Source organism: Ureaplasma diversum (assembly GCF_000941095.1).
Taxonomy (GTDB): Bacteria; Bacillota_I; Bacilli_A; order Mycoplasmatales; family Mycoplasmoidaceae; genus Ureaplasma; species Ureaplasma diversum.
On sequence record NZ_CP009770.1, the window covers coordinates 507,593 to 565,263 of the forward strand.

At 27.0% G+C, this 57,671-nt stretch carries 45 protein-coding genes and 1 tRNA gene (2 of these 46 running past the window's edge); 20 read left to right on the forward strand and 26 right to left on the reverse strand.

The features are described from left to right. The 8 genes from JM47_RS02055 to JM47_RS02090 all read right to left on the reverse strand — a co-directional run. Nucleotides 1-3,157: the 5' portion of a DUF4011 domain-containing protein gene (locus JM47_RS02055; protein ID WP_208894772.1), read on the reverse strand. 704 nt of this gene lie to the left of the window's left edge; the window shows 3,157 of its 3,861 coding nt (coding positions 1-3,157); its start codon is at nt 3,155-3,157; its stop codon lies off the left edge, out of view. Nucleotides 3,158-3,165: 8 nt separating this feature from the next. After that, nucleotides 3,166-4,050 carry an Abi family protein gene (locus JM47_RS02060; protein WP_208894773.1) on the reverse strand — a complete coding sequence of 295 codons (885 nt, stop codon included), beginning with the start codon at nt 4,048-4,050 and terminating at the stop codon, nt 3,166-3,168. A 181-nt stretch (nt 4,051-4,231) separates the two neighbouring features. Beyond that, nucleotides 4,232-5,890, reverse strand: coding sequence for an IS1634 family transposase (locus JM47_RS02065; protein ID WP_208894774.1), 1,659 nt, complete (start codon nt 5,888-5,890; stop codon nt 4,232-4,234). Between the two features lie 612 nt (nt 5,891-6,502). Then, entirely contained in the window at nt 6,503-6,934 is a 432-nt protein-coding gene (locus JM47_RS02070) for a hypothetical protein (RefSeq protein WP_208894775.1), read from the reverse strand. After that, entirely contained in the window at nt 6,919-7,362 is a 444-nt protein-coding gene (locus JM47_RS02075; RefSeq protein ID WP_208894776.1) for a Vmc-like lipoprotein signal peptide domain-containing protein, read from the reverse strand. Before JM47_RS02075 ends, JM47_RS02070 begins: the two co-directional genes overlap by 16 nt. 129 nt (nt 7,363-7,491) lie before the next feature. Further along, the gene (locus JM47_RS02080; RefSeq protein WP_208894777.1) at nt 7,492-8,211 is read right to left on the reverse strand and encodes a hypothetical protein; all 720 of its coding nucleotides are present in this window, start codon (nt 8,209-8,211) and stop codon (nt 7,492-7,494) included. A gap of 53 nt (nt 8,212-8,264) precedes the next feature. Next, the gene (locus JM47_RS02085) at nt 8,265-8,975 is read right to left on the reverse strand and encodes a YebC/PmpR family DNA-binding transcriptional regulator (protein WP_208894778.1); all 711 of its coding nucleotides are present in this window, start codon (nt 8,973-8,975) and stop codon (nt 8,265-8,267) included. A 20-nt stretch (nt 8,976-8,995) separates the two neighbouring features. Next, entirely contained in the window at nt 8,996-9,934 is a 939-nt protein-coding gene (locus JM47_RS02090; protein ID WP_208894779.1) for a hypothetical protein, read from the reverse strand. 357 nt (nt 9,935-10,291) lie between these two features. On the opposite strand from JM47_RS02090, the gene JM47_RS02095 reads away from it, so the two are divergent. The 9 genes from JM47_RS02095 to JM47_RS02135 all read left to right on the forward strand — a co-directional run bounded on the left by JM47_RS02095 (nt 10,292) and on the right by JM47_RS02135 (nt 20,140). Next, the gene (locus JM47_RS02095) at nt 10,292-11,032 is read left to right on the forward strand and encodes a DUF5385 family protein (RefSeq protein WP_051749380.1); all 741 of its coding nucleotides are present in this window, start codon (nt 10,292-10,294) and stop codon (nt 11,030-11,032) included. A gap of 56 nt (nt 11,033-11,088) precedes the next feature. After that, a complete protein-coding gene (gene fmt / locus JM47_RS02100) occupies nt 11,089-12,009 on the forward strand; it encodes a methionyl-tRNA formyltransferase (RefSeq protein ID WP_208894780.1) in 921 nt (306 codons plus the stop codon). A 10-nt stretch (nt 12,010-12,019) separates the two neighbouring features. Further along, nucleotides 12,020-12,823 (forward strand): hypothetical protein, encoded by an 804-nt coding sequence (locus JM47_RS02105; RefSeq protein WP_231428073.1) that lies wholly within the window; start codon nt 12,020-12,022, stop codon nt 12,821-12,823. 2 nt (nt 12,824-12,825) lie between these two features. Beyond that, nucleotides 12,826-14,127: a GTPase ObgE gene (gene obgE, locus JM47_RS02110; RefSeq protein ID WP_208894781.1), complete on the forward strand. Its 1,302-nt coding sequence runs from the start codon at nt 12,826-12,828 to the stop codon at nt 14,125-14,127. Nucleotides 14,128-14,130: 3 nt separating this feature from the next. Beyond that, entirely contained in the window at nt 14,131-14,898 is a 768-nt protein-coding gene (nadE, locus tag JM47_RS02115; RefSeq protein WP_208894782.1) for an NAD(+) synthase, read from the forward strand. A gap of 24 nt (nt 14,899-14,922) precedes the next feature. Continuing rightward, nucleotides 14,923-15,444 carry a hypothetical protein gene (locus JM47_RS02120; protein ID WP_244870368.1) on the forward strand — a complete coding sequence of 174 codons (522 nt, stop codon included), beginning with the start codon at nt 14,923-14,925 and terminating at the stop codon, nt 15,442-15,444. After that, nucleotides 15,434-16,444, forward strand: a complete 1,011-nt coding sequence (locus JM47_RS02125; protein ID WP_208894783.1) for a phenylalanine--tRNA ligase subunit alpha — start codon at nt 15,434-15,436, stop codon at nt 16,442-16,444. The genes JM47_RS02120 and JM47_RS02125 overlap by 11 nt, the downstream gene beginning before the upstream one ends. A gap of 16 nt (nt 16,445-16,460) precedes the next feature. Beyond that, nucleotides 16,461-18,794: a phenylalanine--tRNA ligase subunit beta gene (pheT, locus tag JM47_RS02130; protein WP_208894784.1), complete on the forward strand. Its 2,334-nt coding sequence runs from the start codon at nt 16,461-16,463 to the stop codon at nt 18,792-18,794. 170 nt (nt 18,795-18,964) lie between these two features. Continuing rightward, nucleotides 18,965-20,140: a restriction endonuclease subunit S gene (locus tag JM47_RS02135; RefSeq protein WP_208894785.1), complete on the forward strand. Its 1,176-nt coding sequence runs from the start codon at nt 18,965-18,967 to the stop codon at nt 20,138-20,140. 85 nt (nt 20,141-20,225) lie between these two features. Here JM47_RS02135 and JM47_RS02140 read toward each other — a convergent pair whose 3' ends face one another. Further along, nucleotides 20,226-22,355 carry an MIP family Ig-specific serine endopeptidase gene (locus JM47_RS02140; protein WP_208894786.1) on the reverse strand — a complete coding sequence of 710 codons (2,130 nt, stop codon included), beginning with the start codon at nt 22,353-22,355 and terminating at the stop codon, nt 20,226-20,228. Between the two features lie 16 nt (nt 22,356-22,371). Continuing rightward, nucleotides 22,372-24,117: a Vmc-like lipoprotein signal peptide domain-containing protein gene (locus JM47_RS02145; RefSeq protein WP_208894787.1), complete on the reverse strand. Its 1,746-nt coding sequence runs from the start codon at nt 24,115-24,117 to the stop codon at nt 22,372-22,374. A 391-nt stretch (nt 24,118-24,508) separates the two neighbouring features. On the opposite strand from JM47_RS02145, the gene JM47_RS02150 reads away from it, so the two are divergent. Together JM47_RS02150 and JM47_RS02155 are read left to right on the forward strand one after the other, a co-directional pair. After that, entirely contained in the window at nt 24,509-26,335 is a 1,827-nt protein-coding gene (locus tag JM47_RS02150) for an aromatic motif membrane protein (RefSeq protein WP_208894788.1), read from the forward strand. A 2-nt stretch (nt 26,336-26,337) separates the two neighbouring features. Then, a complete protein-coding gene (locus JM47_RS02155) occupies nt 26,338-27,252 on the forward strand; it encodes an aromatic motif membrane protein (protein WP_208894789.1) in 915 nt (304 codons plus the stop codon). 37 nt (nt 27,253-27,289) lie between these two features. On the opposite strand, the gene JM47_RS02160 is transcribed toward JM47_RS02155, so the two are convergent. After that, a complete protein-coding gene (locus JM47_RS02160) occupies nt 27,290-28,852 on the reverse strand; it encodes a hypothetical protein (protein WP_208894790.1) in 1,563 nt (520 codons plus the stop codon). 121 nt (nt 28,853-28,973) lie between these two features. On the opposite strand from JM47_RS02160, the gene ruvA reads away from it, so the two are divergent. Both ruvA and ruvB read left to right on the forward strand, forming a co-directional pair. Further along, nucleotides 28,974-29,555, forward strand: a complete 582-nt coding sequence (gene ruvA / locus JM47_RS02165) for a Holliday junction branch migration protein RuvA (RefSeq protein ID WP_208895282.1) — start codon at nt 28,974-28,976, stop codon at nt 29,553-29,555. 2 nt (nt 29,556-29,557) lie between these two features. Continuing rightward, entirely contained in the window at nt 29,558-30,490 is a 933-nt protein-coding gene (ruvB, locus tag JM47_RS02170; RefSeq protein WP_208894791.1) for a Holliday junction branch migration DNA helicase RuvB, read from the forward strand. On the opposite strand, the gene JM47_RS02175 is transcribed toward ruvB, so the two are convergent. The 5 genes from JM47_RS02175 to JM47_RS02195 form a co-directional block, all read right to left on the reverse strand. Next, nucleotides 30,487-31,560, reverse strand: coding sequence for a Y-family DNA polymerase (locus tag JM47_RS02175; protein WP_208894792.1), 1,074 nt, complete (start codon nt 31,558-31,560; stop codon nt 30,487-30,489). The two genes, ruvB and JM47_RS02175, sit on opposite strands and share 4 nt — an antisense overlap. Further along, entirely contained in the window at nt 31,553-32,293 is a 741-nt protein-coding gene (locus tag JM47_RS02180; RefSeq protein ID WP_208894793.1) for a TlyA family RNA methyltransferase, read from the reverse strand. Before JM47_RS02180 ends, JM47_RS02175 begins: the two co-directional genes overlap by 8 nt. Nucleotides 32,294-32,302: 9 nt before the next feature. After that, entirely contained in the window at nt 32,303-32,677 is a 375-nt protein-coding gene (locus JM47_RS02185) for a hypothetical protein (RefSeq protein WP_038102955.1), read from the reverse strand. Nucleotides 32,678-32,745: 68 nt separating this feature from the next. Beyond that, on the reverse strand, nt 32,746-33,951 hold the full coding sequence (locus JM47_RS02190) for an ABC transporter ATP-binding protein (protein WP_208894794.1): 1,206 nt from the start codon (nt 33,949-33,951) through the stop codon (nt 32,746-32,748). A gap of 431 nt (nt 33,952-34,382) precedes the next feature. Next, on the reverse strand, nt 34,383-35,276 hold the full coding sequence (locus JM47_RS02195; RefSeq protein ID WP_208895283.1) for a restriction endonuclease subunit S: 894 nt from the start codon (nt 35,274-35,276) through the stop codon (nt 34,383-34,385). Nucleotides 35,277-35,557: 281 nt separating this feature from the next. On the opposite strand from JM47_RS02195, the gene JM47_RS02200 reads away from it, so the two are divergent. Beyond that, nucleotides 35,558-36,976 (forward strand): IS3 family transposase, encoded by a 1,419-nt coding sequence (locus JM47_RS02200; protein WP_318023472.1) that lies wholly within the window; start codon nt 35,558-35,560, stop codon nt 36,974-36,976. Nucleotides 36,977-37,363: 387 nt separating this feature from the next. Here the strand turns inward: JM47_RS02200 and JM47_RS02205 are convergent, their stop codons facing one another. From JM47_RS02205 to plsY, 8 genes are all read right to left on the reverse strand, one after another. Next, on the reverse strand, nt 37,364-38,578 hold the full coding sequence (locus tag JM47_RS02205; protein WP_208894795.1) for a lysylphosphatidylglycerol synthase transmembrane domain-containing protein: 1,215 nt from the start codon (nt 38,576-38,578) through the stop codon (nt 37,364-37,366). A gap of 63 nt (nt 38,579-38,641) precedes the next feature. After that, nucleotides 38,642-42,946: a DNA polymerase III subunit alpha gene (gene polC, locus JM47_RS02210; RefSeq protein ID WP_208894796.1), complete on the reverse strand. Its 4,305-nt coding sequence runs from the start codon at nt 42,944-42,946 to the stop codon at nt 38,642-38,644. A 292-nt stretch (nt 42,947-43,238) separates the two neighbouring features. After that, nucleotides 43,239-44,369, reverse strand: coding sequence for a methionine adenosyltransferase (gene metK / locus JM47_RS02215; RefSeq protein WP_208894797.1), 1,131 nt, complete (start codon nt 44,367-44,369; stop codon nt 43,239-43,241). A gap of 17 nt (nt 44,370-44,386) precedes the next feature. Beyond that, on the reverse strand, nt 44,387-45,349 hold the full coding sequence (gene tsaD / locus JM47_RS02220; RefSeq protein WP_208895284.1) for a tRNA (adenosine(37)-N6)-threonylcarbamoyltransferase complex transferase subunit TsaD: 963 nt from the start codon (nt 45,347-45,349) through the stop codon (nt 44,387-44,389). Between the two features lie 2 nt (nt 45,350-45,351). After that, nucleotides 45,352-48,042: an isoleucine--tRNA ligase gene (gene ileS / locus JM47_RS02225; protein WP_208894798.1), complete on the reverse strand. Its 2,691-nt coding sequence runs from the start codon at nt 48,040-48,042 to the stop codon at nt 45,352-45,354. Between the two features lie 93 nt (nt 48,043-48,135). Continuing rightward, entirely contained in the window at nt 48,136-49,740 is a 1,605-nt protein-coding gene (gene cls, locus JM47_RS02230; RefSeq protein ID WP_231428091.1) for a cardiolipin synthase, read from the reverse strand. Between the two features lie 106 nt (nt 49,741-49,846). Next, nucleotides 49,847-49,935: transfer RNA gene (locus JM47_RS02235), tRNA-Ser, on the reverse strand. Between the two features lie 67 nt (nt 49,936-50,002). Next, complete coding sequence (gene plsY / locus JM47_RS02240; protein WP_208894799.1) at nt 50,003-50,788, reverse strand: glycerol-3-phosphate 1-O-acyltransferase PlsY; 786 nt, start codon at nt 50,786-50,788, stop codon at nt 50,003-50,005. Nucleotides 50,789-50,950: 162 nt separating this feature from the next. Here plsY and JM47_RS02245 point away from each other — a divergent pair, with 162 nt between their 5' ends. The 6 genes from JM47_RS02245 to dcm all read left to right on the forward strand — a co-directional run bounded on the left by JM47_RS02245 (nt 50,951) and on the right by dcm (nt 56,099). Continuing rightward, nucleotides 50,951-52,168 carry a DUF1600 domain-containing protein gene (locus JM47_RS02245; RefSeq protein ID WP_208894800.1) on the forward strand — a complete coding sequence of 406 codons (1,218 nt, stop codon included), beginning with the start codon at nt 50,951-50,953 and terminating at the stop codon, nt 52,166-52,168. Continuing rightward, nucleotides 52,168-53,379, forward strand: a complete 1,212-nt coding sequence (locus tag JM47_RS02250) for an acetate/propionate family kinase (protein ID WP_208894801.1) — start codon at nt 52,168-52,170, stop codon at nt 53,377-53,379. The genes JM47_RS02245 and JM47_RS02250 overlap by 1 nt, the downstream gene beginning before the upstream one ends. A gap of 2 nt (nt 53,380-53,381) precedes the next feature. Further along, on the forward strand, nt 53,382-54,299 hold the full coding sequence (locus JM47_RS02255) for a deoxyribonuclease IV (protein WP_208894802.1): 918 nt from the start codon (nt 53,382-53,384) through the stop codon (nt 54,297-54,299). A gap of 58 nt (nt 54,300-54,357) precedes the next feature. Further along, complete coding sequence (upp, locus tag JM47_RS02260; RefSeq protein WP_038103558.1) at nt 54,358-54,981, forward strand: uracil phosphoribosyltransferase; 624 nt, start codon at nt 54,358-54,360, stop codon at nt 54,979-54,981. Nucleotides 54,982-55,141: 160 nt separating this feature from the next. Beyond that, nucleotides 55,142-55,270, forward strand: a complete 129-nt coding sequence (locus JM47_RS04030; RefSeq protein ID WP_222702319.1) for a DNA cytosine methyltransferase — start codon at nt 55,142-55,144, stop codon at nt 55,268-55,270. Next, the gene (dcm, locus tag JM47_RS02265) at nt 55,239-56,099 is read left to right on the forward strand and encodes a DNA (cytosine-5-)-methyltransferase (RefSeq protein WP_222702320.1); all 861 of its coding nucleotides are present in this window, start codon (nt 55,239-55,241) and stop codon (nt 56,097-56,099) included. The genes JM47_RS04030 and dcm overlap by 32 nt, the downstream gene beginning before the upstream one ends. Before the next feature lie 395 nt (nt 56,100-56,494). Here dcm and JM47_RS02270 read toward each other — a convergent pair whose 3' ends face one another. Further along, the gene (locus JM47_RS02270) at nt 56,495-57,295 is read right to left on the reverse strand and encodes a hypothetical protein (protein ID WP_208894803.1); all 801 of its coding nucleotides are present in this window, start codon (nt 57,293-57,295) and stop codon (nt 56,495-56,497) included. Further along, nucleotides 57,279-57,671, reverse strand: the 3' portion of a protein-coding gene (locus tag JM47_RS02275; RefSeq protein ID WP_208894804.1) for an Mbov_0400 family ICE element protein. The gene runs 21 nt beyond the window's last position; only the last 393 of its 414 coding nucleotides appear in the window; its start codon lies off the right edge, out of view — the gene reads right to left on this strand; its stop codon occupies nt 57,279-57,281. The genes JM47_RS02270 and JM47_RS02275 overlap by 17 nt, the downstream gene beginning before the upstream one ends.

Consider the following 57,671-nt stretch of genomic DNA (forward strand, 5'->3'; position numbering starts at 1 on the left):
TAAGGATTAGGGTTTCGATTAGTTCAGATTGTTTATTGTTAAAAGTAACAATGATGATCTTTTTATAATCTTTTTCATATTGATTTAAAGTTTTAATTACTTGTTCAGCTTCTTTGGTGTTTTTTTGTTCTTCAAATTCACCATCTAAAACATCGATCACTTCAATTCCAGCTTCAAAGAATCCGTTTAATGAAGCATATAAAAGTTCGTTATTATAAATATGATGGTTTGAAAAATCGATTAAATCAGCTGTTTTTGATCGGTAGTGGTTTTTTAGTCAATATGATGTTCAAAGCGAAGCTTTAGTACGATCTAATAAGCTTTCAGCTTGATCAATATCATAATCATCATTTTCAGAATCATTAGCACGTGCAGAGAAGAAATTAGTTGGTTTAAGTTGTTTTTCATCCCCGGCTACTATGTTTAAAGCACATCTAAATAAAATTGGATATGATCTTTCTAAAAACATTTGTGAAGCTTCATCAAAGATCCCATAATCAAATAATTTTTGAGCAAGGGGTAACATTTCACTTACATTCTCAGGTTTACTGATTCAAATCGGAAACAATAATTTAAGTTCATCATAAAAATCATAAACAAACTTAGAAACTGCAGGTTTACGAGCTAAGTTAATAACTCGCATCATTTTCTTAATTTTATTCTTTTGTTCTTCATTTAAATTAACTAAAACTTTATATAAATAGTTAATATAAGATTGATAAATGATACTATCAAGTTCATGAACAAAATTATTATTAGCTTTTAGATAACTATTACATAAACTATCAAAGATAGGATTATTTTTAAAATCAAAATCAATTAAAACTTCTCGTTCAAAATCTAAGATTTTACAAATTGTTTCAAACTGGTTAGCACTCATATTAAAGTTACTAAACTGATCAATTAAATTACTGTTTAGTTGATGATCAAATTGATCTTTATATAAATCTAAAAAATAAGGTTTATTAAACAATTCTTCATTAGCTAAATATAAAATCACATCAGATGCTAATAATTTATCATCAATTTCTTGAAGTTTAAAAATAGTAGCAAATCCTAAACTAACTAAACAAGGATTATTAACATAATTGATTAATAAGTTTTTGATTTGTAAAAGTTCTGTAACTGGTTTATTAGTTTTCTTAAAAACAAATAAACCTTTCTTTTCTAAAATAATGTTTTCATAAACATATTTTTCAACTAAAAAAGGGTGAATTGATTCTTTAGTTTTACTAAGTTGTAAAACAAATTGTTTATGGTTTGTTTCATTATTAATTAAGAAGCTTTTAAGATCTTTTTGTTGGTTTATGATTGGTTCATAACTTTTTAGAAAGTTTGTGACTTTAATTTTTGTTTTTAGTAGATATTGATCATCAACAAAAACTTGGTTATTATAATAAAGTCCACTTTCTTTTAAGAATGTTTCTAGAATGGCGGCTTTGCTTGTAAAGTATTCTTTTTGTTTTAGATATTTACTAATTAATAAGTGTTCAGATTGTAATTTATCAATTAATTGTTTTTGCTTAATTAGATTTTGAATCTGATTAAGTTCAATACAAATATCATACTTACTCATAAATTCACGAGTTTGTTTAATACTTGTTATTAGTTCACTAAAACTATATGACATTTGACTCATATTAGTTTTAATACTATTAATTAGATCTTCATTTTTTCATTGTTTTAGTTCATATTCACTAAATTGAGCAAGTCAATTAATATAGTCTTTAAAAGTATAATTACTTGCACTTTTTGATTTATAAAGGGTTTGAATTAAATATTCAAGGTTTAGAATGTTTTGTTTTAGTTTACTAATTTGTTTATTAGTATCTAATGAATTAATAGTACTTGTTACTAAGTTATCAATTTTATCGTTATGAGCTTGATCAAACCAAAAACGATTAAAATTGCTTAATAATTTTTGCATATGCATATAAAATTTTTCTTTATCATCAATATCATAAAGAAATAAACTAAGTTCAGCTATTTTATTTAATCGATCTTTTAAAACATCAAGAGCTGCTTTCTTTTCAGAAACAATTAAGCAATTTTTATGATTAACAATAACATTAGCAATGATGTTTGCAATCACTTGTGATTTACCAGTTCCAGGTGGTCCATAGATTAATGTGTTTTTCACAAGTGAAGAGTGGATTGCATATTTTTGATAGATGTTTAAGGGTCGGTTGATTTGAACTAAATTTAAAAATTCACGTTCAGCTTTAGTATGATAGTTATTAGCTAAGATTGATGGATCATTAATGATTTCATCAAATGGATCAACACCAAGCTCAATGATTTTTTCAACATCAGCTTTAATTGCTCCACCCATTGGTTCATAAATTCCAATGATTGTTGCATCATATAAATAAAGTTGATCATACTCTTGTTTGATTTCAGAACTATTTAAGTTCAAAAACTTTTGGTTATTTGTTATTGAAAGTAGATTTTGTTTATTAGTTATCTTTTTAACTAAATCTAACATTTCAACAAAACCAAAACTAAAATCAACAGGGAGTTTAACAATGTTATCTTTATAATCTTTTTTTAGTAAATGTAATAGTTTTTCATTACCAATCGGAGCATTTTGGCGTCTTCTTATTACTAAACTATTGTTGATTTTTTTAATTTCAACATCAACTAATACCATTGGAGCATTTAAACTAGTTGGTTTTGCTGTATTACCAACTAAGAAGTTTTTAGCTAAATAAAGTGGTCAGATTCCAGTTTCGTTGTAAATTGATCTAGCTACTCTTGCTAAATTTTCAAACTTCTTTGGCTCAGCTTCAAGAGCTTTAATCACATCATTAATCTTTTTAGCTTTTTCTAATTCAAACTCAGCAGCTAAATCATTAATCTTTTTAGTTGATAAATAATTATTGATATTAAGTGAAAAATCATCAAACACAGAACTAAAGTCTTCAAAATCTTCACACTTAATTAATGCTTTTTCAATACTATTAACATCAACCAAGCTTTTGAATTTGATCTCAAAACTTTGGTTATTAAAAAAACTTTCTAACTCTTCTTCGCTTAAAAGAGCTGATAAATCAAAATGATTATTTCCTGTTCTTGTTTTAATACAACTATCTCGTGAATCCGCACCTAATAAATTAGCTAGCTTTTGAACAATGATCTTATCTTGGTTTTGATTCATATACTACACTACTCCAATCCAATTAGGGCTTTAATATGTTTTAGAACATTCTTTTTAAAGTGTTGTTGTTTAATTAACTTATTAATAACTGATCCTAAATTATCAGGAATTAAACCAAACCGATTTAACATCTTAGTATCAAAGAACTGAATGATATCAATAATGCTAACAACATTTTTAGATGGGTTTTTATTAAGAGCAGTTGAGAATGATCTTTTATTATCACTATGTTGGATCACTAATAAGATATCATTATGTGCCATACTATTTCTAAAGTGACGAATCGATTGTAAAATAGTAATAAATTGATTAATGGTTAAGTGTGAAACATTGAAATATTCAAGAACATGCTTTTGCACATTTAAATCACAAATTCTAAAGAAATTAATGGTTGTATTTAATGATCAAGAAACAGCTAGTTGAATCAAAGGAATTGTTTCTGGGTTTAAATTATTGTTAATTGAATTCAACAAATAACACTTCTTAACATATTCATACATACTATAACGCATGTTGTTATAAATATCAATTGTTGGAAAGCTGACAAATGGTGATGTATCAATGTTTAGAATAAAATCCCGGTTTAGTTTATTAAGATGTAAGAAGTAGTGAATTGTCATTGTGTTTAATTGTTGTTCAAACAACATCGTTGCATCTAAGACAATATTAGCAATCTTGCGATCTAAAAGCACAAACTTCATTAGTTGGCGATCATCAAATTTATCGATGTAGCGATTAGTTTCTTTATCTAAGAAAAAACTTAAGTAACCTTCAATAATTCTAACCACCCCATAATCAGCTAAAAAATCAATGAAGCTACGTTTTTTACGAACCTTAAATCCCTTATTCATCAAATCCTTGATAAAAATCTTACTATTTTTACTAATTGCCATTTTGCTCACCTACATTAGTAATATTATAAAACAAAAAATAACTAGTATATACTAGTTGCTCGATTGCAAGATCAACTGCAACATTATTAAAGTAAAATTTAATGATGGCAGTTGATCTTTTTTCTACTAAATTAAAAATAACCTGTGTTTCCCACTTGTAGATTTTAAAAAAATAATGCCGTTAAATCATCCCTTTTTTGGATGCTCAAGCTAACACTTTTTCATAGATAATCCAGCTGGATTTTGTGCCTTTGTTAACAAAATCAATTTCTTGAACAACCATATTATTAACAATCTCTTTAATTGATTTAACATCATTTACGATTTCAACTAATTTTTGTTCTGTAATTTTTTCTAATCCCTGAGCAACTAATTCATCATTCATTCAATGTAGTATAAATCTTAAGAAAACAAGAGACACAAAACATAAACACAAATATCCTAAAATGTGTTCGTATTTAGATAGGTAAATCGGTCTTAATTCAAGTGTACTTTTTAAAGTTCTAAAGTTCGATTCGATTTTTCATTGTTTAGTATAAATTTCCATTATTTCTAGAATTGATAAATCGAATCGGTTTGTTATATAAACGAAAAAACCATCGTATTTTTCATCTTCTAAAATCTTTTCTTGATCAAGAATATAATAAGTCGTTTTGTCTACAGCCTTGTAGTATCTGCACTTCTTAGCTCCCATTAGTTTTTCTTGTGTAACAACACCTTTTTTGTCCATTTTCTTAGTGAAGTTGTTGATTAAAACTTCTCGATCATGTCGGTCTTTTCTAGCTCTTTCTTCGCTATGAACAACCACTAATCTTTTAGTTGATGCAGCATCTTGACTATCACCATTTGCTGGTTTCAAATCAATAATTTTGTATTTTAAATTATCATTCAATTGAGTATAATCGTCAGAATTCGTAATAGCATTTTTGATTTCTTTTTTAGTTGCTTTTAATCGATAAGCAAACACATAATTTCAACCGTTAGATTCTAAGAATCTAATATTTTCAGCATTATTCATACCCTTATCACCAACTATTGTGATGTTTTTAATTTCGTAAATACTAGCTAATTCTTCTAAAAACGGAATGAATGTTTTTTGGTCTGGTGTGTTTCCTGGGAAACATTTATAGTGAATTGGAATTCCATTTTCATCAGTTGCCATTGCGATTACAATTTGGTCTTCTTTGGTTTTTCCATCCTTTGAATAACCAGGCATTTTTAATCCTGTTCTAGTGAAACTTTCAAAATATGCTGTGGTTGAATCAAACCACATTACACTAATGTTTCTTTCGTATTTTTCGCTAATTTTGTCGTTTAAATTTTTAAGCAATATATGTGAATTTTTTGCAAGATACTCAAGAGATCGATAATATGAATTTTTAGAGAAAACATCTTGTTCTTCTTTTTCAATCGATTTCATTGTACCAAGTATACTTTTAGGTCCTTTGATTCGGTGTGAAAGCAATTGAATCAATATTGTTCTTAAGGTACTAGACTTTGTTTTTGAGCACCCTTTTAAAAGATCAAAATGATCAAATAATGTCTCAAATAATGAAAACATTTTATATTCTTCTTTAACTTCATTTTTAGCCGTTTCATTTGAATCTAAAACAGATTTTACTTCTTGTTTAGTTTTATCATCAAACGTCATAAATGGAAAATCTTGAGCGTTTATTTCTTCATCTCAATCATATTCATCACTAAACATCATCAGTTCGTCAACCGAACTAATTACAATTTTTGTTTCCGACTTTTTAGTATTGGGACCAGTTAAAATAGCAGGTGAACTTTTCACTTTTTTAGTTGTAGTTTTTTTAGAAGTTTTGTTGTCTGTTTTCATATTTTTACTCGTTTTGATATCTTAATTCTTGCATCTTTGTAATTATTATAAACTTTTATATTTTTATAAAAATATAAAAGCAAAATAAAGCATTTTAACTCTTTTTGTACCAAAAGAGAAAAACCCAGCAATAATTTTGAAAAAATCTTGCTCATTACATTCTTTTATAAGTCTTATTTTTATATATAAATATATAAAAGAAAAATAAAAAAACCCTTAACTCGTCATTAAGTTAAGGGTGTAATTGAACAAGTGGGAAACACAGGAAAATTATGTTGAAAATTCCTTTTTAAAAGTTTGGTTTTATTTGAAATATGGAGTGATTTTAGAAACTATTTCTTCTTTTGCAAAAAAAAAAAAAAAAAGGACTTTTGGGTTGGATGTTCCGGTTAAGTATATTTTGTTGTATTTTATCTTTGTTTTTTGGTTATCTTAATCAAAACATTGACACAACCAATTGGACGCAACGAAAAATCGAAACCATTTTATAAAAACATCATTAATAAATATTTATTCATATTGTTGTATGCACAATAAAAAAGAATGCAAAGTTGCATTCTTATTAACTTATTAACCTTACAAACCAACTGTTGTGTATTTTATACTTTAGAATTAATCTTTTGGTTTAGGTACAACTTCATCATACGGTTTTAAAGCATCATATTTAGGATTAAATTCTAAAATCTTATTTTCTAAATTTATACTGTATGATCCATTTTCATCATAAAATTCAACAAGATCAATTGCATAATTTTTATCTTTCATAGGGTCGATATTTCAAGAACTTTGAAATCCAGCTGTATCAAATTGTATTCAATGTCTTTGCGCTGAATAAGTAATTAATCTATCAAAAGATGTTTCAAAATATACTTCATTTGTCTTTGAATTTTTAAAACGAATTCCTGCTTTTTCTTTTTTTCATTTAAAATGTGAAAGTATGTTTCCATATTTTTCTCAAAGACTGAAATTTACTGCTTTCGTATGTTCTCATTGATTGTCATAGTAAATAAAGTTAAAACTTGTAACTTTTATTTTATCAACCATAGTTGAATTTCTTTAGCTTTTTCTTTTCTTGCTGCTTCTTCTGCTTCTTTAGCAGCTTTTGCTACAGGATCTTCATCTTGTACAATTTCTTTCTTTTTCTTAGGTTTTCTTATTTCATCATTATCTTTAGAAGAATCAATTTCTTTTTTAGGTGAAGATTGCAAACTTGAAGGTTCACTAGTTTTTGGCACTGGTTTTGTAGAATCATTTACAAGTTTATTTGGACTTGTTTTAGTATCAGGATCATTAGTATTTGGTATTACAGGATCATGACTATTTTGTGTTTGACTTTGACTATTTTGATTAGGTTTAGTTGGTTTTGTTGTTTGTGTTGTTTTACATGCTGCACTTACACTAACAATACTAATTCCTACCATAATAGCACCAACACCTAAAGCTAGTGCTTTTTTGTTTTTGAATTTATTCATATTTATAAACCCTTTTATACAGACTAAGATCTGTCAAATATGACTTCAGTCAGATTTATTTATATTTTTGCAAAAAAAAAAAAAAAAAAAGCTTTTTTAAAACAAATGTCCGGCTTTCTTCCTTTTTTCTTATTTCTTTGGTTTTAAAATATTGTAATCATGAACATATTGATATAGTTTACTAACATTGTTAATGTTATATAAATGAATATGGTTTAAATTAATATCCTTATTAACAGTATAAAACTTAATCTCTGTTTTCTTTAGATCATTATTAACATTTAATTGATATGAACTAGGGAAGTATCGATCTTCTAAAACAGCTTTCATATTAACATATGGAATTAGTACATTTTGTTCATCTAATAAATGAACAAAATAAGTTAAGAAGTAATATTCATCAATGTTTGAGTATGAAATATATAATAGATGGTTATTATTAAAAAAATGTTCATCATATTTTTTTAATATTTGATCTTTATTTATTTGATCAGCTTCTGTTAAAACTGTTCTTGGTGATTTAACCTTTAATAGTAGTTGTTCTAGTTCTTTATAGTTTCTTATAATATCATAGAAGTATATACCATTAGTTAATATTGTTTTATTTTGTTCAACATCAGGAACAACATAAAAGTTGTTTAAACTACTTACTATTTGATGGTTTGTTTGTCTTAGTTCAAAAACCGCTTTATCAACAAAGTTGATTTGGTTATTGATCACAATGCTGTTAATACTAGGAGCAGCAATGGCACAAAAAGCAGCATAATAACCAAAAATACGCAAAATGTACTTTTTAGTTTTGCGTTTTATTATTGAATTATTTACTACTTCATTATGGAGCTTTTGCATACTTTAATATTTTTTCTTAGTATTCTATTCTTTTTAAAACTGATGATTAAAAATTAGATTTCTTCTTCATAGTTAGTAACAACTCATGAGATGTCATCATCATCTTCACAAGCATTAACAAATCTAACTAATTTTTCTCGATTAAGTGGATCTAAACTAATAAAGCTATCTGGAAGTAATTTAATTTCAGCTGAAATTAAATTAACATTAGCTTTTATTAACTCTTCTTTAGCACTACTAAAATGATCTGGTGTGATTAATAGTTCATAAACTTCATCAGTTTCAATAATATCAATAACATCATATTCAATTAATAGTTCTAATAAACTATCTGAGCTTATATCTTGATCTTTATTAATAATAAATTGTCCTTTTTCAGCAAATAACATCATGACTGAATTAGGTTTAGCTAATTGAGCTTGTAATTTAGAGAAATAACCACGAACTGCACTTATTGTTCGTGCTTCATTATCTGTTAAAGCTTTAATTATGATTGCTAACCCATTTGGTCCATATCCTTCATAAGTTAATTCTTTAATGTTACTTTCATCCTTACTTGCCCCATTGATGTTCTTTTGGATTGATTCTCGACTTAAGTTATTATTTAGTGCTCGTTCAATCGCTACTTTAAGTCTTGGATTACTTTCTGGATTTGTTCCTTGTTTAGCAGCTGCTTTAATTTCTTTAGCACATTTCATTCAGATCTTAGCTTGTTGCTGTTGCTTTTTATTAATTCCACTAGCAATTAAATGTTTTCTTGGCATAATCTATTCTTTTCCTTTGTTTATTTCTTGTTTATTAATTGGTATCAATCATTTTCTGTATCAATCGGGGGTGGACTTGTTAATGTATCATTTAATAAGATTCCATTTAAAAATCTTATATCAATCTTAATTTCTTCATTTTTCTTTTTTAATAAAAGCATTTCTACTAAATTATCATGTAAAGCTTTTCATTCTTTATTAGTTAATAAGTGTTCATATAGATCATAATTAACTGATCTTGAACTATTCTTTTTTTCTAGTTCAAGGGTGATATTTGATCTTGTAGTAATGAAATTAGATAATTTCTTATATTTAATCATCTGTTGCATTCCTTCTTTAGTTAAACCAATATCAGTATGACTTTGATCTTTAAAGATGATTCTAATTGAATGATCTCCATTTAAATCATCAATCTTAATTAGTTTAGCTACTGGTTTGTTAACTAAAAAATATGATGAATAGTTTTTAGTTAGAAATTGATCAACATTAACTTGTTTAGAAATATTATTTTTATCATTTTTTAATTGAAAAATATAATCAGCAAACAAGATTAATAAGTTTAAGTTAATAATACTAATTATTTCTTTATCATATGAAAAGAAATGATCATTTCCTTTTGTTAGAATGTAATTAGCTAAATGGTTCTTTTCTAAAACAGCTTCAGCTATTTGTTTTCTTAATTGTTTTTCATATGTTTTATCAGCTAAAACATTTGAATAAAAAACAGCTTCTTTTTGGTTTTGTTTTAAATTGATTTGACTGTTTTTGTTGTGTAAATGAGTAAATCTTGTTCTTTGATCAATGTATTTTGTTGTTAATGAATTAATTTCATCAGTAATAAATGAAACTGTTGATTTAAGAGCAATACTATCTGGTAGAACAATACTACAACTTGATACAATTGGAGCTACTACAAATAAAAAAGAAGATAGAAGAAGAACTTTTTGATATTTTTTCATCTCTTACCTTTCTTTTTATTTGTTTATGTACAATTATTATATTTTTAAATTTTAACAAATCAAACTTTAATTAGTACCAAGTTTAGTTAACAAAATAGTTATAAATAAACTAAAAGCTAATAAGTAGATTAAACTAATCAACAATTTAGTTGAAATAAGTATTGTTTTTATTAGAATTAGTATTAATAAACTACTAAATTAACTAAGTTAACTAAATTGTTGATAAATCTTAAACAGAAATCTATATAAAAGTAATTAGTTAATCTAAACACTTAGTATTATAAGAATCCGTTAGTTATTTTATATATTGAATAAGTTATAATTAAAAGATAGAAATCAAGATAGTGAGGCAATAATATGGCTAATTGATTAGCAGATATTAGTTCAACATTACACCAAGCAGCAACAAATGCTGCAGCAAAAGGTGGAAGTAATTCTAACTTTTTAACAATCTTGATTATTATCATTCCCATTATTTTAATCATTGTTTTTATTGTTCGAAAAAAACGTCGTCAAAATGGGGATGGACCATCAACTGGGAATAATCAAAACAAAAGTGATACTAATGAAGTATGAACAACAATTAAGAAGTATTTACACCAAATTGATGATAAGGGGAAAGAAGTAATTGATTCATATGTAGTCAAACGTCCTGAACCACATAATACTTCACAAATGACTAAACTTCAAAAACAAGAATATAAAGAAGAAATTGAAAGAATCAAAGCTCTTAAAACAACTGATCCTAATGCTTATAAACAAGAGATGTTAAGAATCAAAAAAGAAAAAAGAGCTAAACCAAAAGAATTATATGTTGTTTTATTTACAACAAGAAATGCTAAAACAAAGGTTGTTGATGAACCACGTGCATTTGAGTGTGAAGTTAAATTAGTTAAAATCAACAAAAAAGAAAACCGTCGAGAAATCGATATTATTAAACCACTTGATTATGATCATGAAATGCGTTGAATCAAAGTGATTAAAGATAAAGATGATCAAGCTTATGCTAAGAAACTAGAAGCTGATAAGAAACGACAACAAAAAGCAATTGAACGAAAACAAGCTAAACTAAATAAAGCACAAAATCAAACAAACTAAAATAACAACTCAGATTAGTCTGGGTTATTTTGTATTAATAAGGAGTAAAAAGTAAAATGAATAAACCAAAAATTATTTTCTTTGGAACACCTCAAATTGCAAAAATAGTGCTACAACGATTATTTAGTATTAAAAACATTGATCTATTAGCTGTTGTTGCTCAACCTGATAGTATGAAAAACAGAAAAGGTGAAATTTTAAATGGTGCTGTTAAACAATTTTGTTTAGATCATCATATCCCTATTTTTCAACCAGCTAAGATTAGTACTATTTTTAATGAATTAAATGAACTTGCTCCTGATTTAATTATTACTTGTGCTTATGGTCAATTTATTCCCCAAAGTATTATAAATATCCCTAAATATAAAATTGTTAATGTACATGCATCATTACTTCCTAAATTACGTGGGGGAGCACCAATTCATTATGCAATCATTAATAATGAAAAAGAAACAGGAATAACTTTAATGCACACCATTAAAAAAATGGATGCAGGGAATATTTTATTTCAACGATCAATTCCTATTAATGATCAAACCACTACTAAAGATTTAACTCTTCAATTAGCTGAATTAGGAGCTGATATGATAGAAGATCATCTTTTTGATTTATTAGATGAAAACTTAGTTGGAGATGTTCAAGATGAAGAGTTAGTTACATTTGCATATAACATTACAAAAGAACAAACGATTATTAATTTTAATCAAAGTGCTTTAATGGTTTTAAGATTTGTAAATGGGATGTTTGATAAACCAATGGCTTTAATGGATTATAAAAACAACTTAATTAAGATTCATAAAATAGCTATTACAACAAACAAATCAAATCAAACTCCAGGAACTGTTTTTATAAAAGATAAAAAACTATATGTAGCAACAGTTGATTTTGATGTTGAATTATTATTAATTCAACTACCAAATAAAAATCCAGCTCAACCAAACCAAATCTTAAACGGTAATAATATTTTCACTTTATAAAGGGGATAGTATGGAATTTAGTGCTTCAAAGAAAAATAGTTTTAATAATCCGTTCCGTATTAATTCTCGTTTTCGTTCTTCACTTTTAGTTAAGTTTTTATATACAGCTTTTTTTGTGTTTACACCAATGCTTATTATTTTCATCTTATTGGGTGAAATTAATGCACTAGGTTTAAATGGGATTGTTGGATCAAATGCTAAATGATATGGATCTGGATTTAGTATTAATAGTGATCAAACAGTTACTTTTGCTACTAATTTTTATAAGTGAAAACCATTAGATTTTACAACTTTAAAAGCACAAACAAGCTCGGTTGATTTTCAGAAGATAATTGAATTTAGTGAAAACTTTAAACATACTAATAACCAGGAATTTGGAGTTGGTCCACTTAGTTCATATCCTGTTTGAGTAAGTATGTTTGTATGCTTGTTCGCATCTGTTTTAGTAGCTGTTATTCTTGTTTTAAAAGTTCCTAAACTAAGATGAGATATACTAACTCCAATTGTTTCTTGTTGATTTGGGATGTTTATTTTAATCATCTCTGGTTTTGTACCAAGTGAAGTATGAGGATATTTAGTTCGTTTTGTAATTATTGTGATTGCATTTATTATTCCAATCATTATTATGGTTAAGATTACTAACTCTTTAATGGCACGTTCAAAACACTTTGCTGATTACACAATTGATTTATATAATGAATATAAAGATTCAGAACAATATTACCAACAAGCTGCTAAAAGCCAACTTGAACTAAAAAGAAAATCTAATCCAAAAACAAAATATAAACTAGAAAAAGAAGGAAAGAAGAAGTAACTATGGCATTTGTTGATAAGTGTACGATTACGCTTAAAGCAGGAAATGGTGGAGATGGAATTGTTTCATGACGTCGTGAAACCCATGTTCCTGAAGGTGGACCTGCTGGGGGTAATGGCGGGAATGGTGGTTCAATCTTTTTTGTTGGTGATCACAACGAAACTTCTTTAGAATCAATTAAGTTTAAAAAAATCATCAAAGCTGATCATGGAACTAAAGGTAATATCAAAAACCAACATGGAGCAAATGCAGAACATGTTTATGTTAAACTTCCTCTTGGAACAGTTGTTTATGATGCTAAAACAAATGAAATAATTGCTGATGTATCTGTTGATAAACAAACTTATTTAATAGCTTCTGGGGGAATGGGTGGATTTGGTAATACCCATTTTAAATCAGCTTTTAATAAAGCACCTAATTTATATGAACGTGGTGAATTAGGAGAAGAAATTGTTGTTAATCTAGAATTAAAAACAATTGCAGACATTGGGATTGTTGGTTTACCAAATGCTGGTAAATCAACCTTAATTAGTTCATTCACTAATGCTAAACCAAAAACAGCTAATTATATGTTTACAACCCTTAATCCGATACTAGGAACAATTTATCACGAAGATCAAAGAATTGTTTTTGCTGATATCCCAGGACTTATTGAAGGAGCACATGAAGGGGTTGGTTTAGGATTTGATTTTCTAAGACACATCGAACGATGTTTCTTATTATTACATTTAATTTCATTAGATCCTAATGATAATGTTGATATTATTCAAGCTTATGAAACAATTGTTCATGAACTATTTGCTTATAAACAAAGTGTAGCTGATAAACCAATTATTATTGTAGCTAATAAAATTGATGCAATTGGAGCAGAAGAAAATCTAGCATTACTAAAAGATCATTTAAAAGATCAAAATGTAATTGTGATCAGTGCTCTTAATTACACTAATATCAAAGAAATGTTAGATCAAGTCATTGAAGCTTATTTAGCAGCTAGACATAAATTTAATATCCAAGCTCAAAATAACTCTTCTGATCAACTATTAGTTTGAAAAGATTACAGTATTAAAGAAAAAGTAATTGATAAAACAATAGTAATCAATCAAGTTGATGAACATGTCTTTGAAATCAGTGGACCTTATTTAAAATACTGAACACGCCGTATCCCTTTAAATACGCAAGACAACTTAATTCGGTTTAATCAAAAACTCCAATCAATTAACTTCAAAGAACAGCTTAAAGAAGCAGGAGCAGTTCCTGGTGATAGTTTAATCATTTATGATATTCAACTTGAATATGAGGAGTAGTTAATGATTAATAATAAAATGTTTGAGTTAATAACTTATTTTAATCAAGTAACTGAACAAATGCTAACTAAATTAGCTACTATGAAATCTAATAAAGTAGTTATTGGAATTTCAGGGGGAGTTGACAGTGCTCTTGTTTATACTTATTTAAAAAGTATTAAACAAAAGTACAACTTAGAAATATATCCATATTTCTTACCAATTGATAATATAGAACTTGATTATGAATGTGTTAGTTTACTTAATGTTGATCAAGATATTAAAACGATTGATCTTAAAAATGTTTATGATCAATATTTATTAGCTTTAGATATTAAAGATAATAATACTTTAGCTTTAGCTAATTTAAAGAGTAGAATAAGAAGTAGTTATTTATATATTATTGCTAATCAAATTAATGGGTTAGTTATTTCTAATTTAAACTATGATGAATACATTTTAGGATTCTTTACTAAATTTGGTGATAGTGCAGCAGACTTTTATTTTTTAATTGGCCTGCTTAAAACTCATATTTATGATCTAGCTAAATATTATAAAGTACCAGAGTTAATTATTAAAAGAGCACCAAGTCCATCAAACACAAAAGATGAAAAAGAATTTGATGAAAACCAACTTGGTTTTAGCTATGATCAACTTGATCAACTATTACTTAAGATTAATCATGATCAACAACTATTAACTAAAATTAAAAATAAAGTTTTAGTTAATGAACATAAACACTTTGACATTTCTCAATATCATTTATTTACTAATTATTTAAAAATTAAATAACGATCTTAGAACAAGGAACTTTTTATGAAAAACAAAACCAATAAAACAACCACCTTTCTGAAAAGTTTAAAAGGTTTTCAGGTCATCACTATTATTGCATATTGTTTTGTAGCAATCTTAATTGGTTTATTAATATGATCAAGTATTGAACTAACTAATGAACTAACTTTAGTTAAAACTGTTTATGAGTATAAATATAATCAATTAGTAATGTTTCAATGGGGTTCAATTGTTGGAGTAAGTGCTTTTTTAATTATTATGATCAATATTAATATATGAGCTTATTGATCATATTCAAACACCTATATCCCTGAACTTAAAGAGAAGGTTTTATTAAGAAATTATTTTAGAAACAAAAATAAGAAAACTGATCAAAATAATAAAAGTAGTGAACAAGAAAAAGAACCGAATGATCAATCTAATAGTAGTGAATCAACTAATCAAGATAAAAAACTAAAAAGAAAAACAAAAAGTTTACCAACTGATATTATTTCCATTGATCATCAAGAATTAGATCAAAAAGAGGATAGTAAGTATGAATCATAATGATCAATTACTTAAAGAACTTAAAACTAGTTTATTAAGTGCTAAAAATGAACGTCAACTAATTGAGTTTAAAAACATCTTTATTAAACAACATTTATTACCAATGTATGATCAACTAAAAAGTAGTGATGATAAAAAAAGCTTAGGATTAGTTATTAATCAATTTAAACAACAAATTGAAGAAGTTTGTAATGAATGCTTAAATGTTATTGAAAATGAATCTGATCAAAAAAGTGCAGATGAATTAATTAATTTATCACTAAAAGAAAATTATTATAACTCAGCTACTTTTCATCTCTTAACAATCATTATTAATGATATTGCTAATTTCTTTAAACAACTTAATTTTGAAATTGTTAGTGGTAATGAAGTTGTTGATATTAAAATGAACTTTGATCAACTTAATATTGATGAGAACCATCCTGCTCGTGCAAATGCAGATTCTTTCTTTATTAATCACATTAAAATGTTAAGAACCCATTGTACAACAACAACTGCAGAACTAATTTATAATGCATCAAACAGAGATATTCGAATTATGTCGTTTGGTAATGTTTATCGAAAAGACGATGATGATGCAACACACTCACACCAGTTTATGCAAGTTGATTTTGTTTGAATTAAAGAAAACTTAACAATTGCTAATTTAAAATGATTAATTGATGCACTAATCAAATATTTATTTGGTGAACAACTTAAAACTAGATACCGTTTAAGTTTCTTCCCTTTTACTGAACCTAGTTTTGAAGTCGATGTGCAATGTTTTAAGTGTGATCTTAAAGGGTGTGCTGTTTGTAAGTATTCAACCTGAATTGAGATTATGGGAACTGGGATGTTACATCAAAATGTACTAAAAGCAGCTAATTTAGATTCTAATCTTAAAGGATTAGCTTTTGGGATTGGAATTGATCGAGTAGCTATGCTTAAGTATGGAATAGATGATATTAGATATCTATATTCAAACAACATTAAATTTAATAAACAAATTAAGAATCGCTAAAAGGAGGTTGTAGAATATGATTATTAGTTGAAAATATTTACAACAACTTCAACCACGATTTAAAAAAGTTAGTTTAGATCAACTCTATGATGCATTAATGGATTTAGGGTGTGAGGTTGAATATACTAAAACATTAGCTAAAAATACTAATTTAGCTATTGCACGAGTTCTTAAAAAACAAAAACATCCAAATGCTGATAAACTTAATTTAGTTGAAGTTAAAACTGAAGATGGGATTTATAATGTTGTTTGTGGAGCAGATAACTTTAATGTTAATGATTATGTAGTATTAGCAAAAGTAAACGCGACACTTGGAAATGGATTAGTTGTTACTAAAAGAGTAATTCGTGATCAAGTATCAAATGGAATGTTATGTGCTTACTCTGAACTTGTTCCAGAGTTTAAAAATTTGTTAGCTAAAGAAGATCAAGAAGGGATTATAGTATTAGAAGCTCAACCTAGATTATTATTAAGTGATCCGAATCAATTACTTTGATTAGATGATCAATTAATTGAAATCAGTTTACCATCAAACCGAAACGATCTAAATGGTTATTATTGATTAATTAAAGAACTAAATGCTTATTTTAATTTTAGTCCTATTGGGTTTGAAAGTATTGATTTAAAATGTGAAATCAACCATTTAACATCTAAAGCTAAGATTTTATCAAATGATGTTAATGCTTATCACTTATTAGAAGTTAATAATTTAGCTAACTATCAAACAAGCTGAGCTACTAAAATCATTTTAATGTATCACAACATTAAAGTTCATAATCATTTTGCTGATCAAATGAACTTATTAAGTTTATTAATAACTAACCCTTTACATGCTTTTGATCAAAGCAAAGTAAATGGTAAGATCACACTTAAAAATGCTGATAAAGATCATGAAATGGTTGGTTTAGATAATTTAGTATATAAAATCAAAAAGAATGATTTAATCATTGTTGATGAACAAAAAACAATTGCTTTAGCAGGTATCATTGGTTCGCTTGATTCTTGTGTTGATAAAAACACAAAGCAAGTATTAGTTGAATGTGCTAACTTTAATGATTTAACTGTAGCTAATACAGCTAGAAGACTAAAAATAAATACAACTGCAGCATCTCGTTTCTCTAAACCATTAACTAATTATTTAACTTATATTGCTTTTAAGAACTTAGTTAATTATTTCTCTGATGATGTTAATATTTTATATCATCAAAATAACTACCATCCAACTACTCTTAAAAACAACTTAAATAATGTAAGTGAGATCATTGGAGCATCTGTTAACATTAAACAAGCGTCTTCTTTTTTAGAACGTTTAGGATATGAAATCAATTCTAAAACAATTAAAACACCAATGCATCGGTATGATATAGTTAATGATTATGATATCTATGAAGATGTTATGAAAATCAACAGCATCAATAAAATCGATCCAGTACCGATTAGTATTGATATCTTAAACTTTAAACAAAATCAAAACTATGATTTTGTTTATAAACTAAAACAACTATTAGTTAGCTTAGGAATTTATGAAGCTAAGACTTATAATCTTAAAGATTATGAACAAGCACTATCTTTTGATGTTTTTAATTTCAATAAAGCTTATGAAATTAAAAACCCAATCTCAAATATAAGAACCCACTTTAAACTAAATAACATTAGTAGTTTATTAGAAGTAATTAAATATAATCAATATCAAAAAAATGAATTAGTTAACTGGTTTGAAATTAGTCATATTAATGCAATTGGTTTAAATCAACAAACAATACTAACAATTGTTTTAGCTAAACCTATTTTTGAATCTTTACTATCTAAGAATATAGTTAGTCTTGATCTAGTAAGTGCTAAAGCACTATTATCTAAACTAATGGATCATTTCTTATTAGATTATCAGTTTAGTTATGATTTTAATGATCCATTAGTTTATAGTAACAATGCTAATGCTATTTTAAATGGCTCTAATCAATTTGTTGGGTTTGTTGGTGAACTAAACAAAAAAGCTAAAAAAGCTTATGATATAGGTTTTGATTGTTATGTTATTAATTTAAACTTAACTAATTATTTAAATCAAAATCATCAAGATATTAAAATTAACAAACCTAGTGTTTATCAAGATATCTTTAGAGATTTAACAATTAGTTTAAGTGATGATTTTGATTTAGAAGTTGTTTTAAATAAAATCAAAACAATTAAATATGTAAGTGATGTTTATATTAAAACAGTCTTTAGAAAAGATAATATAACATCATATACATTTACAATTATCTTAAATGGGTATGATCATACCCTAAGTAGTGAAGAGATCAAAACTATAGAAGATAGTTCAAATCAACTTGTTAATGAATTAGTAGCTTAAATATAGAACTAGCTAGATTTAGCTAGTTTTTTGTTTGATAATAAGTAAATAAAATATTAAATAAAAAAGATGGGTTTGCATTTATTGATGTAATAAGATAAATCTAAACTTATAATATTTATAATTATTGTATTATAGTTATTAATAGGTTTAAAGGATAGGGGTTTTAGATGGAGAATATACTGAAGTTGATTAATAATGAGAAAGTAAAGTGGAAGAGATTAGGGGAAGTAGCAAAGTGCTTTGCAGGCGGGACACCTAAAACATCAGTAGCATCATATTACGATGGAAATATTCCTTGAATAAGATCTGGAGAAATAAACTTTAATTCAATAAAATCATCAGAAAGAAACATTTCTGAAGAAGGTTTAAAAAATTCATCAGCTAAAATTATTAGAGCAAATAGTGTTGTCATTGCTATTACTGGTGCAACTGTTGGTAGAAGTGGTATTGTTGAATTTGAAACTGCTTGTAATCAATCTGTGGCAGCAGTGGAAAATGATGAAAAAGTATTAAACCATAAATTCCTATATTATTTTGTATCTGCAAATTATAAAAACATAAAAAATATGGGACAAGGCGTTTTAACTAGCATAAACCTATCAACTATAAAAAATTTAATGATCCCAATTCCGTCTTTGGAAACACAAGAAAAAGTTGTAAAAATACTTGACAAATTGACAGAATATGCTACCGAATTACGGGCCGAATTACTACTAAGAAATAAACAATATAATTACTACAGAAACCTTCTTCTTAACGATGAATACTTAACTAAGAAGACGCTAGAACTTTGTGGGGAAGATGCGGAAGTAGAATTTAAGCAACTAAGGGATATTTGCAAAATTGTTCGTGGAACTCGAATTACAAAGAAGGATTTACTTATTGATGGCTTATATCCTGTAGTTTCTGGAGGAACTGGTTATATGGGATATTTAAATAAATATAATCGAGAAGAAAATACAATTACCATCGCACAATATGGTATGGCAGGATATGTAAATTGGCAAAATGAAAAATTTTGAGCAAATGATGTTTGTTTTTGCATAAACCCTAATCCTAATATTAATAAAAGATATTTATATTATTTCTTAGTGAATAACCAAGATTATTTATATTCAATTTCAAATAGAAGTGCAATCCCATATAGTATTTCACGAGATAGAATATACGATATTCAAATTCCAATCCCACCATTAGAAGTCCAAAACCACATTGTTTCAATCCTAGATCAATTCAATACACTAACCAACGATCTTACCCAAGGTCTTCCTAAAGAAATCGAACTTCGTCAAAAACAATACGAATACTATCGAGAACAACTATTATCATTTAATCATCATTAATGACGATTTTTAAACTAAATATTTAGAATCAAAAAAACTCCTTAAGTTATACTGCTTAGGGAGTTTTTATATTATTGATTATTTATTAAGCACCATCTTTAAAGATAGCTGTTTTATTAAATTCTTTAAATTCAGAATCACTTTGTTCACTTAATCATTTTAAGTTTTGACGGTATGATTTTTGTTGATTTGGGAATTTCTTTCTATCAGTTCCATCAATTAAATTGTGTGCAGGACCTTTTTCATTATCATTATGAACTTGAACTAAGTATGTGAATCCACCTTTTTTACTTACATCAGTTTCACTATTTACTGAGCTAATACTTGAATAAATACCAATTGGTAAACCGTATTCATCAACAACTAATGAACCAGAAGCTCCAAAGTAAATACTACTATAATCAACAAAGGCATTAAAACCAAAACCACTAGCCTCAGAGTTAGCATCTAAAACAGTTTTTAATGGTTGTCCTATTGAAAAACTAGTTCCTGTGAATGCATCTTGTGGAATATCAGAATTTTTAGGGTAATTTCTCCATAACATTTGTTTTCTACCAATTGTAGGGAAACCAGCAATATATGCACTTTCAACATTTAGAGATGTTGTATTTTCATCAAGATTATAGGTATTTTTATCTAGTTTTTGTTCTTCAGATTTTTGTTCATCAATTCATACAGATGGATGATCAATACTTAAATAAGGAAGTGAACCTTTATCATGGTTAGGATACTTCTTTGAAGAGAATTTAGTGATATCAGCATCAATTGATTTCATTGCAGCTTGAATATGTTCTAATAACAATTTGTATTTATCGTTACTATTAGCTTTGTCTTTTAATTTCTTATAATTAACTTTTAAGCCAAAAACAGCAAAGTCCTTACCACTATATTTTCTTTGAGCATTATTATTAGCTTTATCAATTAGCTTTTCATTGTTTTCTTTGTCAAAAATATTTAAAGCCACAAAAACTGTTTTTGGGTTTTCAAATACTTTATCTTCATCATATGTAATTTGTTTACCTTGATTATCAGAACCAAATAAAGCACTATCATTTTTTCTATTAACAAAATATTCAAGATCATTTTTACTATCATAACTTTGTCCAGAAAGAATAGCTTCAAGACTAGCTTCTTTTTTAGGAACAGCCAAAATAAAACTATCAATTTTTGCTTGTTTTTGAGCTTCTTGTGTAAAGTACTCAGGGAATTGTTTCTTATATGGTTCACTATCTTTCATAGCGTTGAATGCACGACTATAAACATGGGCATTAGTTGCCATATAAAGCATTAGTTCATCTGACTCGCTATTTCCATTCTTTCAAGCATAGTCTAATAATCAACCTGTTCCTGTTGGGTTAAATGGAACTATTGATTCATTAATCTTATTACCATTTGCTTCTTCAGGAGCATAATCAATGCTGTTAAAACCAATAGCAAAAGATCTATTTTTTATCTTTTGATATGCATCTTTTTCATCTATTTTTAATTCTTTAACTTCTTTTGAGGCTGGTCTTCTATTTGCTAATTTCTGTCTAAGTTCATTTTGTTTTTTAATATGTTCAAGCAATGCACCAAGATTAGCGTTTGGATCAAATGGTTGATTTTGTCCTTGACCAGGATCAAAACCATTATTAGGGTTAGAAGAACCATTTGATGATCCAACACTGTTTGATCCATCGCTATTAGCTGGAGTTTTAACAACTAAAGTTTCAGTTGTATTAGCAAAATATGAGTTAGATACAATAGGAGTAGTTTTTCTTAGATCTTCATAAATATTAACTGCAGAAACATAATAGCTTTTATTGTGTTCTAAACCACTAAATTCAACTTTTGTATCACCTTTAGTATCACTCGCTACTTTAGTCGATTTAATAGATGATCTAATTGAGCTAGAACTATTTGGTTTTAGTTCAACTTCAACAACTTTTCGTGCATATTGAGAACCAACATTTAATCTTAAGTTGTGTTTTTGATTATTATAGCCTAAAGTATCGGATTGTAAAGTAACAGTAAACTTAATACTATTTTTAGAACTATCGTTTCTTATTACAGTACTTCCAGAACCACTTTTAGTATCAAATTGTTTTTGGCTTGGTTGGTTTGGTTTTTGTTCAGGTTTTTGTTCTTCTGTACAAGCCGCAGCAACTGCAATAATACTAGTTGCAGCTACAAAAGAGACACTGCTCATTAAAAATATTTTTTTCTTGTTGTTCATATCGACTCACTAATTTCTATTGGATTTCTTTAAATAAAATTAAGTTATTGTTTAGATCAATTGTAGAAGTATTATCTTCATAATTAAATCTATAATCCATTGATTTTTTAACACCTTGTTCATCATCGTAAATACCATAGACTTTTATAACAATTTGATCATATATGTTTCTATAAGATTTCACATTTTCTAGATCACTTATTACCAATTGCCCATCTTTAACCATTGATAATTCATTAGAAGTTTCACTTGCAGTTGTATAAACTTTAGATGATTTTTGAAGTCCAAATATACCATACCTTAGATACTTATCTTTTAAAGGCATTCCATCTTTTGTTTTAACACTCAAGGTTAATTTATCTCCTGTATTTTCTAATTTGATATCAACAGGCATTTTGTTCATTTCTGTGTCAGGAACAGTTCTATTTGACATTGCTTTGCTAACAGATATTGTTTTATTTTTATCATTTTGTTTAAATACAACATTAACAATATTTTCAGGTTGTGGTCGATTATTCATTTGTTGATCATAGATACTAGCAAAATCTAATTTATATTTACCAGAATCTATAATAGGGCGAAAATCTAGTTCAATATTGATTGTATTTGAATTTTCTGAAATCTTTTTAGGAATTGATAAAGCTTCACCTTCTCCATCAATTCTTTTTAATTTTACAAAAATACTTTTATTTTCTAAAGAACCGTTATAATCTTGTTTACTTAATTTGATTGACAATTTACCTTCATTAGAACCTGGATTGAGCGAAATAAAAGGGTTATCACCATTTAATTCTAATAATGGTTTAGATTTATCAATTTCTTCTTCCTTAGGCATAACTTGTGGTTGAGAAGGTGATTGAGTTTGGGGTTTAGTCCCAGGTTGTGATTGAGTTTCGCCTTGACCTTGACCTTGTGGTTGTGGTCGGGTTTGTGAATTAGTTGGCGGAGTATTTTGCGGTTGCATCTTGCCCTCATCCATTTGTTTTTCTACTTCACCCTTTTGACTACCGCTACCTTGATCAGGTTTTGCTTCTTTTTCTTTATCTTTTCCAGTCATAGAACCAGACTGATCATCATCCCTTGGCTCATCACCTAACATTTGATCTGGTTTCGGAGATGCTGCTGGTGGTTGTTGTGGACTTGGTTGTGAATCCATATTTTGTTTTTCAGGTTGGTTAACTTTAGGAGAAGAACTAGAACCTGGTTTCGTTCCAGAACCAGATGATGATCCGCCACCATTATCAGGTTTTGCCATTTCATCTTTTTGTTGATCTTTTACTTTCTCTTTATCCTTATCATTATCCATCTTAGCTTGTGGATTTACATCTTGTTTTTGTTCCTTAGAATCTTTATCTTGTTTAGAACCATCAGCCATCCCATCTTTCTTTGAATCTTTTGAATCAGCTTGATCTTTTTGATTCATTTCATTGTTAGGATTTTGTTGTTTTAATGGTTCTTTTTGATCCTTATTCTTTAAGTCATTATCCTTTTTATCTTGCTCTTTTTTAGAGTTAGATGGATTAGTTTGATTTAGTGGACTTTTATCTTTATTATTTGTGTTCTTATTTGGATTAGTAGGGTTATTCTTTAATTGATCAGTTGATTTATTAACTGGATTATTACTCTTTGGTTTAGTTGGTGTTGTTTGTTTAGTTGAATCACCACTTTTAGGAGTACAAGAAGCAGCAACTGCTACTATACTAGTTGCTGATAATACTACTAAACTACTAATTAGTCATTTATGTTTATATTTATGTTTCATAAAATATCCCTACATTTCTTTTTGACTGTTTAAGGCGTATAAATTCTATAATATTTTTTTCTAACTAATTAAATTCAAATACAAGATAATAAATTAATGTTGAAATAATAAACACATTCAATAATAAACTTTAATCATTATCTTTATTTTTAATTATTATTGATTAATTAATAATGTCCCATTAATAGTTCTAAATAAGCAACAAATAATTGATTCTTTTTATTTCTTGTTCCTTATATTATTTATAAGTTTAAAAATAATAAAAATTAATATTTATAAATGAAAATCCATTGTTTAAAATCAATATAATACATACTAAAATACAACTAAACAGTTAGTATTAGTAAACTTATTTGTTGCTTATTAAAATAATTAAAAAAGGACTTTTAAAATGAAAAATAAAGCTAAAAAGAAATTAATTCCTATTTCATTAGTTAGTGTTCTATTAACTCCTTTTTTATTAACAGCTTGTTATAGTACTAAATCAGTTCAAAACAATAATACTACATCAGTTAACAATGATCGATTAAGTTTTGCAACTCAACCAACTACAAAAGCTTTTTTAGAAGATTTCTTTAATAAGAACAATGAACTATTAAACAATGAATTATTTATTCAACAAAGTATTAGTGATCAAAAACTAGTTGAACTTAAATATACTCTAAAATCATTCCATCCAACAAGAACAATTATTGAAGATGGAAGTGCTATGGCTTTAGTTGCTGGAGTTAGTAAACAAGTCTTATTAGATGATGTTACTACTAATTGGTATTGAATGCTTAATAACATTGATCTATTTGATTATTTATTTAATCCTTATAACACTAATAATTATAAGAAGTATGATAATGAAAAAGCTGATTTTAATGCTCCAATCAATGAGTTAAGCATTAGACTTAAAAAAGAAATTAATCAGTTTTATAAGATTAGCAAAAAAGCTAATCCTTATGATCATTTTGAAAACACAACAGTTTATTACTTATTGTTTAATGATAAATATGTACTTAGAATTCACCGCTTTAAAGAAGATCAAGCCTTTAAAGCTAGAGTTGATTTTCATATCTATGAACTTATGAATAAGCAAACTGATTTAATTACATTTGCAAATCAGTTTGAATCAACTCTAGATAAAATCCAAAATGAACAATTAGCTAATCAACTAAAAAATATTGAAGACCCATCAGAAACTTCTATGCAAGAATATGAAAGAGAAAAGAAGTTTTATACAGAACAATATAATGACTATAGTAAATATAATATTTATTCAAATGATGTCTATTTATTTTTAGAAGATAAAGTTTATAATCAACTTAAAGCTGATCTTAAATTAAGAAGATTTACTTTAAGAAATGTTGATAATAAAGTTTTAAAACCAGCTGATTTAATTAAGTTTAATGAAATTAATCAACAATTTACTAAGCCACATCAACAATATTTAAAATTCATTAATAAAGATGAATTAATAAATATTAAAGACTTTGATACAAAAGCATTTGTAACTGATAAAATCATTCAACGCTTATTAAAAATAGCATATGAAAACCCAGTAGATGCTTTACATTTTATTAACCAACAAAAAGATCCTAATCATATTGCTTTAATTAAAGCCCAATTATTAGATTATCGAACTAAATTTATTAATCCACAAAACAACAAAGTAAAAGTTGATCCTAATTTATTAGCACAGTATGCTAATTTTCTATCAGCTAATTGGTATTTTGTACTAACTAATTTAAACCTATTTGAAGGTTTATTTTATGAACTTTACCAACTACCCACTAAAACAACAATCGAAAACCAACAAGAAGTTTTACTATCTCCTTCACAGCAATATAAAGAAGCTATTGAAAAAAGAATTAGTAGGGGATATGAACAAAGAGTAGTTAATATTAATAACTATCTTGAACAAGTTCAAGAAGGAGATAGTTCAAGAGGTTTTTTAGGACATAGTGATTACTATATTAAAAAACAGAAAGAAATCTTTAATATTCGTTTTAGTAAAGAAGATAATAAGATTAAAACAATTTTTAATCCATTAGTTTATTATTTTCCACAAGCTAAGGTTCAATTATCAATTAATACCATTACAACAATCTTCCACCATGCTATTTATCACCATTCAAAAGCAGCTTATGATGGATTTGAAGATCTAGTGTTTAAATTTGGTTATGGGATTCCACAAATGATGTTGTTATTAATTAAAAAGGAGAATGGATAATAATGAAATCTAAATTTCTTAAAACTAGTTTAATGCTATTACCCTTATTATCAATTGCTCCAATTAGTTTAGCTATTTCATGTACACAAACTAAATCAGAAACACAATCAAAAATAGTTGTTGACAACCAACAAATTAAACAGAATCAATGAGATCTATTCTTAGCTAATCAACACATTAAAAGTTTATTGAATTTAGTATTTGAAAACGAAGCTGATAAATTAGCTTATATTAAACAACAACAAAATATTGATTCAAAAGCATATCAAGAAAAGATTGCTTTTTGATTAAACTATTTTAGTGTGCTATTACCAACTTGGGATGGACTATTTCGTGATTCGATACCACTTGCTTACAGTACTGCAGATCAACTTTATACTGAAATCTTTGAAAAAAACTGGTTATGGTTTTTATTTAATCTTGATCAAATGGTATTTATGATTCAACCTAAACATGAATTATTCCAAGAAACATCAGAAGAATCACTAGAGCGAATAAGAAGTGAATCAATAGATAATGGGATTTTCTTCAAACCTAAATCAAACATCTTCTTAGATGCTTCAATAACTTATGGAGATAATGGAATAGTTGATGAGAAAAATGATTTATTTAACATTTTTCTTTTACATAAAGATGGTTTTATTTTCCAATTTGAAGTTGAAAAATTTTATACAGATAATACTAAAAAAACATTAACTAAAAAAAGAACAAGATTATTTTCTTTTGTTCATACCTATCCATTATTACAACAACATCCTGAACAACTATTAAATAACTTTAATATTCGTAAATACACAGAAGTTTCTCAATTTATAAGAAGTGATAACCCAGCAGTTTCATCAACTGCTCAACTAATCTTTAATGATGAGTATGGGGGAAACTTTATTACTTATAAGTTTGCAGATCTTAATAAATAAAAAGAGTTAGCAGAAAAATATCTGCTAACTTTTATTTTTAAAATGATTGGTTATGGTTAATTACAATACTAAAGTCTTTTGGATTATCTATTTTATTAACTACTACAAAGAAGACTTTAGTAGCTTTATATTTCTTTGATCGTTTATTAAAGATTGATTCAAATAAACTATATGATTCATTATTGTTTAAATATAAATCAATTTGTTTTTTAGCTAAATTGATTTTAGCTGCTTCTAAGTTTCATCCTGATAAATGATTACTATTATTATCATTTTCAGGTAATTTATCATTAATGCCATTTATTACTAAAATTGATTGTTTACTAAAATCAACTGTTTGCATTAAATTAGTTTTAACTAAATCAATGTATTTACTATTATTAATAGCAAACTCTTGTTGTTCAAAAGTGTTTCAATCATTAATTAAAATAAAATGATCACTAGTTAGATTTTGTTTAGTTTGTGACTTAGTTAATTGGTTAGAGATTTTTTGTAATACATAAACTGGTTGGTTGATTTGATTAGTATATGTGTATGCTTGGTATTTGTATTTAACCTTGTTTTCGTCTTTTTGGTTCTTTTGGTATTTTTTATAATCAACTACTTGTTCTGATAAATAAAGTGTAATTGCTTTAACTTTAGGTTCATAGTTAAAGTTTTGAGTTAATATCTTTTTGTAAGTTTCTAGTTTTGAATGATCTTTTGGATAAATAATAACTTCGTTTAAAGTTGGATTAAGAGCATAAGCAATATCATTAACATGGTCCTTAAAACCAACTTTAAACATAGCAAGAGCTTGTTTTTGTAATGATTCATTATCATCTAAATCAAACCTAATTACAAACCGAAGCACTCCAAGTGATTCATCATTATTTTTGTTTTCAATGATGTTAATAGTTTTATTAGGATATAGTTGGTCTGATTGATTAATAAGCTTGTTTTGGTTATTATTTGGTTTAACTACTTGATCAGTTAAAAATAAAGTAATCTTTTCGACTAATTGACTCTTATTAAAATAAAGTGTTAATAGTTGTTTGTAATTATTAACAGTTAACAGATCTTTAACATAAAGTACAATTTCTTGATTATCTTCATCTAATTGATAATAAAGACCATCTAAATGGTTTTTAAGTGTAGTACTAAATAATTTAGCTGCTTCTTTTTTAAGTTCTTCTTGATTAGTTGCTTTAGTTTTAATACTAAATCGTAATTTACCAAAATTAGGATCATTATCTTGGTTTTGAATTACTTCTACAGTTTTGTTAGGATCAAGTTCTAGTTGGTTTTTAGGTGGATTTGGTTTAGTTGATTCTAGTTTAGGAGTTGGTTGGTTTTGATCTAAATCAATCTTATTGAACTTAATCTTATCAAAGTTAATCTTTAGTGGTTCATTTTCTTGATCATTACTATTAGCTTTAGGATTAGTACTACTTTGATCGAATAAATCATCTAAGCGTTTAATACTATTTGTATTTTTTTGCTTAGTAGCTTGATCTTTTGATCGATTAGCTTGATTATTACAACTAGCTAAAATAATTGGAGTTAGTACAACTAAGCTACTAATTAATGTAGCTATTAATAATCTTTTTTGCTTACGCATAATAATCACCATCTTATATAGTTTTAAATTATACTAGATTATTAATAGCTATATATAAATTTAAAAAATTCAAAAATCAACCCTTCTTTACTAATTAAGCTAATGAAGGGGTGATAACATGTTAAGTTACATGATATTTAAAATTATTTATAACTCAGCTAATTTAATAGTTGGAGAACACAATTATATTGGTTATCAAATTAAAGTTCCTAAAGATTATGAACTAGAGATCAATAAATATTCTCGATTATATTTATATGAACATATTAATACTATTCCACATAAAAACCAGATTCATAAAGAGCTTTATGGATTTAGAACATTAGCTGAAAAACTATTGTTTGCTGATTTATTAAGCATTAATGGAATTGGTACAAAAACAGCACTAAACTTACTTAAAAACGATATTGAAGTAATTCAAACAGCGATTGGGGTTGGTGATTATGAGACACTTACCCAATTTAAAGGAATTAGTTTAAAATATGCTACTTTAATTTGTGAATACTTATCTAGTAGATATGCTAATAAAATTAATGAGCAAAAGAAATGAACTAAGGAATTATCTAATGGATTAAGTAATCTAGGTTATGATAAAAAAGACATTGATTTAGCAATTAATAAACTAAATAACATTAATGATGAAATTGATATTAGTGAACTAATGTCGCTTGCTATAAGAGAGATATCTTTATCTAAAAATTAATAATGAAAACAATTGAATTAAGACCACAAAAACTAGCTGATTTCATTGGTAAAAGTAGTATGAAAAACAACTTAGGGATTTATTTAAATGCTGCTAAGAAACGATCAAGTTGTTTAGATCATATTTTATTTTATGGAATGGCTGGGGTTGGTAAAACATCATTAGCTTTTATTATTGCTAATGAATTAAATGTTAAGATCCATATAGTACAAGGGAATGCACTTAATAAACCAATTGATATCATCAATCTATTATCTTTAGTTCAAGAGAATGATGTAGTGTTTATTGATGAGATTCATGCTTGTCATAATTTGGTGTTTGAAACACTTTACAGTGTCATGGAAGATTTTGCAATTGATGTAGCAATTGGAAAAGAATTTAATGCTAAAGCAACAAGAATTAAACTTCCTAAGTTTACTTTAATTGGAGCAACAACAGCCCTTGGTAAAATTCCAAAACCACTAGAAGAACGGTTTGGTTTTAGCTTCTTTATGAGTGAGTATGAAGTAGGCGAAATTATCCAACTAATCAAAATCAATGCTCTTAAAATTGATTTAGAGCTAAGTGAGGATGAAATTAGTTTAATTGCTTTAAATGCAAAAGGGATACCACGAATTGCTAACCGATTATTAAGACGAATCTATGATTTTAAAACAACCAATAGTAGTTGAGATGTTGAACAAATTTTTAAACAGATTAAGATTTATGAAGATGGACTTGAAGAGTGCGATTTACAATACCTTTTAGCTTTATATAATTATGAAACAGATATTGGTTTAAAATCAATTTGTCAAATTACCCAACTTGATCCATTAACTGTTGAAACTAAAATTGAACCTTTTTTAATTAAAAGAAACTATATTACTAAAAGTTTAAAAGGAAGAAGGATTACATATAAAGGAATTGAGTTTATTAAAAACAATGCACTTGTTTAATCAAACAATAAGAATTGTTCATTAACAAGCGATTCATCAATTAGATTATTTAAACTAATTCCAATTAAACGGACTCATTCACCATCATACCAATTTCTAAAAAGTTTTAAGATCTTATTAGCTATCACATCATAATCATTACTAAAAAAGCGTAAATTTTGTGTTTTAGTTTTAGTTTTAAAATCAGCATATTTAATTGTTAAACTAATGTTATTAGTTCATAAATGAGCTTTTTTAAGTCGCTTGATAGTATCTTTAATTAATATTTTTAATTCTTTAACTATCGTTGCTTCATCATTACTATCAAAAGCTAAGGTTGTTGAACGTCCAATTGATTTAGCTACTCTGTTTACTGTTAAGTCATTATTTTCATGATGAGCTAAAAAGGGATTAATGGTTGAATAGTATGAAGCACCTAATATATCTTGAACAATAGATTGGTTTTGTTCATTTACTAGATCTTTAATTGTCTTGATATTTTGTTTATATAACAATGAAGCTGTTTTAGGTCCAATATATGGAATTGTAGCTACTTCTTTATTGTACATAATTGGTTTAATATCATCTGTATCTAAGATAAAAATGCCATTGAGTTTTGCTAACTCTGTGGCCATTTTTGCTAATAGCTTTGATTTAGCAATTCCAATTGATACTTTAAGATCTAAACTGTTATAGATGTGTTTTTGGATTTTAATAGCTAATAATTTAGGGTTGTTATGATGATCTTTTAATAAATCAGTAACATCAATAAAACATTCATCAATGGAAGCGATTTCACAATTATTAGTATAGCTTTTAATGATGCTAAAAAATTGTTTGGAATATCGTTCATAAGCTCAACCAGTATGTTCAACAATTATTAGTTTTGGACATAGTTTCATAGCTAAAAAACTAGGCATAGCTGCTTTTACACCAAAACTTCGAGCAATATAGTTAGGAGATGAGATAATACCTGTTCTTGAGTTTAGTGAACCAACAGCTAGTGGTTGGTTTTTGTATTTTGGAAAAACGATTTCAGCCACTGATGCAAAAAAGGCATCAATATCAATATGAAAGAAGATCTTATTCATAACGTTTAAAATAAACCATATATTCTTGGTTTTGTTTTTTCGGATCAAAAATATCAACAGGGGTTGTATGTAAACATTCAAAACCAGCATCTTTTGCAGTTGATACTATTAAATCAACTGCCTCATTTTGTAAATTTTTATCTTTAATAACACCTTTATATTTAGATGCAATTTTCTGACCTAATTCAAATTGCGGTTTAACTAAAAGCATTACTTTAGTGTTTTTAGATGCTAGATTATTAATCATATAAAATACACTTTTAAGTGAAATAAATGACAGATCACCAACAATTAAATCAATTGGTTCAGCAAACATATCAACACTTAAATCTTTAACATTGGTTTTATCATAAACTACTACTTTAGGATTATTAGCTATTTTAGGATCTAATAAATCAACTCCTACATCAATACAATAAACTTTGCTTGCATTAAATTGTAAACAAACATCAGAAAACCCACCAGTTGATGCTCCAAGATCAACAACAACATGATCTTTAATATCAACATCTATTTCATTTAAAAGCTTAAGGAGCTTATAAGCTCCTTTTGATACAAAACTATATTGATTATTAATTTTTATTTGATCATTGTGATCTACTAAAAAAGCTGGTTTATTAATAATTTGATCATTAACACTAACAAAATTACGCTTAATTAAATCAATTGCTTTTGATCTTGTAGCTATATTTAAATTATTAACTAATCAGTGATCTAATCGACTTTTTTGCATAACTATATATTATTTAATCCTTGTTAGTAAAACAATTAATAAAGCAATTGATACAGAACTACCAATTAAACCTGAAAGAACAACAAAAAACCACCTTAGTGGTTTATGACTAAAGTATTTTTTAAATAGGATTTCAAAATGAAAAGGATCAAAGTAATCAGATGAATTAACACTAGATAAATAGATGATTAACTCTCGTTTGATTTCATCAATAATAAGCCCTCTTCTATATTTATTATTAAAAGGTCATAGGTATGTAAAAAATCATTTTCTTTGTAATTTTTTAAACCATTTTTCATTAACTGAATCACTAAAGAAGTTAGCTACATAGGTAGTGTTAGATAATCTTTTGTTGATATTATTTGTTTTTTTATTATCGTCCATTAATTATTAATACTCTTACTTATTAATGTAAATTATATGAACTTTAGCTTTGCTTTTGTTAATTAATATTAATTTGTATTATCGCTATCTTGTGGTTTCTTATCAGTTTTCTTCATTTTGTATTTATTAAATGATTCAATTTCTTTTTGTTCTTCTTCATCAATTTGTTTAGATTCTTCTTGAAGTTTAGCCATCTCTTCTTTACGTTTGATGAAGTAGTCTTCAGGTAGTTTGAAATCAGTCACTGAAACTTGAGGGTATTGTTGTTCTTCTTTGTTTTTGATGATTAGTGCATCAACACCAAATACTTCTCTTAATAGATCTTCATTAATAACTTCTTTTAGTTTACCATACTTAACTAAAGTACCATCTTTCATAATCATTACTTTATGAGCATACTTAAGACCATTGTTAATATCATGGATAACTAAAACAATTGTTTTGTTCATTTTGTGGTGTAGTTTATGTAAAAGTTCAATAATTTCTAATTGACTTCTAATATCTAAGTGGTTAGTAGGTTCATCAAGAACAATTGTATCTGTATCTTGAGCTAATGAAAGAGCAATTAATGCTTTTTGACGTTGTCCACCAGATAGATCTTCTAGATTACGATCTTTTAGATCATAAATACCAACTTGTTTTAAAGCTGTTTCAATGATGTGACGTTCACGCTTTGGATTAGTGTTAATACCAAGAGCGTTAGATGATGGGAAACGACCCATTTTTACGAAATCATAAATTGATGTTGCTTCAGGGAAGGCAGCTAACTGAGGAACATATGCAAGCGTTAGAGCTAATTCTTTTGATTTATAAGCTTGAATGTTTTTGTAGTTTTTAATATGTCAATCAATTGTTTTAATTGCTTTTTCACGGTTCTTTGTGAAAACATTAGCAATTTTATGACCAATTTTACTTAGTCATAAGAAAAATAGTGGTAAACGAGAAATTAATTTACCTTTGTATTTAATGTGTCCACTACTTGGTTGATTAATACGACATAAACCTTTGATTAATGTTGATTTACCTGAACCATTTGGTCCTAGTACAACAACAAAATCATTACGGTAAATCTTTGCACTTAAATCACTAATAATGGTTTTTTTACCATAACCTAATGATACTTCGTTTAATTCAAAAACAACATCATTATCATCGTTGTGTTCATGACAACTAAATTCATCATCATGATAAGATAATACTTCATCTAAGTCAATAGTACTTACATGTTCGTGGTGTTTTTGTTCTTCATTTTTCTTTTTATTAAAAAAACTCATAATATGTTTATCTTTCATCAAGACTAAAAATTACTTTTAGCTATATTAAAACTTAAAGTTTTATTAAACTTGTTTTATTATACATTCTTTATAACAAGCTATTATTAAATACATATTAAAATCAATAAGATAGTGACATTATTGGGGTATTTATTTAAGAAATAGAACTTAGTTTATGTTCTAGAATATTAATTTATTAATAATCTATAAGCTTTTTGTATAAATATTGATCTATATTATTTTGTCCTAATTTGTGTATAAAATTAGTTCTTATTTACTATTTTTAAAGGTTGGAATATTTTAATTAATATTTAATTGATTTTGTTTCAAAAGAATGTAGAAAATAAATCTTAAATTGATATACAAAAATAAAAACACCCTAAGTGGTAGGATGTTTAGAAGTTAATAATAGATTGGGTTTTTTAGATTTATTACTCTTTGTTTGAATCAAATGATAAAAGAAGTTCTCTGTAATATTCGTATTGTTTTTGTCGAAGTTCGATTTCTTTGGGTAGACCTTGGGTAAGATCATTGGTTAGTGTATGAAATTGATCAAGGATTGAAGCGATGTAGTTTTGGACTTCTAATGGCGGGATTGGGATTTGAATATCGTATATTCTATCTCTTGAAATACTATATGGGATTGCACTTCTATTTGATATTGAATATAAATAATCTTGGTTTTTTACCAAGAAATAATACAAATACTTTTTATTGACATTATCAATTGGGTTTACACAAAAACAAACATCGTTTGCTCAAAATTTTTCGTTTTGCCATTTTACATATCCTGCCATGCCATATTGTGCGATGGTAATTGTATTTTCTTCTCCATTATATTTATTTAAATATCCCATATAACCAGTTCCCCCAGAAACTACAGGATATAAACCATCACTAAGTAAATCCTTCTTTGTAACTCTAGTTCCACGAACAATTTTGCAAATATCCTTTAATTGCTTAAATTCTACTAATGCATCTTCCCCGCAAAGTTCTAGTGTCTTCTTAGTTAAGTATTCTTCACTAAGAAGAATGTTTCTGTAGTAGTTATATTGTTTATTTCTTAATAGTAATTCATTTTGTAATTCGGTAACATATTCTGTTAATTTATCAAGTATTTCGGCAACTTTTTCTTGTATTTCTAAAGATGGGATTGGGATCAAAATATTATCAATATCTTTTTTATATAAGTTGGGTAATCCTGCTGTTCCTTTGGCTAATGAGAATAGGTACGATTCATTACTAAACAAGAAATGAAATAAAAAGCGATTATTTAAAATCTCTCTCTCTCTCTCTCTCTCTCTCTCTCTCTCTCTCTCTCTTAACCAACTCTAATATATTCTCCATCTTAAAATACCCCATCTAAACTCTTTCTTAAACTCAACTAATTAACAAATCTATCTAATAACTAATATTATAAGTTTAGAACTATTCTAATAATCCAAAAACAACATTAAATATATCAATTTAATAGAACTACCTACTTAAAACCAACCCGTCAAACCCATTTTTTTCAAACCACTACAACCACTAAAAAACACCAATTCAATAACCTAAATGAAATGAACCCTAAAAGTTGGACAACCAACGAAAGGATTCATTTTTCATGAAATTAACATACAAAGATAAGTTAGAGATCTACTCTTTGTACAAAGAAAAAGATTTTTCATTTAATAAAATTGCAAAGAAATACAATTTAAACAGAACCGTTGTTTGATACATTATTCGGTTAATAGAAAGGCATGGAACTAAGATTGTTTATCGTTCTAGGAATAAAAAATATTCTAAAGAATTCAAAAAAGCAGCAATTGATCGTGTTTTGCTTAACGGTGAAACTTATGTAAGGGTATCGATAGAATTAGGATTATCTAATGTTGGTTTATTACACTCATGAATTAAATCTTTTCTTGAAAACGGGTATAATGTTGTAGAGAAAAAGAGGGGCCGTAAACCATATGAACAAAAAGCAAGAAAACAAGACGAACATCTCATTGAAGCAAGAAAATGAACTTTTACGAAAGCAGAATTTACGCCTTACCATAGAGAACGAATACTTAAAAAAATTAGATGCCTTAGTTCAGAAAAGAGAAAACCAACAAAAGAAGAAATAGCTCAAGCTATCACAGAACTAAGGCAAGAATTGTTATGTAGTTTGAGATTCATTTTAGAAGTAATTAATAGCAATCCAAATTGTCCAGGCATTTCAAGAAGTGATTATTATTACCACCTTAAAAAGGTAAGTAAGGATCTGAAAAACAAGGAAATAATGAGCCTTATCACTGAAATTTATTACCACCACAAAAAACGCTATGGATACCGTAGAATCACACTAGAATTAGCAAATAGAGGGATTTTAATTAATCATAAAAAAGTGAAACGTTTAATGAAACTAATGGGATTATTTGCTCTAACTCCTAAAGCTAAATATCGATCATACAAAGGCGATTTAAATGGGGTAGTGAAGAGTCATCTATTAATCAAGATTCAAGATCAAGTTGCTCATAAAACTTATTATCAACGAGATTTTTCAACCACTTCTTGTAATCAAAAATGAACAACTGATGTTACTGAATTTCGCATCACTAATAGCAAAGTATACTTATCACCAATTATGGATATGCACAATAGAGAAATTATTGCTTTTAATATTTCAACAAGCCCTAACTTTCAACAGACAGTTAAGATGATTGGTGAAGCTTTTCAAAAGTTTGAAGACTTAAGTGGGTTAATATTGCATTCAGATCAAGGCTGACAATATCAAATGCGCCAATACCGCCAAATGCTAGCTGAGAAAAATATTATTCAATCAATGTCGCGAAAAGGTAATTGTCTTGATAATTCGCCTATGGAAAATTTCTTCGGTAAACTAAAAAACGAAATGTTTTATGGTCATGAATCTGAATTTAAAACGGTTGAAGAATTAATCCAAGCTATAACAAACTACATTCATTACTATAATAACGAAAGAATACAAGTAAAATTAAAAGGATTGACTCCTGTACAATACAGGCATCAATCCTTATAACAATAGACAAGAATTAATTTGTCCAAAAAATCGGGTTCACTACAAATACTATACCAACTGTCGTTTTTGAAAACTATCCAGTATTCTTATTAGAAGTAGATAAAATTGATAATTTAAGTGAATACAATCTTAAATTTGATTTTAAGGATAAAGAAAAAGACAAACCAATTGAATGGGATTCTTTTCCTTGAAATGAATAATGAGTAGATAAAATAAAAAAAACCAATAATAACTTTTATTAAATTAAATCAATACCAAACACTATAGTCATAGTAATTTTACTATTAGCTATCATTATCAACTTAACAATCAAAAGTTCCAATTAAGATTACTTAAAAAACATCCTTCTCTTTTTTTAGTAAGGATGTTTTTTGATACTAATTATAATTAATCTTTTCTTTGAAAATAATCATTCTTTTTCTTATTTCATTTAAATCGATAATTGTTTTTAAATAAGAAAGTATTGTTTTGTTTATGGTTGATTTTAATTTGTTTAATAAAGATTCTTCAATCTTTAATTAAGAAATAACTAAAGCCAAAGATCCCAACAAAAGCGCATAAATATAAACTAAACATTCTTCAAATAAAAATAACTTCATTAATTAGTTGATCATTAATTTTAGCTTGATGAGGATTATTAAAAGTAAGGAATTGTTTAAGAATATATTGCACACTACCTTCAGATCCTGGGATAGGGACAAAGTTAGTTGCTGTAATTGATATGTTAGTGTAATTAAACATATCAAAATAAATTAGGGCCGGATCTTTACTAACTAATAAATAACTTATATAAGTTAAACTATAAAAACAAAAATTAAACCCTAAACCAATCAAAAGTGCTGTTATGTTTAATCAAGGTAAACGCATATAGTAGTGATAAACTCTTTTGAAGTTTTCACCTCCTTTATGCTTAATTAATAATTGTTCATAAGTATCATATTTTAGTTTTAAGACTTTTTTGATTTTATTGTAGACACGGTTAATAAACAAATGTACCTTAGAACTATATCCTAAAACAAAATATAAGGATGCAATTACCATATCAACAAGTGTTCCAACTACAGCTAATCAAAAGAAATAAGGAATTGGTTGATTAAGTGCTGTATAGAAAATATGGATATTATAAGATACATAAAATAAGGAAGGTAAAGTAATTAATAACTGTCCTAGTTCATAATAAGTTGAACAAGCTAAAAGAAATGCTGAATTATGGCGAATATGGTTTACTTTATGTTTTGTAAGAAAATAAACACTAAATGGTTCAGATCCAATTGAAAAGGGAGTTGATGCTGTTAAAAACAATAAACTAAAAGCATACAAAATCCATTCATACCACTTAATTGTTTTTACTTTATTCCTTTTTACATAAACATAATGTAACAGTACAAAAATAAAAGCACGAAATAAACTAAAACCAATTAATAAAAGTAATCATAAAGTAGCTAAATTATTACTATTTAATGATGTTTTTAAACTAGTGAATAAGTTTTTAAAGTCAATGTCTAGAATTAATGAAATACTAAACCCAACCATTATTGCACTAACAATAACACCAATACTTAGTAAGATAATATTCCTTTTTGTTCAAAATGATCCGTTCATATTAGTTAATTAATACCACAATTAGATTTAATAATTTAGTTAATAATCAAAAATAATCCTAAATTAAAATAAAGTCAACTGATCTGTTTCACTTAGTTCATCAAGTGCACCAATTTTTGATAAATTATCAAGATCTTTTTTTGATAGTTTAGTTCTAGCCTTTAGATCTTCAATGGTTGCAAATTGTAATTCATCTCGTGCACTTACAATACTATTTGCAACAATCTCACCTAATCCAGGAAGCATTGTAAAAGGTGGGATAATACTATTTGTTGCTCGATCGATTAAAAAGTCAGTTGCAGCTGATTTTTTAATATCAACATTATTGATTTTAATTCCTCTAGCTAATAGTTCAACCATAATTTCATAAGTGTTTAATGATTCAAGTTCAGCTGTTGTTGGTTTTGGTCCATTACCATTTTTAGCTTTATTTTCTTTATCAACAATTCGTTTATATTCTTCTTCAATTGCTAATTTCCCTTTTTTAATAATTAACATATCAACTTTTTCAGCTCGCACACTTAAAAAAGCAGCATAGTATTCAAGGGGGTAATAAAGTTTAAATCAAGCAAATTTATAAGCGTGCATTACATAAGCAGTCGCGTGTGCTTTTGGGAACATATATTTAATCTTATTAGCTGATTCAATATATCATTGTGGAATTTGTTTTTCTTGTAAGATCTTTTGATGATCTAATTTAATTTTCTTACCTTTTCTTACATCTTCCATTACAGCAAAAGCAATTGATGGTTCGATGTTTAAAGCGATTAAATAGGTCATAATATCATCCCGACAAGCAATTACATCTTTTAGTACTTTACCTGATTTAATTAATGATTGAGCATTATCTAATCAAACATCAGTTCCATGAGATAAACCTGAGATCCGTATCAAGTCAGCAAATGATTTAGGTTTGGTGTCAACTAACATTTGTCGCACAAACTTAGTACCAAATTCAGGAATACTAATAGCTCCTGTTGTCTCGTTTAAAACATCACGTGGTTCTAGATTAAAAACAGATATATCACTAAATGATGCAATAACTTTTAAATCATACATTGGTACATCACGATCATCAATGTTTGTTAATTTTTTAATAAGGTTTAAAATCGTTGGATTATCATGACCTAAAATATCAAACTTTAATAAATTATCATGTAAATATTCAAAAGCAAAATGGGTTGTTAATCAGTTTTCTTCTTTTTTATTAGCTGGATAGTTGTATGGTGAGAAATCAAAAATAGATAAATCTTCAGGAACTACAATAATTCCTCCTGGGTGTTGTCCTGTTGTTCGTTTTGAGTTAATACAAGCAAGTGCATATAACATAATTGTTGAATCACGAACTTTAGGATCTAGTTTTTGTTCTTCAAAATATTTTCGAACCATTCCAAAAGCTGTTTTTTCAGCAACTGTTGCGATTGTTCCAGCTCTAAAAGCGTGTGAAGATCCAAAATATTCCATAATAAAGTTATGAGCTGTTTGTTGATAAAGTCCAGAAAAGTTTAAATCAATATCAGGTACTTTATCAGCATTAAAACCTAAGAAGGTTTCAAATGGAATATTATGTCCATTTGTTGTTAAAGTAAGATCACAATTTGAACAATTCTTAGGTACTAAATCAAACCCATCATCAGCATCTTCAACAAACTCACAATATTTACATTTAGTACACAAATAGTGTGGGGGTAGAGGGTTAACATCAGTTATATCTAAAAATGTTGCAACAAGTGAAGAACCAACCGATCCCCGACTCCCTACACCATATCCATCTTCTAAAGATTTTTTTACTAATAAGTGTGAAATTCAATAAACAACAGTAAACCCGTGTTCACTAATTGCATTTCATTCTCGATCTAATCGTTTTTGAATAATTGGGTGTAAATGATCTCCATAAATCCGGTGGGCAGTTTCATAAATATAAGCCTTAGCTTTTTCATTAACACCTTCAATTTTTGGAGCATATAAACCACTTTTAAGCGGGGCAATACTATCATCAATTAAATCTACTATTGCTTGGGGGTGATTGTAAATAATATCATTAATTCAAGTTTCATTATTTAAATATGAAAGTTCAAATTCAGCTGCTTTAGCATCATCTAAATAAAGATCAGGTACATATTTTTCATGACTAAACCGGTGTGATTTCCCTTCTAGTTGTTTTGAATGAACATATACATCATAAAACTTTTTATGATCAGCATCTAAAAAGTAGGGAGTATTTGAATACACTACTTTTTTATTTAATTCATAACTAAAACTAACTAGTTTAACAAAAGCATGTTTAAGATCTTCTAAACTAATTTTATTTTGTTCATATGTTAAATGAGCTTGGGTTTTAAGAGATGGTAATGTAATAAAATCATACGACTGTATAATACTTTTAATTTCTTGATCAGTTTTAGAAAATAAAGCTTCAATTAGATCAGATTCATGAACTGCATTAGTTGTTAATAAACCATTTTCTCTTTTCTTTTCAATTTGTTCTCTATAAAGTGTTGGTCTTGAAAAAAAGTTATCAGTATGAGATAGTGAAACTAGCTCATACATATCTCTTATATTTTCTTGTTTTTTAACATATAGATTTAATCATTTACCAAAGATTCTACTTCTTAGTGTATCGTTTTGTAATTTATCATTAATTTCATTTAAATTAGTTATTGAATACTCATGAAATAATTTATCTAACATTACTTTAAAGACTTGATTTAATACTTCTGCATCATAATCAGCTCTATGCGCACTGTCTTCATTATAATCAATTCCATACTTTTTACATACTCATCCTAAACGGTGACTTTTAAAATCTTTATTGATTGCTCTTGAGATCATTAATGTATCAATCACAGGGTTATTAAGTGGTTCTAGATTATGATGAACTGCTCTAATATTTAAGAAGTTAATATCAAAGTTAATTGCATTATGAGCAACTAGTACACTGTCTTTGAAGAATTCAAAGATTTTTATTAATCCTTCTTTTTCAGAGATTGCATCGGCAATATCAGAATTAGTAATATTAGTTAATTCTTGAGTAGCTAAACTAATTTCTTTATTTGGTTTTAAAAAGAAGCTAAGTCTACCTAAAAGTTCATTGTTTTTGATCTTGATTGCTCCAATTTCAATGACTCCATCATAGTTTGGAAAAAGTCCTGTTGTTTCAATATCAAAAACAACATATGTAGCATTATTTAGATTTTGATCACAAGGATTTAGAACTAGTTCAATATATGATGGAATTTTTTCAGTTTCAATTCCATATATTATTTTTAAATCACTTTTAGTTTTGTTTAAATAAGTAAAAATTTCCGGATATGCTTGTACAACATTTCGATCAGTAATACCAATTGTTTTTAAATTGTTTTTAGTAGCAAAATCAATTAAGTCTTTGGGTTCAATAATTGAATCAAGTGCACTCATTTTTGTATGGAAGTTGAATTCAATACGGGGTGAGAAAAAAGCTTGATCAATTTGTTGTGGTTTTAATAATAGTTTATTAATTTTACCAACAAAGTTTTGTTTAACTCCATCGTTTCGTGTTGGTAGAATTGTAATAAGTGCAACGATTCAATCATTCTTTTTGATTTTTTCTCGTTCTGGATTTTCGTTTAAAGCAAATTCAAAAATTTCAAGAGTATTAGTATCATCTAAAATTCTAAATCGATATATAAATCCGTTTCTTCTTGATTCTTTTTCAACATGAAAAACTTGTCCTTGAACCCATACTTGTTTCATTTCTTCAGTTACATCATTTAGTGGGATCGGATTCATGGCATTGTGAATTGAATTAGTATATTTATAATCATTAATTGCTTTAGTTTGAGCTTCTTGTTGAGCTTTTATAGTTTCAAGTTTTTGTTGTTGAGCAATTAATTCTTTTTGAGTTCGTTCTTGGTTTTCTAATAAATAAGTACTACTGTTGTCAATGTATTCAATATCAATTGTGTTTGTATTAATTGATCAATCTAAAAGTGTTTTTAATAATTGTTCTTTAGCTGCATTAACTTGTTGGACAAAATTTAAATCATCAGTTTTAAAACTAAATGATGCTTCACTAAAACTAACTGAATGAATAGTTTCTAGATTTGAATTAATTTTTAAAGAACAATCAGCTACAGCTTGATTTCAAAATAAAGCAAGTTGGTTTTGATCAACATTTTCTCAAGAGTTTATTAACTGGATTTTAACACCATCAATTTTTGGTTTAATTGATTTTAGTTTTTGAATTGTAGCAAAATCAACAAATGATTCAAAAAGAAGTGTAAGCGTTGCTGTAAATCTATCTGTTTGATTCATTTTGATTTTAAAATTAGGTAATTGGTCAACTAAAGCTTGATCAATTTCAGCTATTTGTTCTAATTTCGCTTTCATATTTAAACACTCTTTCAATCAATATCATTATTTAGTTTTAGATCATCTTAATATATATTAAAAGTAAGTTTTAATATCAATAATGATTTATGCAGTTAAGATCTAAAATAATCATAACACTAACAACTATAGTATTAATTTTAATAACTTTATAATAATGTTATTAAATATTTAAAAAAGTCTTTAAAGCTACTAAAAATTACTTAAAAATGGTATTAAAAGGATTTTTATTATATTATTCTAAGTATTATTAAAATAACAAAAAACTGACCAATTTGTGGTCAGTTCCGTTTTATTTAATGTTTTTAAGTAAAGTATCAACTTTATTTGTTTTTTCTCAACTTAGATTTAAATCATCTCTTCCAAAATGCCCATAAGTTGCTGTTGGTTGATAGCTTGTTTCTAATAAGTTTAGATCAGCTATAAAGTCTTTTACTTTAAAATTAAAACTTTTCTTAATTGCTTCTAAGATTTTAGCTTCAGGATATTTGTTTGTATTGAATGTTTCAATAAACATTGCAACAGGAGCAGGTTGACCAATAGCAAAAGCTAATTGGATTTCACAACGATCTGCAAGTTTAGCTGCTACTACATTCTTAGCGATTCATCGTGCAAAATATGAAGCACTTCGATCAACTTTAGTTGGATCTTTTCCAGAGAATGCTCCCCCACCATGACGAGCAATCCCACCATAAGTATCAACAATGATTTTACGTCCAGTTAAACCAGTATCCCCAATTGGACCACCAATCACAAATCGACCAGATGAATTGATGATTTTAATAAAATCAGTATTTAGATGATATTTTTTAGCAAGATCGTCCATGATTGTTTTAATTTTATTTTCAAAGTAATCACGATCATAATCTTCATCATGTTGAATACTTGTTAAAAAAGTATGAATTCTTAGATTTTGACTATCTGTATAATCAATTGTAACTTGTGATTTCATATCAGATCTAATACCAACAAATTCACCACTTAATCGTTGTCTTTCTATTTCAGCTAAAAATTGATGAGCTAAAACAGTGGTAAGTGGCATATATTGTGGTGTTTCATTACATGCATACCCAAACACAATTCCTTGATCTCCAGCCCCAATTTCTTCAGTTTTTTTGTTAACTGATTGAGCAATATCAACAGATTGTGAATTAACATTTGAGATAATTGTAAAATCATTTTCAGTATATCCTAGTGGTTTAATAATCTCTCAAGCAGTTTTTACTACATCAACATATGCATCAGTAGTAATTTCACCAGCAATTACAATTAAACGATTACAAGCTAATACTTCACAAGCTACACGTGAATTTTTATCTTGTTTTAAGCAAGAATCTAAAATTGCATCACTAATTTGATCACAAATTTTATCTGGATGTCCTGCTCCAACACTTTCACTAGTAATTAATTTTTCAAATCTCATATATTCCTACTTTTTAATTATTTAACTAAAATTGATTTTTTATTATTTTTGATTAAACCATAAGCATAAGCACCGATCATTGCAGCATTATCTCCAGTGTAAAGAAGTTGCGGAAGATAGACTGTTGTATCTAATTTTAATAATTCAGAACGTAGTAAAGAATTAGCAGATACTCCCCCACCAACTAATAAATGCTTTAGATTGGTTTGGTTTAAATAATATTGTACTTTTCTAACAATTTCATTGATCGCAAATTTTTGAAAACTTGATGCAATTTGTACAGCATTTATTTTCAATTTCTTTTGACTATGGTTATGAATATAGTTGATGATAGCTGTTTTAAGTCCACTAAAACTAAACATTGCATCAACAGGAGCTTGTTTAATGAATTGTATATCAGCTTGTTTAGGATCATAATTCTTATCAATAATTGGACCACCAGGATAAGCTCATCCTAAAGTTCTTGCTACTTTATCAAAAACCTCACCAACTGCATCATCTTGCGTTTGGTTTAAAACTTTAATTTGATCATAATCATTGATCTGATAAATCACAGTTTCCCCACCTGAGACAACAAGGGCTAAAGCTGGTAAATGGATTGGTTGATCAATGATTGCTGAAAATGCGTGAGCATGTAAATGATTAATTGGTACTAATTCAGCGTTTAGTAAACTTGCTAATTCTTTAGCAAATACTTTTCCAACGTGTAAACAACCAGGTAAACCTGGAAATGCAGTATAAGCAATGTGAGTGATAATAAATGGATCAATGTTTGCTTTCTGAATTGCTTCTAAATAAACATTAACAATATTTTGTTCATGATAACGACTTGCTAATTCAGGGACAACACCCCCATGAGCTGCTTGGTTTTCACTTGATGAACTAATAACATGAGATAATAGTTTTTGATTATTAAAAATAGCAACAGATGTTTCATCACAACTAGTTTCAATGCTTAAAATAAAATAATTTTGTTCCATAACTATTTTTGTTTTTGCATCACTTCTATACATCTTTTTGAAACTTCATCATTATACATTTCTTCATCTGGATAATGGTTTCAACAACGTAAACATTTTTTAAAATTAGCATTACTTACAGCTAATTGATCACCAAATTCAACTTTTGCTACATTGAATCATTTCTTTAATAAACTAGTGTTATTAGCTAATTCAGTATCTTTAATCATCTCTTTAGATAAAACTACAAGTGCTTCATTATTCTTTTTGATTAAATTTTGTTTTCGTGCTTTTTCTAATTCATTAAAGACAACATCTTTAATTTCAAAGAAAGCTTGCATTTGATCTATATCCCCACTAAATTTAAAATCATCATCTACTAAAAATTCTTCTAGTTTAACTGATTCTAATTTATCTGCATTTAAGAAAGAATAAGCTTCTTCAGTTGTATGTGGAATAATTGGAGTTAATGCAATCAATGAATGTTTAAGAATAAAATAAACAGTTGATTGAATTTGTCTTCTAGCTACATTGTTTATTTCTAAACAATATAGATCATCTTTAATGTTTTCAAAATATCAAGAAGATAGTTCAAGTACAAACTTATTAAATAAACGAATTACATCCATAAAATTATATGTTTCATAAGCTACTTTAACTTGATCCATTAAATCTTTAAATTGCTTTAGAACATATAAATCTTCTTGTCTAACATTAGTTGTATAATGTTGTTTAAAATCAAAATCAGCTAAGACAGATAAAGAATATTTAAATAAGGTATTACGGATTCTTCGATAGATTTCTGCATTCTGTTTTAGAATATCTTCACTAATTCGTATATCACTACTATAATCAGAATTAGCTATTCAGATTCTTAAAACATCAGCTCCATAAACATTACATACACTTAGTGGATCAACAACATTTCCTTTAGATTTAGACATCTTCATTCCTTCACCATCTAATACCATTCCATGGGCTAAAAGGAATTTATATGGTGCTTTATTATTTAGAATAGTTCCTGTAATAATTGAAGAGTTAAATCAACCACGATACTGGTCTTGACCTTCTAAATATAGATCAGCTGGATAGTTTAAATTATGATGTTTTAAGATACTATAAGAACTTCCTGAATCAAATCAAACATCCATAATATCTTTTTCTTTATAGTATGTTTGATTTGTGTTTAAATATTTTTCTGTTAAAAATTCTTTAACATCTAATTCAAACCAAGCATTTACTCCTTTTTGATCTAAAACATTGATGATGTGATTAACTAATTCAAGATCATTAATTGGATTATAGTCTTGATCAAAGATCATCGGGATTGGTACACCTCAAACCCGTTGACGAGAGATACATCATTCTTTTCGATTAATTACCATCTCTCTCATTCGCTCTATACCCTTAGAATTAGTTGAAGAAACATCATTATCAAGTGTTTTTAAAATCGCTTCTAAGGCATTTTCTACAGATACAAACCATTGTTTAGTAGCTCTGTACATAACAGGTTTTTTAGTACGTCAGTCATGAGCAACACTATGTGTTATTTTTTCATGGTGAATAATTAAATCTTTGGCTTTTAGTCGCTGTATAATAACTGGATTAGCATCTTCATAGAACATATTTTCAAGTTCAGGATCATTAACTAAACTATTATATTTTCCATAATTATCAATGTTAACTAAAGCATCAATCCCATATTTTTTACAAGCATAATAGTCTTCTAAACCAAAACCAGGAGCATTATGAACAAGTCCTGTACCATCAATTGAAGATACATAATCATCTAAAATAACAAAACATTCTTGATTGTTAATTGGTGAAATATATGCTTTCTTTTCAAGTTCTTTTGGATCTAAAGTTTTTATAATTGAATAATTTTCTATTCCTACTTTTTTAGTAAACGATTCAACTAAATCAGTAGCAATAATTAATTGTGAACTATCTGTTTTAATTAATGAATAGCTAATGTTAGGGTTAATAGCTACTGCTAAGTTAGCTGGTAAAGTTCAAGGAGTTGTTGTTCATATTACTAAAGAAGTATTTTGATTGTTAAATAAAGCATCATCTTTAAGCATTAATTTAACAAAAATAGCATCTGAAGTTCGTTCAGCATATTCGATTTCAGATTCAGCAAGCGCAGATTGAGATGATCAAGATCAGAACACTGGTTTAAAATCTTGATAAATATAACCTTTTTCTAAAAGTGTTTTAAAAAGGTTAAGCTGATCAATTTCAAATTGATGATCAAGTGTATAGTAGTTAGTTTTAAAATCAGTTAAAAGTCCAAGTCGTTGAAATTGACCTTTTTGAATAGCGATTTGTTCAAGAGCATATTCTTTACATTGATCTCTACGCTTGCTTACACTATCATTAGCTAGCTTTGTTTTCTTAGCTAAAGCAACTTCAATTGGTAAGCCGTGTGTATCTCAACCAGCAATAAAAGGAGCATAAAAACGGTTCATGTTTTTATATGTAACAATAATATCTTTTAAGATTTTATTTAAAGCATGACCGATGTGAATTGATCCGTTAGCATATGGTGGACCATCATGTAATACAAAAGTAGGGTAGTTTTTGTTTTTAGCTAATAATTGTTCATAAATTTTATGATCATCTCAAAATTGTTGAATTTTTGGTTCTTTTGTATTTAGATTTGCCTTCATTTCGAACTCTGTAAAAGGCATATTCAGTGTGCTTTTATAATCCATAAGTTTGCTCCTTTTTATATTGATTTTTTTAAAAAATCATATTCTAATATTTTACACTATTTTAAAACTAAAAAAATAAAGCATTGCTAAGTATTAAAGCAATGGTTGGAAAATGTTAACAAAGATGGTTTCAACAACCTGTCTTGCGGTTGGTTTTTGTTCAAGATCTTGAAGCGTCACTAATTTTGAATTATTAGTCATCTCTAAAAATAATTTTTGAATCTGATGATTTGTTTTTTTAGAATAGATGAAAAGTAATGATTCAAAATTAATAACAAGAGCTCTATTATCTAAGTTATATGAACCAAGTAAAGCTGTTTCATTATCAATTAAAACTGCTTTAGTATGCATAAACCCAGAGTATTCATAAATTTTAACCCCTGAACTAATTAACTTCTTATAACTTAATCTATTCATTGATAAGATAAAAGGTGATGAATCTGTTCTTCCTGGCAACATAATTTGCACATCAATCCCTGCATTTGCAGCAGAGCATAATGCTACAATCAACTCTTCAGTTGGGAAAAGATAAGGAGTGAAGATACTAATTGATTTTTTAGCATTAGCAAATGCCATTGATAAAATTTCAATTAATGAATTAGTTGATTGATTTGGACCAGTATGCATTAAACAAGTCATTGTACTTTCTTTAATATCATTAATGCTTGGTGTACTATAATCTTTGATCTCAAACTGATCAATACCCATTTCATTAATTAATTGATCGAAATCTAATTTATGTGATCGTGGTACATAATAATATCAATCATGAATAAACTCAAGTAGCATTGTATGAACAATACCACCAGACACAAAGTAATTAAGATCCATTCAGTGACCAATACTTCGATCAATGTTTAAGTATGAATCACCAATATTAGATCCACCTGTAATTGCATACTTCCCATCGACAATTAAGTATTTTCGATGGTTTCGGAAATTAATTGTACTTCGCATCTTTAAATCAGCTTTAGCATGGAACTTAGCTACTTTAATACCATTAGCTATTAATTTAAGTTTTGTTTCTTTTTTAAACTTAAATAAACTACCTACTCAATCATATAGTAAATAGATTTTAATACCCTCTTTAGCTTTTTTAATTAGTTCATTTACAATAACATCTAATCAACTTCCATCTTCAATAATAAAGTATTGTAAATAAATTGATTTTTCTGCTTTACGAATCAATTTAATTGTTTCTTCAAACATCATAGTTGGTTCTTCAATTAAGCGAATCTGGGCATCATTATAAATTGGTGTTCCATATAAGTTATAACTATATTTAACAACCTTAGCAAACAACTCTAAACCTGGTTCTGAACTATAGTTATAGCTCATAAAATCGTGAATAAAACTGTAGTCTTCATATTCAAATAAGATTTTTCTTTTTTGAATAATATCCTTCTTTTTCTTTTCTTTAAAAGCTTGTTGACCAAATAATAAGAAAAGAATAATAGCAATCAATGGAAGAATTAAAAAAGCAAATAACCAAGTTTTTTTACTTCGATCATTTCTTTGTTGAGAAGAGAGAATATAAAGACCAAGTGTGATGTTTAATAAATAAGCTGCTGATAAACAAGTTGAGACAATAACAACTGTTCGATTAAAGAAGTGATAACTTACTAAACCTACACCAATTACGATTAAAGCAATTATTAAGATAACAATAATTTTTTCTAAGATTCGATTCTTGATCATACTAAAAAGTAAACCTTCTAACTATAAAGAATTATAAACAATTAATAAGGGTTAAAAATAAAAAAAGAAAAAAGCAGGAAGAACCTACTTTTTTATAAACATTTAATGGCGGAAACAGTGGGATTCGAACCCACGCGCCGCAGAACGACCTAACACCTTAGCAGGGTGCCCTCTTAACCACTTGAGTATGTTTCCAATCTTTTAAGGAATTTATATAACCTTAAAATTATAATCAAAAAAGTAATAAATTACAACAATATTTTTAATTCTTGATTTGTTGTTCAGCTTTTTCTGCTTTATTTTTTAATTTAGAACTTAAATAAGTTTTATTTTCAGTTCTTAGAATTAATCGTTCAATATTCTTTTTGTGCTTTAAGATAATAAAGCCAGCTGATGGAATTGTATAAATTAAAAGATATGAAGTACTTCTTATACTTGGATTTAATGCATAAACAAAATAATTGATATCTTCATTAATATATGGACTGTAATTAATTCCAGGAATTAAAACTAATACAGCACAAATTGATGCAGCTACAATTGAAGCTAAAGACATATAATGCTTAGTTGCTAAAATAATTAAAATAATAATGATCCCAACTAAAGCAACAAAGGGGTTCATTACAATTAACAATCCCCCATAACAAGCCACTCCTTTTCCTCCCTTAAACCCAAAATAAATCGGAAAACAGTGTCCTAAAATCGTAAACAAACCACCAAAATAAACTAAGATAGCTATATTAAAACCATTACTAAAATCAAATGGTGATCGTAGTTGATATTTATAAATTAAGAATGTAATTGAGACTGTTATAATTGGTTTTAAGATATCTAAAAACATTGTAAGAAGCCCTAATTTCTTACCATGAACACGCAACATATTTGTTGCCCCTGCATTCTTAGATTCTTGCTCTCGAATATCTCTTTTTTTAAAGATTAATCCTAAGATAATACTAGCATTTAAACTTCCAATTAAATATGAATAAATCGGTGCTATTATCAAGGTTAGAATATATCCAAGCATAACCTGGTAAATTTGATTATCCATAATCAACCTACAATCTAAATTAGCTTAAAAGTATTAATATATATTATATAATACTAATAAACTTAATCTTAATCAATAATTAGACTAAAACAATTAAATAAAATGCTTTAGCTTATAATTTTTTAAAATATACTATAATATTGTCTTTATTAAGGAGTGGTTATGAAAGTTAAAAAACGATATATCAACCGTTCTTTTAATGAACAAGTTAATCGATATTGAAATAATCAATTAATGCAAATAGTACCAAAACTATTAAATCAGATCATTATTACTAATGCTTTTTTGTTGATCTTTATTATTTGTTTAAGTGTGCTTTTAGCACACGATCAACAATTCTTAAAATATCCGATTGATTATACAATTTCAAACTATTCATATTTACCCCAACAACAAGCTGGAGCTGTTGGTTTATATAGTATTATTTGGTATTGTTTTGTTAATGTTTTATTCTTTTTAAATATTTCTAAAAATAAACATTTTACAAAAAAGGAATTTGTTAGTTTAGTATTTGCTTCTATATTATTTAATCCTTTTGCTTATTATCAATTAATTAAACATATTAAAAGCAAAGCTTTTTATTGATCAAAAACATTTTATTGAATCTTAAGTGATAATAATAAAATTGAATTTAATATTAAAAATAAATTATCAATAGCTGCATTAATTGCTTTTATTATCTTCTTACCTTTTTGTTGTTTATTCTTATTAGATTACTGACCAGTTGATTTAAATAACATTAAACCAGATTATAGTGATATTAATCTAAAAACTAAGATCTATTATGGATCTAACTCATGAATTGGTAATTTACACTATTTTACAGTACAAAGTAACTGAATGGCGATTGTTGTTTTATTGATTTATTTAATTAATCCAAAAGCAAGAATTGTTAAAAACAACACTTATTTAATTACCATCTTAGTTTATATATTAATCGTTGGAGTAATTTGAACAGGAGTTTTATATCCATTTAATTCACGTTCACCATCTTGATCTTGATTTAACTCTTTAACAGGTTTTTATCATCATATAGTAACACCAATTACTTTTTTAGTGTTTGCTTTATATGTACTTTTTAACAACAAAGTAGCTACTACAATCAAATATAAGCACATTATTTGCTGCACTACTTTCTATTTTAGTATTTATTTATTGTATGCTATCTTTTTACCAATTGTAGCTAATGTCTCTGTTTATTCATTAATGACTAATGTATGACCATTTCTAAATGGTGATCCAATTATGTTATTAGTATTTATTGGTGTTTTCTTATTAATGATTGCTACAACATCAGCTTTTTGAGCAATCAATAATAAAATTGTTAAGAAGTTTAATAAACAACTTATTCATAATCCAATAATTAAGGAAACTAATTAATGATATTAATACTTAACTTAGGGGGCGAATCATTAAAGTTTAGTTTATATGGATCTAAACATAAACTTTATGTTAGTGGTAAGATCAAAATGATCAAAAACCTCAAGTTTATTGATTATAAAATTAAACAAAAACACACTAAATTAAAAATCAATGAACCAGTTGATAATTATGTAGCTTATTTATTAAGTTTCTTAGTTAAACAAAACTTAATTAGTACAGTTGATGATATAAAACATTATGTACTAAGAATTGTATTTTGTGATTATGTAAATAGTCCTGTTGCTTTGTTAGATGATCAATTATACGAAAACATCAAAGCAAATATAACAGTTAGTCCTATTCATAATGCCTTAAGCATTGCTTTAATCGATCAAATTAAAACTAGTGTTAATAACCCTAGTATCATTTGTGCTTTTGATTCATATTTCTTTAATAAAATAGCAAATAAAAAATTACCATTAAACCAACGTTTAGCTAATAAACTAAAATTATACAAGCGGGGGTTTCATGGTATTTCTTATGCTTATTGCTTAGAAACCTTTATAAGAAGTACAAAGATCAAAAAACCAAATTTAGTAATGGTACATTTAGGTTCTGGTTGTTCAGTTTGTTTAATTAAAAATGGTAAAGTAATTGATTGTTCAATGAGCTACTCACCCCTTAGTGGTTTATTAATGAAAACTAGAAGTGGAGATCTTGATCCAACTGTTCTTCTTAAAATTAGTGAACATTATCAATGAGATCTTAAACAAACCATTGATTATTTAAATAAACAGAGTGGATTAAGTTCATTAGTTAAAGATGATATTAATAAATTAATTAATTTAAAGACATTTACTAAAAACCAAAAACAAACTTTAGATATGTATACTAACAGTATTATTAAATACATCCTATTATATTTAAATCAATTAACTAAAGTTGATGGGATTGTATTTACTGGTGGGGTTTGTGAGTTTAATAGTCAAATCATAAGATTAATTGTTGATCAAATCAAGCTAATTGATTTAGATCTAATCAATACTAAATTCATAGCTTCAAATCAATTAAATAAGATTTCAGTTGATTCATCAAAGTTTGATCTTTATTTACTTAAAACAAATGAAAACTTAATGATTCTTAAATATACTAATATGATGTTAGAAGCAAACAAAACTAAACTAAAACAAACTAATCAAGAAGATATTGAACAACTAGAAGGAAATTAATTATGAGCAAAGAGTATAACTTAATTATTGGATCACATGTTAGTTTAAAAGCTAAAGACTTCTTTTTAGGAAGTGTAAAAGAAGCTATTAGTTATAATGCTAATACATTTATGGTCTACACTGGTGCTCCACAAAATACAAAACGTCAACCAGTTGAACAATTTAAAATTGATGAAGCATTTGAACTACTTAAAGCTAATAATATAGATCCTAAAAATTTAGTAGTTCATGCCCCATATATCATCAACCCTTGTTCAGCTAAAAATGAAACAAGAAAATTAGCAGCTGATTTCTTAATTAAAGAAATAGAAAGAACAGCTGCTATGGGGATAAAATATATTGTTTTACACCCAGGAAGTGCTCTTGGTCAGGATTTAGAAACAGCTACTAAACAAGTAGCTTATGCTCTTAATAATGCTTTTAAATTAGTTGATAATGATGTAGTAGTTTGTTTAGAAACAATGTCAGGTAAAGGGAGTGAAATTGGAATTAATACAGCCCAACTAAAAATGATCATTGATCAAATAGAGAACAAGGATCGAATTGGTGTTTGTTTAGATACTTGCCATTTACATGAAGGTGGAATTGATTTAACACCAGCTAGTTTTGATCAATATCTAGAAGATTTTGATCAACAAATTGGTTTAGAATACATTAAAGTTTTACATATTAATGATTCTAAAAATCCAATAAGCTCTCATAAAGATCGTCATGAAAATTTAGGGTATGGATATATTAGTTTTGATGCATTAATTCATATTCTATATCACCCTAAACTTAATCATTTACCAAAGATCTTAGAAACACCTTGGTTTGATATAGATGATCAAAATAGTGTTCCTATTTATAAATATGAAATTGAAATGATCAAAAACAAACAATGGTTTGATATTAAAAAACAATTAACTAATAACAAATAAGCATTGATTAGGTATAATAATTATAATGTGCTTTTAAGCACATCATAAGGAGTTTTGTATGCATACGATTATTAACCATCCGCTTATTAAAGATAAACTAACAAGAATGCGTAAAGTAAGTACTGATACAACTTTATTTCGTACTAACTTAGAAGAATTAACGCAACTTATGGTTTATGAAGCAACAAAGGATTTAAAATTAAATGAAATAGAGATCCAAACCCCAGTTGTTAAAAAAGCTAAAGGTTATAAATTGAAAAACAAAATTTGTCTAGTTCCAATCTTAAGAGCTGGAATTGGAATGGTTGATGGAGTTAAGAATTTAATTCCAACAGCAACTATTGGTCATATTGGTTTATATCGAAACGAAGAAACACTTAAACCAGTTGAATACTTTAAAAAATTCCCACCACACATTGCTGAAACTGATGTGATCATTTTAGATCCAATGCTAGCAACAGGGGGAAGTGTTGTTGAAGCAGTTAATATCGTTAAAAAGTTTAAACCTAAATCTATTAAATTTGTTTGTATTGTAGCAGCTCCTGAGGGTTTAAATGAGATTCAAAGAGTCCATCCAGATGTTCATGTTTACATGGCTGCACTTGATGAAAAATTAAATGAAAACGGATACATTACACCAGGGCTTGGGGATGCTGGTGATCGTATCTTTGGAACTAAGTAATTAGTTATTAATCATCAATAAAATACTAGTGTTTAACTTTTATATTAAAGTCGCTAGTATTTTTATATCTATATATTTATAATTAATTTAGTAGTTGTATAATCAATTTATAAATCTAAAAGTGATTGTTACTAATAATAGTTAAAGGGGGTGTGAGATATTGAAATTTTTTGATTTTTGTTTTGGGATTGGAGCAGGAAGAATTGGTTTAGAAAATAATGGTTTAGAATGTGTAGGACATTGTGAAATCAACAAAGATGCCCTTTATACATATCAACTCTTTTTTTAATGATCATAGAAATTATGGTGATCTAGTACAAGTTGATATAAATCAACTACCAGACTTTGATTTGTTGATTGCTGGATTTCCTTGTCAAACATTTTCAATTGCAGGAAAAAGGGCTGGATTTGATGATCAAAGGGGTTTAATCATCTATTCATTAATCCAGATTATGAAACATAAAAATGTTAAATATTTCATCTTAGAAAATGTTAAAGGATTAATTAATCATAATCAAGGATCAAGTTTTAAAACAATCATAAGTGAACTAGAAAGCATTGGTTATAATGTTTATTATAAAGTTTTAAATAGTATTGATTTTGATGTATCACAAACTAGAGAAAGAGTATATATTGTTGGTTTTAAAAAAGAATATGATAATAATGTTTTTAAATTTCCAGATAAGATCATATCTAATCTAGTTTTTGATCATTTTATTGATCCTGACAATGATCTTGAATTTAATATTTATGATCCCATATTCCAAAAGTATTTAGCTAATAAATATAATAACAATCAATTTAGTAATGAACAAATACTAAGTTGAAACAATTATGTTATTGATTGACGACAATCAGATTTAAGAAAATATCATCAATATTTTCCAACACTAAGAGCTAATCGTCATGGTTTACTTTATATTAAAGATAACAAAATTAAAAAGCTAAGTGGGTATGAAGCATTACTGCTTGAAGGGTTTGAAAAAAAGGTGACTTCTAAAGTTAAAGAATACAAACTAAACAACAATAAGATATTATCTTTAGCTGGAAATACTATGACTGTTAATGTGATTGATGCTATAGCTAAAGAGATGATTAAGAATATGAAAAAACACTAGTATGATCAAAAGTACTAGTGTTTTTTAAGTATAGATAAGAAGGAATAAATCAACTACTTATTTATTACTTTTGTAGTTTTTAATGCTACATATAAACTCAAAACAAACCACTTCTTTAAAAAGGCGGGTGCATCATTTGAAGTTTCAATAACACTTACTGCTGTTAAAATCCTAGAAAAAGATATGCATCATCTAAACTTCTTGCATTAACAAAATAGTGCATTCTTCATTACTATCAAACCAAACAACAACTGGTTAATTATTAATGGGTTCTTGATAAACATTAAATGAAATATTATGTTCTTATCTATAAGGTTTAATTTTATTATATCTATGATTAATAATCACAAATCTTTTTTAAGTTTTAGATTAAATTGTTTTTCAATTCGTTCAACTTATTGTTCTATTTCTTGTTGTTGACCACTAACAAGATTTCGCTCTTCTAATTGCTTTTGAATAATAGAAATATCTTTGATTTTTAATCTTATCCTAACAAAATAATTTGGATTTAGAGTTGCTTGATTAATAACCCTTTTGTTTCTTTTTAATCAATCATCATACTCCTCTTTAAAACAACTATTATTAATTCATTCAACTAATGATTCATTATCTTCATATGCTTCTTTGAATTCTAAAAGTTGTTTATCATCTAATTTACTGAAAAAATGGTTATGTTGATTATTTTTTAATTTTTCTGAGTTGTAGTAATATTCATCTTCATAATTTAAATTAGTTTTTGTTTCGCCTCAAGAAAGTGTAAGACTTTTTCAAATATCAACATCAGATATTACATAGTTTTTAAAATCAACATTATCTTTCAATTCTATTTCAACCAATTTAATAATTTCATAAACACTATATCCCTTATCTAGCAATTGTTTATCATAAAGCAAATCGTAAATTGGTTTATTAATTCTAGTATCATCAAATCATTCTTTAGCAAAATCAATAGCACTTGAAATTCAATTCAATACAACAGGTTTGTATCATTGATTCTGATAATTATTATAAAAATTCTTAGCTCTTTCAAGAGTTTTTGAATCAGCATTTTCTTCTAATTTCTGAATTCAACTACTTTCTCGTTTAAAACTATCTTCGCTTGCATACAATAGTTTTGGTTCAATGATAGGAGTAATTTGTTTGCCATTTTCAAGAGCTTTCTCACACTCATCGAAATTTTTAATTTTTACATCCATTGATGAGATGTCTTTTTTCTAGGTTTTTTTCGATTTTGTCAATTATTTTTATAACATATGGATAAGGAAGTAGTTCTACATCTAGTGGATCGTTATTTCCATAAAGAATTTCAAATTCATACTTGTTCATTCGAAAAATTTGAGAACAATCTACTAAACTATCTTCATAAAATAAAACTTTTTTTGATGTTAGAATTGCTGGAATTAAAGTTTCAGTTTCAAAAGGCGGTATTTTTATTCCACTTTTTGTTGCACTTCTTGCTTTAACAAAATAGTACATTCCTTCATATTCGTTATATCAAATAACAACAGGGTGTTCATTAATTGGTTCTCCGTAAACATTGAATATTATTGTGTATTCTTTAAAACAAGATGG